We start from the raw sequence: 56,604 nt of genomic DNA on the forward strand, positions 1-56,604 counted from the left end.
ACCCGCTGTAAGAGCGGAACCCTAAGCAGCCGTTGCCGCAGGAATGGATATGTACTCGGTCAACAACATTCAGGTCGGCTGTCAGGCCGCCATCGCTGCGATGCGGCGTCCCGACAAGCCAGCTCCCACAGGGATTGGATACATCCGCAAGAGACAGGTCGGCTGTCAGGCCGCCTTCGCTGCGATGCGGCGACCCGACAAGCCCGCCCCCACAGGGGATTTGGGGATACCCGCAAAATCAAGTCAGACCCGCACGTTACGCCCCGGCAACGACGAGCGTTGGCTGCTCTCCCAGTTCTCCACCAACCCCACCGGCACCTCCGATGCCGGCAGCATCGTTACCCCGCGCACCAGATCCGAAGCCCGCTCGGCCAGCATGATGGTCGGTGCATTGAGGTTGCCGTTCGGCTCGGTCGGGAACACGGAGGAGTCGATCACCCGCAACCCGACAATGCCATGCACCCGCAATTCGGAATCCACCACCGCCATGTCGTCCTCGCCCATACGGCACGAGCCACAGGGATGGTAGGTGCTTTCGAGGTTTTCACGGACGAAGGCGTCGATCTGTTCATCGGTTTGCACCAGCGGACCGGGGGCGATTTCGCCGTCGCGGAAACGGTCCATCGCCTTCTGGCCGATGATTTCCCGGGTCAGGCGGATGCAACGGCGGAAGCCTTCGCGGTCTTCTTCGCGTTGCAGGTAGTTGAAGCGAATTTCCGGGTGTTCGTAAGGGTCGGCGGAACGGACCCGCACATAGCCGCGACTTTTCGGTTTGTTCGGCCCGGTGAGCACCATGAAGCCGTGGCCCTTGATCGGTTTGTTGCCGTCGTAGCGCATGGCCGCCGGCAGGAAGTGGAACTGAATGTCCGGCCAGCGCAAGCCCTTGTCGGAGCGGATGAAACCGCCGGCCTCGAAGTGGTTGGTAGCGCCCAGGCCATCCTTGAACAGCAGCCAGCGCAGGCCGATCAACAACTTGCTCAGCGGGTCCATTTTGCTGTTGAGCGTCACCGGCTCCTTGCAGCCGAACTGGATGTACACCTCGGCGTGATCCTGCAGGTTCTCCCCGACTCCAGGCAGGTCATGACGCACGACGATCCCGGCTTTGCGCAGGACTTCGGCCGGGCCGATGCCGGAGCGTTGCAGCAGGTGCGGCGAACCGATGGGTCCGGACGAAATCAGCACTTCGCGGTTGCAATACACCTCGTGGGTCTGGCCGTCGTGGTCATAGCGGATACCCACCGCGCGCTTGCCGTCGAGAATGATCTGCCGGGTCATTGCGTGGGTGATCACGGTCAGGTTCGGCCGACCCATGGCGGGCCGCAGGTAGGCATTGGCGGTGGAGCAGCGCACGCCATTTTTCACGGTCATGTGCATCGCACCAAAGCCTTCCTGCATGAAGCCGTTGCAGTCGTCGGTCTTGATGTAGCCCGCTTCGGCACCGGCCTCGACCCAGGCCCCGTACAGCGGGTTTTTCATGTGGTTGCCATTGGTGGTGTGCAGCGGTCCGGTTTGCCCGCGATAGCTGTCACCCCCCGACTCGTAGCTTTCGGCCCGCTTGAAGTACGGCAGGCAATTCTTATAACCCCAGCCTTGGGCGCCGAGGGTTTCCCATTCGTCGAAGTCATAGGCATGGCCACGGATGTAGACCAGGCCGTTGATCGACGATGACCCACCCAACACCTTGCCACGCGGGCAGTGAATGCGCCGGCCATTGAGGTAAGTTTCCGGCTCGGTTTCGTAGCGCCAGTTGTACTTTTTGGTGTTCATCGGAATCGAAAACGCACTGGGCATCTGGATCACCACACTGCGGTCGCTGCCACCGAATTCCAGCACCAGTACCGAGGTGCAAGGGTCTTCGCTCAGGCGGTTGGCCAACACACAACCGGCAGAGCCTGCGCCAATGATGATGTAGTCGTATTTTTGCGTAGCCATGATTTATCTCCGTACCGCCGACTCGTTGAACACGCTGAGCGAGTCGCCGGTGGTGTATTGCGGGCAGGTTTTTTCGATGTGCTGGATGACGGTTTCTTCACGCTTGAGATCGATCGAGCGGCTCAGCCAGTAGTACGCCAGCCCCGACACGATCAGCCCGACCAGCCAGGCGATGTCGATGCTGCCCAGCGCCTTGGCCAGCGGGCCGACATACACTTCGCGCTGCTCGACGCCATCAAAGATGTAGAAGAACGGGATCATCGAGATGAAGCCGATGGCGTACGCAGCGATGCCACGCAGGCCCCAGCTGCCGTAGAGGTTGCCGTGGGGCATGAAGAAATGCGGGATGGCGTAGCGGCCCTTGCGCACGAAGAAGTAGTCGGTGAGGTTGACCGAGGTCCACGGCACCAGGAAGTACAACATCACCACCAGATAGATGCCGAGCACCGACAGGCCCTTGCCCGAGCTCTGGATGCTCAGGGCCACGCCCAGTTGCAGCAGGATCACGAAAGCAATCGCCAGGATGCGAGCCTTGCGGGTCGGTTCGATGTGCTTGATCGAGTCGACGCAGGTCAATGTGGTCAGCTTGGCGCTGTAGATGTTCATCGCGATCACCGGCAGGAACGCCAGGATGGTGATGACCACCACCGCCGTGCCCATCAGCGGCGACACGGTGTTGCCGACTTGCCCCAGGGCCACCAGCACGTCGGTGGAGTGCAGGTGATCGGCCAGCCAGCCGCCAACGGAAATCATCCACGCACCGGACAACGAGGCACCGAGGAACACCACGGCAATTAGCTTGCCGCTGGAGGTGTTCTTCGGCAGGTAACGCGAGTAGTCGGAGACATAGGGTGCGTAAGCGATGTTGTAACTGGCCGCTGCTGCGAACTGGGCGATGAAACCGGTCCAGTTGAAGCCCAGCGGCGCCGGTGCCACTTCGCCTTCGGCGAGTGCCGGCAGCACCGCATCCGGCACCCAGCCCATCAGCACCGCCAACGTCACCAGACCGTACAGCGGCAGCGACAGGTACAACGCCCATTTGAAGCTGCGGTGCATCCAGTCATGGCCGAGAATCGCCAGCACCGCCGCCGGTATCGTCACCGCCACCGCGATCACCGTGGGGCTGAAACCGAACAGCGTGTGCAGCCCTTGCATCATCAGCACCAGGTTGACGATGTTGAAACCGGCGAACACGAACAGTGTCGCCAACAACACCAGAATCACCCCGCGATAACCGAACTGCGCCCGGGACTGGATCATCTGCGGCAGGCCCAGGTGCGGGCCTTGCGAACCATGAAAGGCCATGAACAGCGTGCCGAACATGATGCCCAGCGTGCCGGCGAGTGTGGTCCAGAGGGCGGTCAGGCCGACGCTGGGGCCGACGAAGCCGATGGTCATGGTGAAGAAAGTAAAGTTGCCGAGAAACCAGAACGGGCCCTGGCTCGACAGTTTGTCGGTACGCTCGCTTTCCGGGATGAAATCGATGGAATGACTCTCGACCACGGATTTGTCGTCGAGGATGGACACACTCGGAGCAGGCTTGGCGTCAATGTTCATGATGGTCTCTTATTGTTGGAAGATCATGACGAGATAACCGCATTCTTTCGGGTGAACGACGTCCGGATGCCTCCTTGCAGTTCCAATTTATTCAAATACCCAAACCCTGCCTCTGTGGGAGCAAAGCTTGCTCGCGATAGCGGTCTGTCAGTAGACATCTCTGCTGGAAGTGCTGACGTCATCGCGAGCAAGCTTTGCTCCCACAGAAGCGAGGCCGGTGTTCGGCAGTCAGGGCAAGGTGATCCACACCGCCTTGGTTTCGAGCAGGTAATCGAGCTGCTCGGCACCCAGGTCTTTGCCGAAACCGGACTGCTTGTAGCCACCGAACGGCATCGACGGGTCGAGGGTGCCGTGGGCGTTGACGTAGACCGAGCCCGCCTGCAACCGTGGGATCAGGCTGTGCACCTTGCCCAGGTCGTTGGAATACAGGGCCGCCGCCAGGCCATAGGCCGAGTCGTTGGCCAGGGCCAGCGCCTCTTCTTCATCGTCGAAGGGCGCGGTCACCAGCACCGGGCCGAAGATCTCTTCCTGGACGATGCGCATGTCGTTGCGGCAATGGGCGAAGATGGTCGGCTCGACGAAATAGCCCGGACCTTCGACTGGCTGGCCGCCGTAGACCAGTTCGGCGCCTTCACGCTTGCCGGTTTCGATGTACTCGGTCACCCGCTGCTTCTGCTGGGCCGATACCAGCGGGCCGATGAAGCAGTCCGGATCCATGCCGGGCGCGATCTTCAAGGTCCGGGTGTAGGCGATCAGTTCGCGCAGGAATTGGTCATAGACGCTGCGATGAACATAGGCCCGCGTACCGGCGTCGCACACCTGCCCCGAGTTGAAAAACACGCCATTGGCAACCGCTTGCGCAGCGGCCGGAATGTCGGCATCGGCCAACACGATTACCGGTGATTTTCCTCCGAGTTCCAGGGTTAGTCGTTTCATTTCGTCCAGCGCGGCGCGGCCGACGGTGCGGCCCACCGGGGTCGAGCCGGTGAAGGTCAGTTTGTCGATGTCGGGGTGGGTGGCCATGGCCGCGCCGACCACGCTGCCGCGGCCGGTGACGATGTTGATCACACCGTCCGGAATCCCCGCTTGCTGCACCAGTTCGGCAAAACGCAGGGCCGACAGCGAGGTCAGTTCGGCGGGTTTGACCACCACGGTGCAACCGGTGGCCAACGCCGCCCCGAGTTTCCAGGCCATGGTTTGCAGGGGGAAGTTCCACGGCACGATGGCGCCGACCACACCCACCGCTTCCTTGCGCGTATAGGCCAGGTAATTGCCCGGCAGCGACGGCTCGACGGTGCGCCCGTGGAGCTTGGTCGCCCAACCGGCAAAATAACGCAGGGTATCGACCGTGCCCTGGATGTCGACATCCTTGGCAAACGCGACTGACTTGCCCATGTCGATTGATTCGATCTCGGCCAGTTCAGCAGCGTTTTCTTCAATCAGGTCCGCCAGACGTTGCATCAGCCGTTCGCGTTCCGCCGGTTTGGCCTGGCGCCAGGCGCCGCCGTCGAACTGGGCGCGGGCAGCTTGCACGGCGCGGTCCAGATCCTCGACGGTGCCCATGGGGATGCGGGTGATCAGGCCTTCGGTCGATGGCTCGATGACTTCGGAGGTCTGGCCGTCGCTGGCCTCGACCCAGGCACCGCCGATGAACATTTTCTGGACCTTGCCGAGGAAGGTCTGGGTGGCTTCGCTGACGCCGTATTTCTGCAGGTAGCTTTTGACGTTCGTGTCCATGTTCATGCTCTCAGGCCGGGCTGGCTTCGTGGATGGACTGCCGCGCCTGGGCGCGTTCGTGGAAGATGAAGCCGATGCTGTTGAGCAGCAGTTGCGCGGCCAGAATCGAGGTCATGCCGGTCGGGTCGTAAACCGGCGCAACCTCCACCAGGTCCATGCCGACGATGTTGCCTTTGCTGCGTTTGGCCAGGGCCTGGATGATCTCCAGCACTTCGTAGTAGAGGAAGCCGCCGTGGCTGGGAGTGCCGGTGCCGGGGGCGATGGACGGGTCGAAACCGTCGATGTCGATGGTGATGTAGTAGTTGATGTTCTGCGGGATCAGCGCCAGCACCCCGTCGACGCCCAAGCGACGAACATCGCGCACCGAAAGGATCTTCGAACCCGCCGCATGGGCCGCTTCGTAGTCGTCACGGTTGGACGACGACACGTTGCGTATGCCCATCTGGGTCATGCCGACAATGTGGTTCATTTCCGAGGCGCGGCGCAGCGGGTTGCCGTGGCCGTAGCGCACGCCATGGCGCTCGTCGACGAAATCCAGGTGCGCATCGAAATGGATGATGTGGATTGGTCCACGGCCTTCGAACGCCTTGATCACCGGCGCGTGCACCGAGTGATCGCCGCCGAGCACCACCGGCATGACTCCGGCATCGAGGATCTTGCGCACGGCGTATTCGGTGTTTTCGTTGCTGGTGACCATGTCGGTGTGGACGATGTCGGCATCACCGACGTCAACCATGCGCACGTCGGCGGCGGTCAGGTACATGACGTCATCTTCGTGGTCATAGGCGCCGGCATGGCCGAAGGAAAACAGCGTCGATGCCTCGCGAATGCCCCGTGGTCCGAAGCGTGCGCCGGAACGCCACTGGGTGCCCATGTCGTTGGGCACACCAAGCACCGCCACATCCGCGTCCAGGGCATCCCAGTCGGTGCACACCGGGGATTTGCCGAAGGTGCAATGCCCCACGAAGGGCAGGTTCAGGCGGCCGGATTCATAACCGTTGTTCGACATTTCAAGCCTCTCCACTTCTTGTTATCGGCTTGGCGGACTGCAGGGCGACCGCCGTTGGAGTGACTATGGGCGCAGCTTTTCGTGGAAAAAATGCTAAACATCAGATACTCATATCGGCATTGCCGATGCATCCACACACGGGAGGTCCAGGGTGATTCAACTGCACGATGTCGACCTGAAGTTGCTTCGGGTGTTTGCCACGATTGTCCGCTGTGGCGGCTTCTCCGCGGCGCAGGCGGCGCTGAACGCCGGCCAGTCGACCATCAGCGAACAGATGACCCATCTGGAGACCCGGCTCGGGGTCAAGCTCTGCCAGCGCGGGCGCAGTGGCTTTCGCCTGACCGAGCAAGGCGTGGCGATTCACGAAGCCACCCAGCGCCTGCTCTCGGCGGTGGAAAATTTCTGCATGGACGCCGACGTGCTCAAGCAGCACATCAGCGGCAAGCTCAACCTGGGGATCATCGACAGCACCATCACCGATCCGGACTCGCCGATCCCGCGCACCACCCAGCGCTTCGTCTCGCGGGGGCACGATGTGCACCTCAGCGTCTACGTCGGTGAACCCGCCGAACTGGAGGAACGGGTACTCGACGGTCGCTTGCACCTGGCCATCGGGCACTTCCCGATCCATGTGCCGGGGCTGTTGCATTCGCCGCTGTATCAGGAAGCCCTGGGGCTGTATTGCGGGCGCCGCCATCCGCTGTTCGGCAGCCAGGCCGAAGGCGATGATCTGCTCGAAGAGATCAGCACCAGCCGCATTGTCGTGCGCGGCTACATGCAGCAATACGATCTGGAGCACCTGGGCGTCAGCAAGGCGGCAGCGACCGTGGACAATATCGAGGCCCTGGCGATCCTGATCATCTCCGGCGCCTACCTGGGCTTTCTACCGGCCCACTTCGCCGCCCAGTGGATCAAGTCCGGGGAGATGCACCAGCTTGCCCCGCAGAGTCTGCAACTGATGTCGCCGTTCGACGTGATCACCCGGCGCGGCACGGCGTCACCGCCAATACTCCAGGCGTTCCTCGAAGACCTGGCGGCCTGTTCGCGCAAAGCGCCACCATCCGAGAGGCGCTGACGGACTTTCCTTTGTGGGAGCTGTACGCAAATCGCTACACCGTAGTGAAATCAAGACAAGCCCCTGATAACCCGCCTGGCCCGGACTTCGCTCGCCAATGCCTGCATGGCTGTATTGATTTCAGTACGGAACGCCTGCGCCACTCAATCAAAAAAACACATAAGCCTTTGTTTTAAAACAAATAATAAATACTGGCATCGCCCTTGCGAATAACAACGTCCAACAACAACGAAACCCTGTAGGAGCAAAGCTTGCTCGCGATGGCCGTTACGCGGTCTATCTGATGAACTGCGTCATCGTTCATCGCGAGCAAGCTTTGCTCCCACAGGAGTACAACCAAGGGGACTCCACCATGTTCAGCAAGCACGACCAGATCAAAGGCTACGACGACGCACTGCTGGCGGCGATGAACGCCGAAGACACTCGGCAGGAACACCACATCGAGTTGATCGCCTCGGAAAACTACACCAGCCGGCGGGTGATGGAGGCGCAAGGCAGCGGCCTGACCAACAAGTACGCCGAGGGTTATCCGGGCAAGCGCTATTACGGTGGCTGCGAACACGTCGACGTGGTCGAGCAACTGGCCATCGACCGCGCCAGACAACTGTTTGGCGCCGATTACGCCAACGTGCAACCACACTCCGGCAGCCAGGCCAACGCCGCGGTTTATCTGGCGTTGCTGCAAGCCGGTGACACCGTGCTGGGGATGAGCCTGGCCCATGGCGGTCACCTGACCCACGGTGCCAAGGTGAGTTTTTCCGGCAAGTTGTACAACGCCGTGCAGTACGGCATCGACACTGCGACCGGGTTGATCGACTACGACGAAGTCGAGCGTCTGGCGGTGGAGCATCAACCGAAGATGATCATTGCCGGGTTCTCCGCTTATTCGAAGACCCTGGACTTCCCGCGCTTCCGGCAGATCGCGGACAAGGTCGGCGCCTATCTGTTTGTCGACATGGCCCACGTCGCCGGGCTGGTGGCGACTGATCTGTACCCGAATCCGGTTCCGTTCGCCGACGTGGTCACCACCACGACCCACAAGACCCTGCGTGGTCCCCGTGGCGGGCTGATCCTGGCCAGGGCCAATGCCGAGCTGGAGAAAAAACTCAATGCCGCGGTGTTCCCCGGCGGCCAGGGCGGCCCGTTGATGCACGTGATCGCGGCCAAGGCCGTGTGCTTCAAGGAAGCGCTGGAGCCCGCGTTCAAGAGCTATCAGGCGCAAGTGATCCGCAATGCCCAGGCGATGGCGCAGGTCTTTGTCGAGCGGGGCTACGACGTGGTGTCCGGCGGCACCGACAACCACCTGTTCCTGGTCAGCCTGATTCGCCAGGGCCTGACCGGCAAAGACGCCGACGCCGCCCTCGGCCGGGCCGGCATCACCGTGAACAAGAACGCCGTGCCCAATGATCCGCAATCGCCGTTCGTGACGTCCGGCCTGCGCATCGGTACGCCGGCAATCACCAGTCGCGGTTTCAAGGAAGCCCAGAGCATTGAGCTGGCGGGCTGGATCTGCGACATCCTCGATCACCTGGGCGATGCCGAAGTCGAAGCGCGAGTCGCCCGCCAGGCCGCGGCCATGTGCAGTGATTTCCCGGTCTACCGCGACTGATCCCTTGTAGGAGCTGGCTCGCCAGCGAAGACGGCGGCACAATCAACCTCTTGGTTGACTGACAATCCGCTTTTCGCTGGCAAGCCAGCTCCTACAGGGCATTTTCGGAGGTCCGGCACGATGCCATTTGCAGCTCGATCATTGCTTCTGTTCCTTTGCCTCTCCCTGCCCGGCCTCGCCGCTGCTGAAGACAGGCCCGCGCACATGGTGTATTTGCGCGCGATCGACCCCGGCATCGAGCAGGACATCCGCTATGCCGGCGCCCACAATTTCACCGGTCATCCACTCGACGGCTACGAAGCGCCAGAGTGCCTGCTGTCGCTGGACGCCGCCAGGGCCCTCGCCCGGGTGCAATCGACACTGCGGGCCCAAGGCTATGGTTTGAAGGTATTCGACTGCTATCGCCCCAGTCGGGCGGTCGCGGACATGGGGCGTTTTGCGACGCAGCCGGGTGATCCGCGCAAGGCCGAGTTCTATCCTCGGGTGGACAAGCAGGACTTCTGGCGCCTGGGCTACGTGGCACGGGTGTCCAATCACTCCAAAGGCGGCACTGTCGACCTGACACTGACCGGTCCCGACGCCCTGCCCGCCGACAGCTGGACGCCTTCGGCCACCCCCGTCGATTGCACGGCACCTTACGGTCAGCGCTGGCACGACGGCGCCGTCGACATGGGCACCGGTTTCGACTGCTTCGATGAGCGCGCCCATACCGACACCGCGTTGATCAATGCCACCGCCCTGGAAAATCGCCAGCGGCTCACCCGTGCCATGGAGCAAGAGGGATTCACCGGCTACTCCGCCGAGTGGTGGCATTTCACATACACGCGGGATGCGTCGTTGAAGACGGTCATGGATTTCCCCATCACCCCGCTTGAGCCCACACCATGAACCCATTGCTCAAGGCGTGCGTCCTGCTGCTGTTGCCCTGTGCAGCCATGGCCCAGGGGCTCGACGACAGTCGGCAACTGATTGTCGTCACCAGCAAGGACTGGAATGACACTCAGGGCATCGCCCAACGATACGAACGCCACGGCAACACCTTTGAAAAATTCGAGGCACCGTTTCCGGTGGTGCTGGGAAAAAACGGCATGGCCTGGGGCAAGGGCCTCAACAGCGTTGCAGAACGCCAGGGACCACTCAAACAGGAAGGCGACGGCAAGGCCCCGGCCGGGATGTTCAAACTGAGCACGGCATTCGGCTATGCCCCAACGGCTGAAACCCGACTGCCCTACCTCGCGCTGACAACCGCCATTGAATGCGTAGATGACAGCCAGTCCAAACGCTACAACCAACTGGTCGACGGCTCGACGGTCGACAAGGACTGGAACAGTTCCGAGCGCATGCGGCGCAACGATGACATGTATCGCCAAGGCATTTTCATCGAGCACAACACCCCGGCGTCCCCCGCCGCGGGCTCCTGCATTTTCTTCCACATCTGGCGCGGCCACACGATGCCGACCCTGGGCTGTACCGCCATGGCGCCAGCAGATATCGCGCGTTTGTTCAGTTGGCTGGACCCGCGCCAGTCCCCGCTGCTGGTGCAATTGCCCGAGGCTGAATACCAACGCTTGCGTGAACGCTGGCAGCTTCCCGGGCGTTGAACTACCTGTGGGAGCGAGCCTGCTCGCGAATGCGGTGCATCAGTCACATCAATGCTGAATGTGCCGACGTCTTCGTCGGAACGCCGCCCGGAGCCGGCTCGCTCCCACAGGTTCAACGGAGCAGTGTTGCCCTTCTCGCTCGTCGAAATGATGGATTGCGTAGCTTGCGCGCTATTTCGACAAACGGCGTCACGATCAGGCTGAAGACCGTCAGGTAACGTTCGTGATCCGCCTCGCCCGTGCCGAAGCGGATCGCCTCGGGCTGCGACTGCGTGACGTAGAGCGTGCCGAACATCCAGTCCCAGAGTGACAGGTTGATCCCGAAATTTTTGTTGAAGTGTCGAGGGGCGTCGCTGTGGTGGATCTGGTGCTGGGCCGGGCTATTGAGCACGTGCTCGACCACCGGCCCGAACGACAGCCAGACATGGCTGTGCCGCAGGTTGGCCGCCAGCGCGTTGAGGATGAACACCACGTAGGTCACGCCGAACAGCGTGTAGCGGCTGATCTCCCCGCCGCAGGCGTACCAGAAGAGGCCGGCAAAGGCGCTGAGGAACACGATATCGATCAGTCGCTCGACCATTTTCTCGATGAAATGCACCCGACTGGCCGTGACCGGCACCAGCACCGGCGCCGAATGATGGACTTTGTGAAACGCCCACAGGTAGCGGGAATGGTAGGCGCGATGGGCCCAGTAATGGATGAAGTCCTGCACGAGGAACACACCCAGCCCGTAGGCCAGGGTCAGTGCCAGGTGTTCTTCCACTTGCACCCGCGCGCCCCAAAGGTGCGTGAAGAAACGCACGTAGTCGCCAGAGCGCAGCACGTAGGGGTCAACCAGGCCAACAATGGGCACCACCAGCACGACTCGGAGGATCGCCCGCACAAAGTAGTAGCGGTAATCGAGCAACGCCGAAGGATGTAAATGCACCCGATTGCCACCGATGAACTGCCAGAAAGAACGGGCGTCGGTCAGCCCGCGGGATCTGCGCACGCGGAACAGACCATAGGCAACGGCATAGGACGTGAAGAGAAAGGCGATACACAGACGGCCATTGAGATCGAAAAGGCCAAGGAACTGCTCGCTGACAGGGGCGATCACCCACCTGAACAGGTATTGGTAGAGTGGTGCGAGAACATCCATGACCGGCCTCATAACTGTAGGAGCGAGCTCGCTCGCGAAAAAATCAAACGCGCCGCCGGGCATCTGGTTTTACGCGTAATCGTTCACCACCATCGCGAGCGAGCTCGCTCCTACAGGGTTTGCGCTGTACCACCGAATGAAGACGTGATTGCGGATGTATCTTATTCAGGCCTTGGAGCTGCGGTCAACCGGCACGATCACTACCGAGGTCCGGGCCAAGAAGTAATACAGAGCACCCGGCACCACCAGCCCCACGATCCAGGACACGTCCACGCCGCCGAGCCATGCGACCATCGGACCTGAATAGAAATGGGTGTCGACGAAAGGTAGCTGAATCAGCACGCCGATGACGTACACGCTGATCCCCAGCAGGTTCCAGCGACCGTACCGCCCCGCCGGATCGGACAAGGCCGGGATGTCGTAGCGCTCCTTGTTGATGAAGTAGTAATCCACCAGGTTGATCGCGCTCCAGGGGGTGAAGAACGTCAGCAAGAACAGGATGAAATACTTGAAGCTGTTCAAGAACGAGTACTGCCCCAGCAGCGCCAGCGTGGTGGATGCCGCGACAATCACCAGTACGAACACCATGCGCTGGCCGGCACTGAATTCCAGACGACTGCGGAAACCGGTGATGATGGTAGCTACGCACATGAAGCTGCCGTAGGCGTTGAGGGTCGACACCGTGACCTTGCCGAACACCACGCTCAAGTACAGCAAGGAGGCCATCACCCCGGTGCTGCCCAGACCGACGATGGTCGCCACTTCGTGACCGCGGAAGTTCGCTCCCGCCAATGCCGCGGCGAACACCCCCAGCACCATCGAAGCCTGGGCGCCGAGCACTGTACCGAGGCCAACGGCAGTGAAGGTTTTCCAGGTTGAGGTCTTGCTCGGCAGGTAGCGTGAGTAATCGGCCACATACGGGCCGAAGGCGATCTGCCAGGACGCGGAAAGCGACACCGCCAGCAGGAACGTGCTCCAGGCGAAATGGCGATGTTCCAGCAGCAGGCCAATATCGTTGAGGGCCATCAACCGGGTAAACAGATAGACGAACGCGATGACGCCCAGCACGCTGGCTATCCGCCCGACCAGATGGATCACCCGGTAACCGAACATCGTCAGCAAGGCGATGCAGGCGGCGAAAATCAGGATGCCGGCACTGTCGCTGACACTGATCAACTGCGCAATCGCCTGCCCCGACAACACCGCGCCGGTGGCGCTGAAGCCGAGGTACATCAGGCACACCAGGACAATCGGGATCGCCGCGCCGTACACCCCGAACTGCACGCGACTGGAGATCATCTGCGGCAACCCGAGCTTCGGCCCTTGCGCCGCGTGCAGCGCCACCACGGCACCGCCGAGCACCTGGCCGATCAACAAGCCGATAAGCGACCAGAACACATCACCGCCCAACACCACGGCCAGTGCCCCGGTGACGATGGCGGTGATCTGCAAATTGGCCCCGAGCCACAGGGTGAACTGGCTGTACAGGCTGCCATGGCGCTCGGCTTCGGGGATGTAATCGATCGAACGGGTTTCGATCAGGGGACTGCGTTGCTGGGTCATTATTCTTGTTCTCTTCCAAATTAGAGGCATAACGCGTTCCCTGTTGGAGCCGGGCTTGCCCGCGATTGCGGTGGGTCAGCTTGCATCAATGTTGAACATGCCGCCGCCATCGCGGGCAAGCCCGCTCCCACAGGGATGTGGTCGTTGGCTATTTCACTGATTCGGCAACAGCCACCTGCCCCACAAACGGCGCCTTGGCCCACACCACCTTGCCGCCCACCAGCGTCAGCAACACCTGATTACGCCCCAGTTCGTCCTCGGGCACCTGCATGAAGTTTTTATCCAGGACGATCAGATCGGCGAACTTGCCCACTTCGATCGAACCGACCACCGGCTCCAACCTGAGCTGCTCGGCGGCGTTGAGGGTAATGGTGCGCAGCACCTCGGCACGGGACAGCGCCGGGTCGGCGTTGAGCCTGCCGGCATAGTTGGGGCCATAGCTGTGCGGGTTCTGTGGGTCGCCCGAGCGGGTGACACCGATCTTCAGCGCGAGGAACTCGTCGAGCGGATCCACCGGCCAGTCGCTCCCATAGGCCACCCGCCCCCCGGCGCGGGCGATGCTGCCGGACGGTTCCATGCGCGCGAACCGTTCGGCACCGAGGTGATCGCTGGTGCCATCGACCGTGGACGGTGCCTGCTGCGCCCACTGGAAGGACATGTTGGCGGTCACATCAAGCGCCTTGAATCGTCCGTAGTCGGCAGGATCCACCGACTCGGCATGGGTAATGGTCGGGCGAAAGCCCTTGCCGGGTAATTGCTGGCGCACGTATTCGATGCCATTGAGCGAGTCACGCACTGCGCGGTCGCCAGTGGCGTGCAGGTGTGGATCGAAACCGGCCTGCACAGCTTTGAGTAGCAGCGGATTGAGTACCTGCGGCGGGAAATACAGCTCGCCACGGTTTTTGCCGGGAGTCCATTTCGGCGCCTTTTCGGTGCCGGCATTGTGCAGGTAGGGCGTCAACATCGCCCCGGTATCGGCCGGTGCGTTGATGATGCCGTCCATGAACAGTTTGACGTGACGCATGCTCACCCCCGGCGCGACCTTGGCCTCGCCCTGATCGTAGGTGGCGGCCATTGCCTTGGCTTCGGCGATGGTTTTCTCCGGGTCGGCGGTCGCGGCGGCCGGATCGAGCTTGATCGCCAGCAAGGCCCGGGCGGTCAGTTCGCCGGACTGCTGCAACGTGGTGAATGCCTTGCCGTTCTCCGGTCCCGACAAGGCATCGAAGAAACTGGTGATGCCTTGCTGGCGCATGGCGTCGAGCGCGGCACGACTCTGGGTCAGCTTCTCGGCATCGGTGGCGGGCGGTACCACGGCGGCCATGGCATCGGCCGCGCCGTCCTCGCAGATACCGGTCGGGTTGCCGGCACGGTCGCGCACGTATTTGCCATCGCCGGGGTTGGTCGTGTGCTTGTCGATGCCCGCCACCGCGAGGCCACGGGAGTTGACCAGCACGGTATGGAAGTCGGTGGAGCGCACCTGAATCGGACGCCGGGTCTTCAGCGCGTCGAGGGTCGATTTGTCGGGGTCACCGTCGAGTCCGTCCATGCCCATGCGATCCCAGCTGCCGACTTCGAGCCAGACATCCGGTCCCTTGTCCTTGTCGGCGTCCAGGCAAGCCTGGATGGTTTCCTGGAACACCTTGCGGGTCATGGTCTGGTATTTCAGGTCGCACAACGTCATGGCGCGACCACCATCCCCGGGATGCATGTGCGCGTCGATGAAGCCGGGCATCAACATGCGTCCCGCCAGATCGATCAACTGTGTCTGTGCGCCAATGTACGCAGCAACCCCCTCATCACTGCCGACATAGACGATCTTGCCACCCGTGACCGCCACCGCCTGCTGCACCGAATTCTTGCCGTCGACGGTGTAGACGTAGCCATTGCGCATGACCATGTCGGCACTGGTCGAACCCGGACGCTGGCATCCCACCAGCGCCACGCAGGAAACGGCCGTTGCACCGGCAACGGCGATAAATAGCCTGGAAAATTTCAAATGCCCCACCCCTTTTTATTGTTTTGCAAGGACTCGACCAGACGGCCGCGCATGCCCTTGATATGCAGGGCATACCCTATAGCGCGCGGCGGCTGGACGGACCTCTGCAAATGAGGAGGGGTCAGGCAATTTGTTGAACCGCGGGACTCAATCGCGGCGTGGCGTTGGCACCAGTGCAGGTGTTGAACGCAGGATCGAACCCAGTTCCACCTTGCTCTTCACGCCCAGTTGCAGGTAGCAATTGCGCAGATAGGTGCGCACCGTTGCCGGGCTGAGGACGAGGATTCGGGCGATTTCCTTGTAGGAGTGACCGGCGGCAAACAGCATGGCGACAGTCCGTTCGCGAGGCGCCAACACGACCCCGCGTGGCTGGGTTTCCAGCGACAGGATGACGTGCTCGGCATTTGGGGTCAGGGTCAGTGCCGAACGTCCCAGGCGCATGACACAGGGCGCATTGGGCAACTGCGCGATGACTTCGGCCGGTAGCGTCGAGCCGTTCCAGCCGGGCAATTCGCGCTGAATGACCGCGCACAAGCCGGCGCCCACATAGAGCAGACCACCGTCCAGCCGCGCGACCGCGAAGTCGGTGGCGCCGTTGCCGGTGTCGACGCGGATCATGTCCTGCACCTGAAATCGCCACAACTGCAACAAGTGGTCGCAGAAGGCCGCAAACAAACCGGCCTCACTGTCGTTGAATGCCGGTGCTTCGCTGCCCCGGTAAAGACAAACGAAAAACATCAAGCCGCTTTCCGGCAGCTCGAAGGTGATGCACATCGGGTGGTAGAGGTCATGGCGCCGGGCGAAGGCGTCCACCTCTGCATGGGGATCGGTGTAACCGCTGTCGCGGATGACCTCGCCGGGACGGCTCAAGGTGTCATGGGAAAACCTGTCGCTGCCGGCGCCCTTTTGCCATTCGGCGGCAAAGGAGTCGGCCAGGTCGATGCGCCCGTGCATCCAGCTTTGCGGCGGTGCGCTGGCGTCCGAAACGGACATCTCGCCCCACCAGGCCGAGGCGAAGGGTACGAGTTGGCGGAACGCTTGCAGGCCGTCGGCGATGAACTCGGCGGCACCCCGCTCCCGTGCGAGGCGCCCCAACTCCAATACGCAACGGTTAAATGCCTGCAGCGTGGTCATCGACGTATCGATGCTGCCCTGATGTGCCTCCTCCATCGTGCTGGTCCTATTGGCTGCGTGGTCTGGGGGCTGGACCATGCCACAGGCCCCCTAACGACGTCCACGCCTCCTGTAGGAGCGAGCTTGCTCGCGATGGACATTAACGAAAACCCGTGCTGCCTGAATGAACGCGTTTCAGACTTTTTTCGCGAGCAGGCTCGCTCCTACAGTAGATCGCGTAAGCAACAAGGCTTCGATTTCCTCGGCCACCAGGCTTTCGATGCGGCTCATGTTGCGGTCGCGGATGCCTTGCTCCCGGAGCATGGTCACGGTGCGGAACAGGTACTGGGCCGCCGAACCCCAGTGCCCCGCCGCGCGGGCCAGGACCTGGGCGACCTTGTCCATCGGCAACTTGCCGGCATAAGCCTTGCCATCCCGCGCGGCGACAAAGGCCAGTGCACGCAATGGTCCGGACGCGGTCTTCACCGTGATCCAGCGTGCCACGTTGGTCGGCGGGTTGGCGTCGATCTCCCGGGCCAGCAAAAGAGCGATCTGTTTGAAGTGATCCTGCGCGGGCAGCCGGTAGGCAAGGCCCTGGCAGCTTCCGCCCCGATCGAGGGCCAGCATCAGTGCTGGCAACTCGCGGGTGCCGCGCCAGCGAGTCAGGGTCAGGCAGAATGAACGATGCCAGCCATAAGCGATGGCGCTGCGGCGTTCCTCGAATTCGAATTCCGGGTTCCAGATCAGCGAGCCGTAGGCGAATACCCAAAGATCCTTCGGGGTGTGTTCCCGCAAGAGGGTATCCACCATCGCATCAAATTCTTGTGGGGTATGTTCGGTGGTACCGGGTTCCGGCCCCGGGTCGGGCTCGAACCGTTCGACATGGGCGACCAGCTCCGCCGTCAGGTTTCGTCGGGTCGGTTGCCGGGGTTTGCCTGCGCCCATATCCGCCTCTCAATATGGATCCAACGACGGTCGATCAAGCTCAAAGACTAGCACTGCATGTCGAATTGTCCTGTGCCAGGCGCCGAGCGTCAGCGCACCGCTCATCTTCATGGCTGGCTCACACGCTATATAGTTTTGTATATTGCGCAGCTCAAATCGCCAAGACATGCCCATGAGCCGTATTCGCCAACACAACCAACAGCTGATTCTGGAGGCCGCCAGCGCAGAGTTCGCCGCCAAGGGATTCGACGCTACCCAGACCCGCGACATCGCAGCGCGCGCAGGGGTACCGAAGGCGAATCTGTATTACTACTTCCAGAGCAAAGAGAACCTCTACGCCAAAGTGCTGCTCGGTTTCGTCGAACCGTTGCTGGAAGCTTCGGCGGTGCTGCGTGAGAGCGATGATCCGCTGGTGGGGTTGCCTGCCTATATCGCGGCGCGGATCCGCATCGCCCGTGAACATCCGCACGTAGCCAAGGTGTTCAGTGGTGAGTTACTGCTGGGGGCCAGATATTTACCCGAAGAATGTCGCGAACTGCTGTACGCCGAAGCCCGGCGCAACGTCGAATGCCTGCGCAGCTGGATCGAACGGGGATTGCTGGCGCCGGTAGACCCGGAACATCTGATGCTGTTTATCTGGTCGGCAACGCGCACCTACACCAATCTTGGCTGGCAGATGGCGCACATCACCGGGCGGGAGACGCCGCAGGATGTGGATTATCAGGAGGCCGCGGCGACCATCACCCGGTTGGTGCTGGGGGGTGTGATGCCGCAGGTTGTGCGGGCACCCAAGGTGCTGATGTTTGCGACTTGAGACACGCTGGGAACCCTGTAGGAGCGAGCCTGCTCGCGATGGTCGTCAAAGATAACGCTGGGAACCTGACACCCCGTGGTGCTCTCAGGTCCATCGCGAGCAGGCTCGCTCCTACAGGGATTGCGGTGGTGTCAGAAATGGATGCCTTTGGCCGGGATGACATCGATCCGGGCCACCGAACCACTCAGGTCCGCCCAATCCCTGTTATGTTCGGCAATGATGTCTTCGGCAGTCGTGTTGCCGTTGTCGACGGTGGAGTGCGCGTCGGCGGCCAGCACCACGTCGTAGCCCAATTGATGCGCCTGACGCAGGGTGGCATTCACGCAGTAATCGGTTTGCAGGCCACAGATGACCAAGCGTTCGAAGTCCTGCACGGGCACCAGGTTCTGCAGGTTTGTCTGGTAGAACGAATCGCCGGTGGTTTTACGCACGCGATGATCGTCGGGTGAGGTTTGCAACCCTTCGGCCAGTTGCCAGCCCGGGGCTCCGTGTTTCAACAGATCACCCTCTTCTTCGTGCTGGATCAGCACCACCACAACACCCGCCTTTCGCGCTCTGGCACTGAGGCCGTTGATGGTGTCGATGACGCGTTTGATCTCATGGCACTCGTACTCGCCGGTGCACAGGGCTTGTTGAACGTCGATGATTAACAGCGCACTGGTCATGGTGCCTTCCTTGATGAGTTGAAAAACCAGGGGACGAACATAAGTCCGTCCCCTTTCAAACACAACCGTCAGTAACCCAGCGACAACCCGGTTTTACGCCGTGGGTCGTTGGCACCGTAGAAGCGGTTCTTGCCCACCGGTTTGCCATCCAGCGACGGCGCCCCGACGATGATCGCCGCCAGGTGGTTGGCGTCCTGGGGACCTGCAAACTTGTGACCCCAGCTTTCCAGCATCTTCACCGTGTCCGGGCTGGTGGTGAAGTGTTCCAGGTTGGTTTCTTCCGGCAGCCATTGCTGGTGGAAACGTGGCGCATCGACCGCTTCCTGGATATTCATGCCGTAGTCGATGACGTTAAGCATGGTCAGCAAGGTCGCGGTGATGATGCGGCTGCCGCCGGGGGTGCCGACGACCATCACCACTTTGCCGTCCTTGGTGACGATGGTCGGGCTCATGGACGACAGCGGTGCCTTGCCGGGGGCGATGGCGTTGGCCTCGCCCTGCACCAGCCCGTACATGTTCGGCACACCGATTTTCGAGGTGAAGTCATCCATCTCGTCGTTGAGGATGACCCCGGTTTTGCTGGCCATGACCCCGGCACCGAACCAGTCGTTGAGTGTGTAGGTCACCGACACCGCGTTGCCCCATTTGTCAACAATGGAGTAATGGGTGGTGTTGCTGCCTTCATGGGGCGCTACGCCGGGCTTGAGCTCCTTGGAATTGCCGGCCTTTTGCGGCTGGATGGCTTCGCGCAGCTTGGTCGCGTAGTTTTTGTCGAGCAGGTGGGCGATCGGGTTTTTCACGAAATCCGGGTCGCCGAGGTAGCTGTTGCGGTCGACATAGGCGTGACGCATCGCTTCGATCTGGTAGTGCATGCCCTGGGCCGAGTGATAGCCCAGGTCCTTCATCGGATAACCTTCGAGGATGTTCATGATCTGGCAGATCACCACGCCACCGGAACTCGGTGGCGGTGCCGAGACCACGTGATAGCCACGGTAGTCGCATTCGATCGGCGCCAGTTCGCGGGTCTTGTATTTGTCGAGGTCGGCCTGGGTGATGATGCCCTTGTTGGCCTGGCTGGACGTGACGATGGCATCGGCTACCCAACCTTTATAGAAGCCGTCGGCGCCCTTCTCGGAGACTTCCCGCAGGGTCTTGGCCAGGTCCTTCTGCACCAGTTTCTGCCCGACCTGCATCGGTTCGCCGTTGCTCAGGAAGATCGAGCCGGAATCCTTCATGTCCTTCTTGAACATGTCGGTGCCTTCATGCAGCAAGTCGACATCCCCCTGGTCCAGCTCAAAACCGTCTTCGGCGAGCTTGATAGCCGGGGCGATCACTTCCTTGCGCGGTTTGGTGCCGTACTTCGACAGCGCGAGTTCCATGCCGGAAACGGTGCCGGGCACACCGACGGCCAGGTGGCCACGGGTGCTCAATTCCGGAACGACATTGCCCTCCTTGTCGAGGTACATGTTGGCGGTGGCGGCAAGGGGTGCTTTTTCTCGGAAATCGAGGAAGGTCTTGCGCCCGTCCGCGAGCTGAATGGTCATGAAACCACCGCCACCGAGGTTACCGGCCGCGGGATAAACCACTGCGAGTGCGTACCCCACCGCGACGGCGGCATCCACGGCGTTGCCGCCGCTTTTGAGCACATCCACACCCACATGGCTGGCCAGATGCTGGGCCGTGACCACCATGCCGTTTTCCCCCGCGACCGGGGCCACGGAGGCCGCTTGAGCAGTCAGACAGCCGAGCGACAAGGCAGTCGCAATCAGCGATTTGGCAAAAGGTTCGTACTTCATGAGTCGGTCTCTTTTTGTTTTAAGGCTCTGTACAAAAACAGAGGGAACGCTTCAGGAGCAGTAGGCAAGTATGGACAAGATTGCGTATTGCGCCTCCCCGGCGAGACAGTATCCTTAACACCCGTTCAACAATTCGGTGCGGCCCCAAGGTATGACTTACACCTTTATCACCCTGGCCTCCCCGGTCGGTGAATTGAAGCTGGTGGCGAACGGCTCGCGACTGGCGGCCATCCTCTGGGAAAACGACAAGCCCGGTCGAGTGCGCCTGGGCCCGATGAGCGAAGCGCCGGACAACCCGATCCTGGTGCAGGCTGCCAGGCAGCTGCGCGAATACTTCGCCGGCACACGTCAGCGTTTCGAACTGGAGCTGGATTTTTCCGGGACGGATTTTCAAAAGAAGGTCTGGGCAGCGTTGCTGACGATTCCGTTCGGCGAAACCCGCAGCTACAGCCAGATCGCCGAACAGATCGGCAACCCGAGCGCGGTGCGGGCCGTGGGTGCGGCGAATGGCAGGAACCCGATTTCGATTATCGCGCCGTGCCATCGGGTGATTGGCGCGTCGGGGAAACTGACCGGGTTTGCCGGGGGGCTGGAGGCCAAGGAACTGTTGTTGACGCTGGAGGGCGGACATTGGCCTGGCACCGCACGCCTGCCAGGCTTCTGACTCCGTAGGAGCTGGCTTGCCAGCGAAGGGGCCTTTGGACTCTGCGCTCGACTCGAGGTCGCCTTCGCTGGCAAGCCAGCTCCTACAAGGTCAGGGCGCGGTGAAGATGTTTTTCATCGCCGCATACTGCAACAGCATGATGGTTTTCGCGTCGCAGATGTCCCCGCGATAAAACGCGTCGAGCGCTTCATCGAACGACCATTCCAGCACCTCCAGCTCCTCGGTTTCCTCTTCCAGTCCACCGCCATCGCTGACTTTTGATGCCGCATCGTATTCAGCGATAAAGAAGTGCAGTTTCTCCGTCACCGAACCAGGGCTCATGTAGGACTCGAACACCTTTTGCACATGGTGCACGCGGTACCCGGTCTCCTCTTCAGCCTCGGCACGGATGCGCTCTTCGGGCGCGGCACCTTCAAGCAACCCTGCCGCGACTTCAATCAGCAAACCGTCATGACCGTTGACGAACACCGGCAAGCGAAATTGCCGGGTCAGCACCACGGTCTTTTTTTCCCGGTTGTACAGGAGAATCGCCGCGCCATTGCCACGGTCGTAGACTTCCCGGGTCTGACGCTGCCATTCGCCGCTGTTGCGTTGGTAATCGAAGGTGATTTTCTTCAACAGATACCAGTCGTGGGACAACACCTGGGACTCAAGGATGTTGACCCGCTCGGCTGTGTTCAACATGAAAACGCATCCTGTTTTTTTCAGTGAATCGACATCTTAGGTCAAAACGCCCGACTTCTGCGCCTTCACGCCAGCTGCGCCTTGTATTCCTTCTCGTACTGGTTCGCCAGCGTCTCTTTCTGTTTGTCATCGAGCAGCTTGCCGGCCATCTGGAAGAACTTCTGCTCTTCCTCCTTGAGATGGTGGTGGACTTTCTCCGACAGTTTCTTCGCCGTTGCCAGCCAGGCGGGGCTGGACATCTCGGTCCCGTCCAGTTCCTCCATCATTTCGTCCATTTCGTGATGCTCGGCGATCCCATGGCGGCTCAGATCGACGCCGTTGTCGAACTTCATCAACGGGATGTAGAAGTGACGCTCTTCGGCGGTTTCATGGGCCTGCAGTTCGGACTTGAGCTGTTTGTACGCTTCGACGCGCTCAGGGGTGTCGCCGCTGGTGTGGATCAGCGCCTTGGCATAGGTACGCTGGCGCTCGTGGCTTTCGCGCAGGGCTTCGAAAATATTCACGGAGAGAGTCCTCGGGGACAGCGTCCTGGAATGACGCTTCTTGAGGCTAGACATTGGCGCCGGGGCGACGGTTCCATGACGGTGATGGAACAATCGCGGTCACCACGATAGGCTGCGGTTTCACTGCCATAAGGATATAGCCATGACACTGCGGATAGAGTTCTCGCCAAACCCCACGGAAGAAGAACGCCAGGCCATCCTGCTGCCCTTGCGTGCCTACAACGCCTCGAAGGCTGACGGCGCCATACCCGAGCACATTGCCCTGCTGGTACGTGACGATAACGACGAGATCCTGGGCGGCCTTTACGCCCGGCTGTTTTACCAGTGGCTGTTCATCGACCTGCTGTCGGTACCGGAGCAGGCGCGGGGACAAGGCATGGGCACGAAGCTGATGCAGATGGCCGAAGACCTGGCGCGGGAGAGAAAATGCATCGGGCTGTGGCTGGACACCTTCGAATTCCAGGCACCGGAGTTCTACAGGAAATGCGGCTACAGCGAGATCGGGCACATCGCCGACTACCCGCCGGGGCACAAGCACTTCTTTTTCCAGAAGCGCCTGATTAACAACACTTAAATGAACTGTGGGAGCGAGCCTGCTCGCGAAAGCGGACTATCAACCAACATTGATGTCGACTGACCCGACGCATTCGCGAGCAGGCTCGCTCCCACAGGGGTAAAGCATCAAGCCTTAGATCACAGGCAAGTCGCCAACGCCGCCAGCCGGCGCTTGGCGACGAAGTCGTCGTGCTGCGCGTAGTAACTCAATACGGTGCCCGAGGCATCGGTGGTCACGTCCACGAATGACTCCGCCGAACGGGTGTACACGGTCGTTCCGCCCTTCTCGCCAGGCTGCAGATAGCCGCTGGCATCGACCCCGAACACCGCTTCGTCCTGCCAGGAAAACTGTACGCACTGGGCCACGTCTTTTTCCGGCTTGTCCGAATTGAGGGTCTTGTACGGGGGTTTGCTGCGGGCATCGCTCATCACCGAGCCTGCGCACCCGGCCAGCAACGTGACGGCCAGCGCCACCATCAAAATTCGCATTGCAGTCGCTCATCAGGAAAAAGCGGACTTTATCACTGCGGCAGCGCGTATCGTTCTGCTTTACTTCATTTATACCGCGACACCGCGCAACGATTCGCGCACCCTGTCGCGCCAATACGCCGCTTCACCTTTCTTTCTGGAAACCTGATGACACCCAACGCCGAGTTCTACAAACCGACCACTGAGTATGCCGACAAGCTGATCAGCCAGATCGGACAGACGCCTTCCTGGATCGCCAAGCGAATCGGTGTCACCGACAAGCGGATCCGTTACATCCTCGACGGCGAACGTACCGTCAAAGGCGAAACCACGCCGATCCAGATGACCTACACGGAACAGTTTGCCCTCGAATGTCTGGCAGCAGCGGCCAAGGCCAACAAGAAGCAGTCTGCGTAATCCATATCAAGGAGCGACCATGGCGGCATCCGAGCTGCAACACGAACAGGCACTGAAGAAGTTTCTCGATGCACGCCCCGAGCTATGCGTCGAGCTCGACAACCTCAACCCGCTGCTCGCCCAGGCCAAGGGCGAAACACTTGAGCAGTTTCGTGACGAGCGTTTGCACGAAGCCTTCGAAGCCGAAGCCGAGCGCCTGGGGCTGTTTGCCTGGGAACTGACGTTGAAGCTGACGGCTGCCACAGAAGAGGACTATCAGGCCCAGCGCCTGGAAGTGCACAAGGAAGTGGCCGAGATGGCGGGGATGGATTGGCTGGAGTATTGCGAGTTGTATGGATTGGCCGATCAACTTTGATGAATGTTGCGCCAATCTGGCCCTCATCGCGAGCAGGCTCACTCCTACATTTGAAATGCATTCCAATGTAGGAGTGAGCCTGCTCGCGATGAGGGCCGCAAAGACAACATCGATTTAGCCGCCCCGCCGATAAAGCTTTATCATGGCGGCAGTTTCGCTGATCGAGTCCGTCATGAAGTTCGCCATTGCCGTGTTTTCCGCCGCCCATGCGCCCTCCTCGCGCCGCGCCTTGCTGTTCGCCCAGGCCGCGCTGGCCGGCGGGCATGAGATCGTCCGGCTGTTTTTCTATCAGGATGGCGTCTACAACGCCTCCGGTAGCGTGGTCACGCCCCAGGACGAGCTGGATTTGCCCAAACAATGGCACGCCTTCGTCAGCGAGCACCAACTCGATGGCGTGGTGTGCATTGCCGCCGCGCTGCGCCGTGGCGTGCTGAACGAGGAAGAAGCCCGCCGCTATCAGCGTGAGGCTGTCGCCGTTGGCTCGCCGTGGGAACTGTCCGGCCTCGGTCAGTTGCATGACGCGGTGCAGGACGCCGACCGCCTGATCTGTTTCGGAGGCGCTTGAGATGGCTAAATCCATATTGATCATCAGCCGTCAGGCGCCGTGGTCCGGGCCGGGCGCTCGGGAAGCACTGGACATCGTACTGGCCGGTGGTGCGTTCGATCTGCCGATCGGCCTGCTGTTCCTCGATGACGGCGTGTTCCAGCTCGCGCCCCGACAGGACGCCAAGGCCCTGCAACAAAAAGACTTGAGCGCCAACTTGCAGGCCCTGCCGATGTTTGGCGTCGAAGAACTGTTTGTCTGTGCCGACAGTGTGGCGCAACGTGGCCTCGACCCCGGCGCTCTGGCGCTGGAAGAAGCCCGGGTGCTGGCCGCCGATGAAATCACCGCACTCATTGACCGTTACGACCAGGTGATCACCCTCTGATGTCGACTTTGCATGTGTTGTCTCATTCCCCTTTCGGCGACGACCGCCTGAGCAGTTGCCTGCGACTGATCGGCGTCAACGATGCGCTGCTGCTGTCCGGTGACGCGGCCTACGCCTTGCAGCCGGGCACCGCGCCTTTCTCGGCGCTCTACGCACGCGGCCTGAAACTCTACGTCCTGGCCGAAGACGCCCAGGCCCGGGCCATCGCGATTCCAGACTGGGCTAAAGCCGTCGATTATCCGGCCTTCGTCGAGCTGTCGATCCACCACGACAAGGTCAACAGTTGGCTATGAATTCCCTGACGGTCGGCGCGCGCGCCATCGAGTTGGACAAGGACGGTTTTCTGGTCGAGCTGAGTGACTGGTCGATCGACGTTGCCAGCGCCCTCGCGGCCGCCGAAGACATCGAGCTGACCCCTGCACACTGGGAAATCCTCGAACTGCTGCGCAGTTTTTATTCAGAGTTCCAGTTGTCGCCGGCCACCCGCCCGCTGATCAAATACACCGCGTTGAAGCTCGGCCCGGACAAAGGCAACAGCCTGCACCTGAACCGACTGTTCAAAGGCACCCCCGCCAAACTCGCCGCGAAACTGGCGGGCCTGCCCAAACCGACGAATTGCTTATGACCGATTACCCAGCGCTGACTCTCGAAACGCCCGCCGAACATCCGTTCGCCCAATTCGTAAGGATTCTGGGCAAAGGTAAACGCGGCGCCCGCGACCTGACCCGGGAAGAAGCACGCCAGGCCATGGGCATGGTGCTCGACGACAAGGTCGAGGAGACCCAACTCGGTGCCTTCCTGATGCTTTTGCGGCACAAGGAAGAAAGCGCGGAAGAAATGGCCGGGTTCACCGAAGCCTTGCGTGAGCGTTTGCAGGCACCGGTATTGAATGTCGATCTGGACTGGCCCACTTACGCGGGCAAGAAGCGACACCTGCCGTGGTACCTGTTGGCGGCCAAATGCCTGGCACAAAACGGCGTGCGCATCTTTATGCATGGCGCTGGTGCACATACAGCCGGTCGGCTGTACAGCGAGCAATTGCTCGATGAGTTGAAGATCCCGCTGTGCCGCAACTGGCAACAGGTAGGTGCAGCCCTGGACAACGGTGGACTGGCTTTTATGCCTTTGGTCGACTGGGCGCCACAGCTGCAACGCATGATTGACCTGCGCAATACCTTGGGGCTGCGCTCGCCAATCCACTCCCTGGCGCGGATCCTTAATCCGCTGGGCGCTCGCTGCGGCCTGCAAAGCATTTTCCACCCCGGCTATCAGGCGGTGCACCGCGATGCCAGCGGCCTGCTTGGCGACACCGCCATCGTGGTCAAGGGCGATGGCGGCGAGATTGAAATCAACCCGGATGCCGACAGCCATCTGTATGGCACCACGGGCGGCGAAAGCTGGGACGAGGAATGGCCGCAGCTGTCGGCGCAACGTCACGTCAAACCGGCCGCGCTCGACCCCGAACATCTGAAAGCCGTATGGCGTGGCGATGTAGTCGACAGTTATCCGCAAATGGCCCTGATTTCGACCATGGCCCTGGCCTTGCGCGGGCTCGGCCAACCCCGCGAGCAGGCCTTCGAAACCGCCCAGCGCTACTGGGACGCTCGAGACAAATCGATTTAATCGATAATGTCCCTTCAACCTTTGCGCTTTTTTATCGAACCTAAGGGAATAGACTCTTCTCCAACGCTTACGGGTTGAGGAGTCTTGGACATGGGTTTGTTAGTTGAAGGTCGCTGGCAGGACAAGTGGTACGAAAGCAGCAAGGACGGCGCGTTCCAGCGTGAGCAGGCGCAGCGTCGCAACTGGGTTACCGCTGACGGCCAGCCCGGTCCGAGCGGTGCCGGTGATTTTGCTGCCGAGGCGGGGCGCTATCACCTCTACGTGTCCCTTGCCTGTCCGTGGGCCCATCGCACACTGATCCTGCGCAAACTCAAGGGCCTGGAAAGCCTGATCGACGTGTCGGTGGTCAGCTATCTGATGCTCGAAAACGGTTGGACTTTTGACAAGTCCCACGGCTCCACCGGCGACAAACTTGATCATTTCAACTTCATGCACCAGCGCTACACCGCCGATGCCGCCGACTACACCGGTCGCGTCACCGTGCCAGTGCTCTGGGACAAGCAGCAGAAACACATCGTCAACAATGAATCGGCGGAAATCATCCGCATGTTCAACAGCGCCTTCGATGATTTGACCGGCAACGACCTGGATTTCTACCCGCAACCGTTGCGGGCCGAGATCGACGCGCTGAACGAACGGATTTATCCGGCGGTGAACAACGGCGTGTACCGCGCCGGGTTTGCCACGTCGCAACAGGCCTACGAAGAAGCGTTCGATGAGTTGTTTGTCGAACTGGACCGACTGGAGCAACTGTTGGGCGCGAACCGTTATTTGACGGGCGAATACCTGACCGAAGCAGACATCCGCCTGTTCACTACATTGATTCGATTCGACGCGGTGTATCACGGCCACTTCAAGTGCAACCTGCGGCGAATTGCCGATTATCCGAACCTGTCGAACTGGCTACGGGAGCTGTATCAGTGGCCGGGTATCGCCGAGACGGTGGACTTTACCCACATCAAGCATCACTACTACGGCAGCCACAAGACCATCAACCCGACCGGGATCGTGCCGAAAGGGCCGGCGCAGGATTTCACCGCGGCCCATGATCGGGCCCGGTTGAGTGGGAAAGGGGTTTGGCGCAGGGCCTGAGATTTGTGTGGGTTATGAGGGCCTCATCGCGAGCAAGCTTTGCTCCCACACGGGACTTGTGACCGACACAAATCCCCTGTGGGAGCAAAGCTTGCTCGCGATGGGTCGGGGTCGCGCTCGACCGACTCGGTTTTTAGACCTGCCCCTGAGCCCCTTCGAACCACGCCAGTTTCTCGCGCAGTTGCACCACTTCACCCACGATTACCAGCGTCGGCGCATGCACTTCATGCTCCGCCACCAGCTGTGGCAGGTCAGCCAGCGTGCCGGTAAACACCCGCTGATTGACTGTGGTGCCCTGCTGGATCAACGCCGCCGGGGTATCTTTGCTGCGGCCGTGTTTGATCAACTGTTCGCAGATGATCGGCAAGCCCACCAGCCCCATGTAGAACACCAGGGTTTGCGCCGGCGCGACCAGATCGGCCCACGGCAGATCCGTGGAGCCGTCCTTGAGGTGACCGGTGACAAAGCGCACCGACTGGGCGTAATCGCGATGGGTCAGCGGAATCCCGGCATAGGCCGCGCAACCGCTGGCTGCCGTGATACCCGGCACCACCTGGAACGGGATGCCATGGGCCGCCAGTTCCTCGATCTCTTCTCCGCCACGGCCGAAAATGAAGGGATCACCACCCTTCAACCGCACGACGCGTTTGCCCTGTTTGGCCAGGTCCACCAATTGCTGGTTGATCTGATCCTGGGGCACGGCGTGATCGGCCCGGCGCTTGCCGACGTAAACCCGCTCGGCGTCGCGACGGCACAATTCGAGAATGGCCGGCGCCACCAGGCGGTCATACAGCACCACATCGGCTTGCTGCATCAGGCGCAAGGCGCGGAAGGTCAACAGGTCCGGATCACCGGGACCGGCGCCCACCAGATACACCTCACCGGTCGCCACCGGTGCCTCGCCATCGACTTTTGCCTGCAACAGGCGCTCGGCTTCGGCGCCCTGCCCGGCCAGTTGCCGGTCGGCAATCGGGCCCTGGAACACGTCTTCCCAGAACGCACGACGTTGCTGCACATCCGGGAACAGTTTTTTCACCTGGTGGCGGAAACGTGCCGCCAGCCCAGCCAGTTGACCGTAGGTCGAGGGGATCCAGGTTTCGATCTTGGCGCGGATCAAGCGCGCCAGCACCGGCGCATCGCCGCCACTGGACACGGCAATGATCAACGGCGAGCGGTCGACGATCGCCGGGAAAATCACGCTGCACAGCGCTGGCGCATCGACCACGTTGACCGGCACACAACGCCGATGGGCATCGGCGGACACTTGCGCGTTCAGCGATTCGTCATCGGTGGCGGCGATGATCAGCCCGCAACCGTCCAGATCCGCTTCAACGTAGCCACGCAACAGGCACTCGCCACTGCTGGCGGCCACCAGTTCGCGCAATTGCTGTTCGATTTCAGGTGCGACCACCCGCAGCAGCGCACCGGCGTCGGCCAGCAGGCGGGATTTGCGCAAGGCAATCTCCCCCCCACCGACGACCAACACACGACTGCCGCGAAGGTTATGGAACAGCGGCAGATAATCCATTTAGCCGATGACCTCGAGGCCACCCATGTACGGCTTCAGGACTTCTGGCACGCGGATCGAACCGTCGGCCTGCTGGTAGTTCTCCAGCACCGCCACCAAGGTACGACCGACTGCCAGGCCGGAACCGTTCAGGGTGTGCACCAGTTCAGGCTTACCGGTTTCCGGGTTGCGGAAACGCGCCTGCATGCGACGGGCCTGGAAGTCGCCGCAGTTGGAGCACGACGAGATTTCGCGGTATTTTTCCTGGCTCGGAATCCACACTTCCAGGTCGTAGGTCTTGACCGCGCTGAAGCCCATGTCGCCGGTGCACAGGGCAATGGTGCGATAAGGCAGTTCCAGCAGTTGCAGGACTTTCTCGGCGTTGGCGGCCAGGCCTTCGAGCGCCTCCATCGATGTCGATGGTTCAACGATCTGCACCATCTCGACCTTGTCGAACTGGTGCTGGCGGATCATGCCGCGGGTATCGCGACCCGACGCACCGGCTTCACTGCGGAAGCACGGCGTATGGGCGACGAACTTGATCGGCAGCAGTTTCGAATCGACGATCTCGCCGGCGACGATGTTCGTCAGCGATACCTCGGCGGTCGGGATCAGGTACAGATCGGCTTCGCCTTCGCGAGCGATCTTGAACAGGTCTTCCTCGAACTTGGGCAACTGACCGGTGCCTTGCAGCGCCGGGGCCTGGACCAGGTAAGGCGTGTAGGCCTCTTCGTAGCCGTGCTCGGTAACGTGCAGGTTGATCATGAACTGCGCCAGGGCGCGATGCAGGCGGGCAATTGGGCCGCGCAGCAGTGAAAAACGGGCGCCGGACAGTTTGGCGGCAGTTTCAAAATCCAGCCAGCCGAACTTCTCGCCCAGGGCAACGTGGTCCTGGACCGGGAAATCGAAGGCGGTCGGCGTGCCCCAACGGCGCACTTCGACGTTGTCGTCTTCGTCCTTACCGACCGGCACCGATTCGTGTGGCAGGTTCGGGATACCCAACAGGATCGAATCCAGTTCGGTCTGGATTGCATCCAGTTCGACCTTACCGGCGGCCAGCTCGCCGGCCATGCGCTCGACATCCGCCATCAGCGGTGCAATGTCTTCGCCGCGCTGCTTGGCCTGACCAATGGATTTGGAACGCGCATTACGCTCAGCCTGCAGTGCTTCGGTGCGGGTCTGGACGGTCTTGCGCTGTTCTTCCAGCGCTTCGATGCGCGCGACATCCAGGGCAAAGCCACGGGATGCCAGGCGGTCCGCTACGTCCTGAAGGTTGCTACGTAACAGTTTGGAATCGAGCATGTCGGTCTCTCGTTTATCAAAGTTTGGTCAAGGATAGGCCAGCCCAGGTGGCAAGCAACCCGCCGAATACGCTGATGGCCAGATAACCGAAGGCTATCGGCGCCTGCCCGCTTTCAAGCAGGCGCAGCGTATCCAGTGAAAAAGATGAAAAGGTCGTCAGACCCCCTACAAAACCCACGATCAGGCCGGCACGAATTTCGATCGGCACTTCCGGGCGTGTCAAAAACAGCCCGTACAGCACGCCGATGATCAGACAGCCCACCAGATTGACCGCCAGGGTCGCGGTATAAAAATGCCGGGGCCAATTGGCGTTGACCCAATTGCCGGTGGCGAAACGCAGTAATGTACCAGCGATGCCGGCCACGGACACCGCAAGAATCGTTTGAATCACTATTTTCTCCGCTGCCGGGGACTTAATCGGTCAAGTTGCGCCAGATGATTGAGCTTTTCGCCGATCTTCAGCTCCAGGCCTCGGGGCACCGGCTGATAGAAAGGTTGCGGTTCGAGCTCTTCGGGGAAGTAGTCTTCGCCGGCGGCGTAGGCCTCCGGCTCATCGTGGGCATACCGGTATTCGTCGCCGTAACCCAACTGTTTCATCAGTTTGGTCGGCGCATTGCGCAGGTGCAGTGGCACCTCCAGCGAACCGTGCTCGGTGGCACTGCGCATGGCGGCCTTGAAGCCCATGTACACCGCATTGCTTTTCGGTGCGCAGGCCAGATACGTAATGGCCTGCGCCACTGCCAGTTCGCCTTCGGGGCTGCCGAGGCGCTCCTGCACTTCCCAGGCTGCCAGGCACAGGCTCAGCGCACGCGGATCGGCGTTGCCGATGTCTTCGCTGGCCATGCGCACCACACGCCGGGCCAGGTAGAGGGGATCGCAGCCGCCGTCGATCATGCGCGCAAACCAGTACAACGCGCCGTCGGGGTTGGAGCCGCGCACCGATTTATGCAACGCGGAGATCTGGTCGTAAAAGGCTTCGCCACCCTTGTCGAAACGACGGCGGGTATCGCCCAGCAGACTTTGCAGCAGATCGACGCCGATCTCACTGTTGTCTTCGGCCAGGTCCGAGGCGTTTTCCAGCAGATTGAGCAGTCGCCGGCCATCGCCATCGGCGGCCGACAGCAACATCTGGAAGCCTTCATCGCTGAGGGTCAGGTTACGCTTGCCCAGGCCGCGCTCTTCGGTCAGGGCGCGGTGCACGAGTTTGCGCAACGCCGCTTCGTCGAGGCTTTTCAGCACGTAGACCCGGGCACGGGACAACAAGGCATTGTTGAGTTCGAAGGACGGGTTTTCCGTGGTCGCGCCGATGAAAATCAGCGTGCCATCCTCGACGTAGGGCAGGAACGCATCCTGCTGGGATTTGTTGAAACGGTGCACTTCGTCGACGAACAGAATCGTGCGCCGGCCGTACTGCGCGGCCTGCTGCTTGGCGATTTCCACCGCCTGACGGATCTCCTTGACCCCGGCCAGCACCGCAGACACGGTTTCGAAGTGCGCATCGGATACTTCCGCCAGCAGCCGCGCCAGCGTGGTCTTGCCCACCCCCGGCGGCCCCCAGAAAATCATCGAATGCAGGGCACCCTGCTCCAGGGCTTCGCGCAAAGGCTTGCCGCGAGCGAGCACGTGTTCCTGACCGACATACTCATCCAGGTTGGCCGCACGCAAGCGGGCGGCCAGGGGTTGGGAGATCGGGGCGCTGCGAAACAGGTCCATCACTGCGGTTAAAACCTCATTGGGCTCTGATGCCAATCAACACGATCCCTGTAGGAGCGAGCCTGCTCGCGATGGTCGTCAACGATAACGCTGGCAACCTGACACCCAGCGGCGCGCTCAGGTTCATCGCGAGCAGGCTCGCTCCTACAGTGGTCCGGTGTTTTATTCCTGGATTACATCGGCACCCTTGGGGATGTCGAACTTGAACTTGGACGCAGGGATCGGTTCGTTGGCCTTCACGCCGGTAAACAGAATGTTGGTGCGCTGGCCGACGCTGTCGATCAATTGCATATCATTGACCAGGCCGTTGCGGAACGACAGACGCAGGCTGTCGAACAGGGTGTCCTTGGTTTTCGGCTTCAGGGTGAAGTCGATCACGCCGCCGGCTTCCTTGGCGCTGATATCGAAGCTCTGGTTGATCTTTGAGACATCGCCGGACAACAACAAGGCCGGGGTCTGGGTCAGGCGCACATCCAGCTTCTTGATGGTCGCTTGCTCCAGATCCGGGTCCCACAGGGTGACCTTGCTGCCATCGGATACTACCAACTGCTCCTGAGGCGCATCGGTGTGCCAGTAGAACAGGCCCGGACGCTGCAGCGACATCTGGCCAGCGGTTTCCTGCAATTGGGTGCCAGAACCGTCAAGGGTCAGCTGGGAGAAACGCGCAGTCAGGGTCTGGGATTTTTCCAGCAGTTGGGTCAGACGCGCCACGTCCTTGTCATCGGCGTGGGCCGAGAGCGTGGTCAAAGCCAGTACCGGCAGCAACAGCATGCGGATAAGACGCATGGGAGTCCTCATAACATTCGTGGGAGTGCGGGTGGCGCCCAAGAGCACCGCCCTTTCAATAAGGTCAGTCACGCACCGGGCCAGGGGCCAGGACTTCACGCGAACCGTTGGTGTTCATGGAGGTCACGACCCCGGCCATTTCCATGGCTTCGATCATGCGCGCGGCGCGGTTGTAGCCGATTTTCAGCTTGCGCTGAACGGCGGAAATGGAGGCGCGACGACTTTCCAGGACGAACTGCACCGCTTCGTCATACAGCGCGTCGGTCTCGGGATCATCGCCATCGCCACCACCGCTGCTGCCTTCAAAGCCACTGCCGGCCTCTTCGACACCGTTGAGGATGTCGTCGTTATACTCCGGCGCCCCGCGCAGTTTCCAGGCTTCCACTACCCGGTGAACCTCGTCATCGGAAACGAACGCACCGTGGACACGGATCGGCAGGCTGGTACCCGGCGGCATGTACAACATGTCACCGTGACCCAGCAATTGTTCGGCGCCGCCCTGGTCGATGATGGTCCGGGAGTCGATCTTGCTCGATACCTGGAACGCCATGCGGGTCGGAATGTTGGCCTTGATCAGACCGGTGATCACATCCACCGACGGCCGCTGGGTCGCCAGGATCAGGTGGATACCGGCTGCCCGCGCCTTCTGGGCGATACGGGCGATCAACTCTTCAACCTTTTTACCGACGATCATCATCATGTCGGCGAATTCGTCGACCACCACCACGATGGTCGGCAGCTTCTGCAGCAATGGCGCTTCGTCGTGGATGCTCTCGCGCTTGTACAGCGGATCGCTCAACGGCTCGCCGGCGTCCTGGGCTTCCTTGACCTTGGCGTTGAAGCCCGACAGGTTTCGCACGCCCATCTTCGCCATCAGCTTGTAGCGTCGCTCCATCTCGGCGACGCTCCAGCGCAAGGCGTTGGCGGCGTCCTTCATGTCGGTGACCACTGGGCACAGCAGGTGCGGGATGCCTTCGTAGATCGACAGCTCAAGCATTTTCGGGTCGATCATGATCAGCTTGGCGTCTTCCGGGCCGGACTTGAACAGGATCGACAGGATCATCGCGTTCACGCCCACCGACTTACCGGAGCCAGTGGTACCGGCCACCAGCAGGTGCGGCATTTTCGCCAGGTCGGTGATGACCGGCTTGCCGCCGATGTCGTGGCCCAGGGCCAGGGTGACCGGCGACTTGAAGTTGTCGTACTCGGGAGTCGACAGCACCTCGGAGAAGCGCACGATCTGCCGGTCTTCGTTGGGAATCTCGATACCGACGGTGGTCTTGCCCGGAATCACTTCCACGACCCGAACACTGGTCACGGCCAGGGAACGCGCCAGGTCCTTGGCCAGGTTGGAAATACGGCTGACCTTGACCCCGGCCGCCGGCTGGATTTCGTAACGGGTAATCACCGGGCCCGGGTGGATCGAATCCACGGTGACTTCGACGCCGAACTCCTTGAGCTTGATTTCCAGCAAGTGACCGACTGCCGCCAGGGATTCCGGCGAGTAATTGAGTTGTTTCTTTTCCGCCGGGTCGAGAATCGAGATCGGCGGCAACGTGCCCTCCACGGCGCTGTCGACGAACAGCGGCGCCTGCTTCTCTTTTTCCACGCGCTTGCTCGGCGCCACCGGCTTGACCGGGGCCGGGGCAATCACCGGCGGCACCTGCTTCTCGCGCTCGGACATGTGCTTGCTCAGGGCCTGCTCACGCTCGATCAGGCGTTCCTTGACCTTGGCCTGCTCGCGCTTGTCGGTGACGGTCGGCGCGACCACGTCATGTACGCGGTCATCGACTTCACGCAATTGCGCGACCAGTTGCTTGCGCTCGGTCCGGGCCGCCCACCAGCGATTGGCGGCGCCCTGGAACAGTTCGAACAGGTCAAGGGTGATCTTGCCGGTAACGTCCATCACCTTGAACCACGACAGGTCGGTGAACACGGTCAGGCCGAACAGGAACAGGGCGATGAACAGCAGCGTACTGCCTTGAATGTTCAGTGCGTTTTTCGCCAGGTCGCCCAGGCTTTCGCCCAGCGCACCGCCAGCGCCGGCCGGCAGACCGGTCGCGGCATGAAAGTGGATATGCGCCAGCGCAGCGCCTGACAGCACCAGGAACACCAGCCCGATCAGGCGCCAGGAGAACAGCCAGCCGCTCCACTGCCACGGCTCGTGACGCTGACGGAAGATTTGATAAGCCTTGATCGCCAGCAACAGCGGGAAGATATAGGCGAAGTAACCGAGCACCATGAACAGGATATCGGCGCTGTACGAACCTGCCGGACCGCCGAAGTTCTGAACGTCGTCGATCTTGCTGTTATGGCTCCAGCCCGGATCGTCCTTGCCGTAGGTCAGCAAGGCCATCATCAGGAACAGGCACAACGCGCCGATGGCGATCAATGCACCTTCCTTGAGGCGGTAGTGCAATTGCTGGCGCCAGAGCGGAACGACTGTCTTGGGTGCTTCGGTGGATTTCTTCAAAACGCTTCTATTCCTGCGCCCAAGGCGCGTCCATCTGTTGATTGACTATAAAAAACTGCCCAATCCAGGCAGGTAAAAAAGTTAACAGGCGCAACTGGGACTACTTTTAACACTGCGCCCTGGTTTTTATAAACAGGGTGCGCAACGGTCATTTTGTTACAAACGCTGTTACAACCAGGCATTGTACGGGTTTGTTCGTTCGATGCCATGCTTGGAACACTTGGATGTAGCATAGTCAAAAGCACATTACATGCGACTCAATTTGAGCATGCATTCTCTTTTGTGACAAAGGCTTATGAGGTGTTTTTATGAGCGAAGCGCAACATCACCGCCTGATCATTCTGGGTTCCGGCCCCGCCGGTTACAGCGCAGCCGTGTATGCCGCCCGCGCCAACCTCAAACCCGTCGTCATCACTGGCATACAGGCAGGTGGCCAGCTCACCACTACCGTCGAAGTCGATAACTGGCCAGGCGATGTCGAAGGCCTCACCGGACCGGTCCTGATGGAGCGCATGCAAAAACACGCCGAGCGCTTCGATACACAGATCGTTTACGACCACATCCATACGGCCAAGTTGCAAAAGCGTCCGTTCGAATTAACCGGCGACAGCGGCACTTATACCTGTGACGCGCTGATCATCGCCACCGGTGCTTCGGCGCAGTACCTTGGCCTGCCATCGGAAGAGACGTTCGCCGGCAAAGGGGTTTCGGCCTGCGCAACCTGCGACGGGTTCTTCTACCGCAATCAGGTGGTCGCGGTGGTCGGCGGCGGGAACACGGCGGTTGAAGAGGCGCTGTACCTGTCGAACATCGCCAGGGAAGTTCATCTGATTCACCGTCGCGACAAGCTGCGCTCGGAGAAAATCCTCCAGGACAAACTCTTCGAGAAAGCCGCCAATGGCAATATCCGCCTGCACTGGAACCAGAATCTGGATGAAGTACTGGGCGACTCCAGCGGCGTGACCGGCGCCCGCCTGCGCGAAAGCCATACCGGCGAAATCACCGACCTGGCGGTCACCGGCGTGTTCATCGCTATCGGCCACAAACCCAATACCGATCTTTTCATCGGCCAACTGGAAATGCGCGATGGCTACCTGCAGGTCTTGGGCGGCAGCGAAGGCAATGCCACCGCGACCGCCATCCCGGGCGTGTTTGCCGCCGGCGACGTGGCCGACCACGTCTATCGCCAGGCGGTCACCTCCGCCGGGGCCGGCTGCATGGCAGCCCTCGATGCGGAAAAATACCTCGACGACATTCCCGCCGTTTAACGGCACACTGGGTGGCGGGCCTTGTGCCCGCCACCACCCTCCCCTTCTGCAAGCCCGGACGCCATGCTGACTTGGTTACAACGCAACTCCCTGACTTTCCCGCCGCTGGAAAAAGCCATGCGCGACCCCAACGGCCTGTTGGCCGCCGGCGGCGACCTGTCTGCCGACCGGTTGATTCAGGCCTACCGCCATGGCTGCTTTCCCTGGTTCTCGGAAGGCCAGCCGATTCTCTGGTGGTCACCGGACCCGCGCACCGTCCTGTTTCCCGACGAACTGCACGTTTCCCGCAGTCTCAACAAGCTGCTGCGTCAACAACGCTATCAAGTCACCTTCGACCGGGATTTTGCCGCGGTCATCCGCGCCTGCGCCGCCCCACGGGAATATGCCGACGGCACCTGGATCACCGAAGCCATGCAGGACGCCTATCTGGAACTGCATCGCCGCGGTTTCGCGCACTCGGTGGAAGTCTGGGACCAGGGCACGCTTGTCGGTGGACTGTACGGCCTGGCGATGGGCCGGCTGTTTTTCGGCGAATCCATGTTCAGCCGCGCCGACAACGCCTCCAAATATGGCTTTGCCACACTGGTGCGACACCTGAAAGACTCGGGTTTTGTGCTCATCGACTGCCAGATGCCCACCGACCACCTGCACAGCCTGGGCGCCCGGTCGATTCCGCGCGGGGCATTTGCCGGCTACCTGGCGCAGTACCTGGACCAACCCAGCCGCGCAACCTGGGTTTGCTGAGCGTCTTTCGCGCGTGTGGCTTACACTTAGAGACGCCCCTAATCAAAAGCTTATCCCGAGGGTTGATCATGACCGAGTTGGCGCGTTTGAAGTTTTATGCCACTCAGCCCCACGCCTGCAGTTATCTGCCCGAGGAGCAGGCCACGACCCTGTTTCTCGATCCTAGCCAGCCCATGGATGTGCATGTCTATGCAGACCTGTCGGAAATGGGTTTTCGTCGCAGTGGCGACCACCTGTATCGACCCCATTGCCAGAACTGCAATGCGTGTGTACCGGCGCGCATTCCTGTCGTGCCATTCACCCCCAACCGCCAGCAGAAACGCATTTTCAAGCGCAACGCCGACTTGCAGGTCCGGCCGGCCAAGCCGGGATTCAGCGAAGAATATTTCGACCTCTATCAGCGCTATATCGAAGAGCGGCATGCCGACGGCGACATGTACCCGCCCAGTCGCGATCAGTTTTCGACGTTCCTGGTGCGTGACCTGCCGTTTTCACGGTTTTACGAATTCCGCCTCGACGGCCGGCTGCTGGCGATCGCCGTCACCGACCTTCTGCCGAACGGTCTGTCGGCGGTCTATACCTTCTATGAGCCCGACGAAGAGCGTCGCAGCCTGGGGCGTTACGCCATCCTCTGGCAAATCGCCGAGGCCCGGCGTCTGGGGCTGGATGCGGTCTACTTGGGCTACTGGATCAAAAACTGCAAAAAAATGAGCTACAAGACCCAATACCGCCCCATTGAGCTGCTGGTTAACCAGCGCTGGGTCGTTCTGAACTAGAGCACAGCCTTAAACCCCTTGGCTTGAACCCCACTTTTCGGGCACAATGCACGCCGCTTTTGCCTGGCGCAGTTGCACCGGGCCATTCACTGGACACCGAGGGCTTTACTGCATGTCGAAAGAAGACAGCTTCGAAATGGAAGGCACTGTCGTCGACACCCTGCCCAACACCATGTTTCGCGTGGAGTTGGAAAATGGGCACGTCGTAACCGCGCATATTTCCGGCAAGATGCGCAAGAACTACATTCGTATTCTTACCGGCGACAAAGTGCGCGTCGAGCTGACGCCCTATGACTTGAGCAAAGGGCGCATCACTTACCGCGCTCGCTAATCAGGTCAATACAAGACGCCCGGCTTATGCCGGGCGTTTTTGTTTGCTTGGGATTTACTGCCTACACAAGATCCCCGTAGGAGCAAAGCTTGCTCGCGATGGCTGACTGACATTCAACATCGATGTGGACAGTTACACCGCTATCGCGAGCAAGCTTTGCTCCCACAAGAATGCAGCGGATAGCAAAAAGGCGCCCGAAGGCGCCTTTTTGCTTTGTTGCGGTTAACGTCAGGCCATTTCGGCCGTGGTCTCGAACTCGAAGCTCAATTCGCCGTCCTTGATGTCGATGTGTACCACACCGCCATGTTCGGCCAGTTCGCCAAAGAGGATCTCCTCCGCCAGTGGACGCTTGATCTTGTCCTGGATCAGGCGAGCCATGGGCCGAGCACCCATCATCGCGTCGTAACCACCGGCCGCCAGCCAGCTGCGCGCAGCATCGGTGACTTCCAGCAGTACACGCTTGTCTTCCAGTTGCGCCTGAAGCTCGATGAGGAACTTGTCCACCACGCTCTTGATGACCTCATGACTGAGGCGACCAAACTGAATGATGGTGTCCAGACGGTTGCGGAATTCAGGCGTAAAGCTCTTCTTGATCACTTCCATCGCATCGGACGAGTGATCCTGAAGCGTGAAGCCGATCGAAGCACGCGCCGCGGTTTCGGCACCGGCGTTGGTCGTCATGATGACGATCACGTTACGGAAATCCGCCTTGCGTCCGTTGTTATCGGTCAACGTACCGTGGTCCATGACCTGCAGCAGCAGGTTGAAGACTTCCGGATGCGCCTTCTCGATCTCATCGAGCAGCAGCACGCAATGTGGCTGCTTGGTGATGGCTTCGGTCAACAGGCCACCCTGATCGAACCCGACATAGCCTGGAGGCGCACCGATCAGACGCGATACGGTGTGGCGCTCCATGTACTCGGACATGTCGAACCGAATCAGCTCGACACCCAGCGCCTTGGCCAGCTGACGCGCCGCTTCGGTTTTACCGACACCGGTAGGCCCGGCGAACAGGAACGAACCGACAGGTTTGTCAGGCGACTTGAGACCGGCGCGGGACAGTTTGATCGCGGTCGCCAGGGAGTCGATCGCGGCATCCTGACCGAATACCGTCAGCTTCAGGTCACGCTCAAGGTTACGCAGCAGCTCTTTGTCGGAGCTGGTGACGTGTTTTGGCGGAATCCGCGCAATTTTCGCGACGATGTCCTCGACCTGAGGCACTTCGATGCGTTTTACGCGCTTCTCGATCGGCTGCAGGCGCTGGTAGGCACCCGCCTCGTCGATGACGTCGATGGCCTTGTCCGGCATGTGCCGGTCATTGATGTAACGCGACGCCAGTTCCGCAGCGGCACGCAGGGCCTCATCGCTGTATTCGATGTTGTGATGCTGTTCGAAACGCCCTTTCAGACCCCGCAGGATGCCAACAGTGTCTTCCACCGACGGTTCCGACACATCGACTTTCTGGAAACGTCGCGCCAGGGCACGATCTTTCTCGAAGATGCCGCGGAATTCCTGGAACGTGGTCGAACCGATGCAACGGATATCACCGGACGACAACAACGGCTTGAGCAGGTTAGAGGCATCCATGACACCACCGGACGCAGCACCCGCACCGATGATGGTGTGAATTTCGTCGATGAACAGGATCGCCTGCGGACGTTTTTTCAGCTCATTGAGCAACGCCTTGAAGCGCTTCTCGAAATCGCCGCGGTATTTGGTTCCGGCCAGCAAGGCACCCAGATCGAGGGAGTACACCACGCTGTTGGCCAGCAGGTCCGGCACCTGGTTGTCGACAATGCGTTTGGCCAGGCCTTCGGCAATCGCAGTTTTACCCACGCCCGCCTCGCCCACCAGCAACGGATTGTTTTTGCGACGACGCGCCAGGATCTGCGCGACGCGCTCGACTTCCAGCTCACGGCCTACCAATGGATCGATACGACCCTGGCGCGCGAGTTCATTAAGGTTGCTGGCATAAGCATCCAGTGGATTGCCTGAAGAAGAAGACTCACCGCCCTCGTCGTCCTGCATATCTTGCTCACCCTCAGAGTGATCGCCGTGCCCCGGCACCTTGGAAATGCCGTGGGCGATGTAATTGACGACATCGATGCGGGCAACGCTCTGCTGTTTCAGCAGGAACACTGCCTGACTCTCTTGCTCACTGAAGATCGCGACCAGCACGTTGGCACCAGTCACTTCGCGTTTGCCCGAGCTCTGTACGTGAAACACAGCACGTTGCAGGACACGCTGGAAGCCCAGGGTTGGCTGGGTTTCGCGATCCTCATCATGCACGGGGATCAATGGCGTGGTGGAGTCGATGAACTCCTGCAAGTCATGCTTGAGTTTGTCGAGGTTTGCGCCGCACGCGCGTAAAACGGTGGCGGCAGCCTCATTGTCCAATAGGGCCAGCAGGAGGTGCTCGACGGTCATGAACTCATGACGCTTCGAACGTGCCTCCTTGAAGGCAAGATTGAGGGTGACTTCGAGCTCGCGGTTTAACATAGCTTCACCTCATACCCAAGTGTCCGGCGATTAACCGTCCTTCTCGATTTCACAGAGTAGCGGATGCTGGCTTTCCCTGGCGTACTGGTTGACCTGCATGGCCTTGGTCTCGGCGATGTCGCGGGTAAACACTCCACATACTGCCCGCCCTTCTGTATGGACGGCCAGCATGACCTTGGTCGCCAGCTCGCGATTCAGGTTAAAAAACACCTCGAGCACTTCGACGACGAAATCCATCGGTGTGTAGTCATCATTAAACAAAACCACCTTGTACATCGGCGGCGCCTGTAAAGCAGGCTTAGCCTCCTGAACAGCAATGCCTGCGGAATCGTCGTCGTGTAAATCAGGGCGATCCTGATTGAATGTTAGTCGAATCTGGCTGATTGCATGCATGGAAAGAAAGGTTCGTCAGTTGTGCAAATACAGTGGTGGGGGCGGTCTTGAACGTTTTCAACTCCGACTGCCGGGTCAGCTTGACTATCGGCAAAACGGTGTTACAACCAATAGAGCCCACAGTGGGTAAAAAAGGTCCGCGGAGTCAACTTTTTTCGAAGAAGTGACTGCGGATGAACTGGATGATACTCCAGTGATGGAGTCTGTTGCAGAGGGATATGAGCATGGCGTTCGGCAAGGTGAAATGGTTCAACAATGCCAAGGGTTACGGTTTCATCAATGAGGACGGCAAGACAGAAGACCTGTTTGCCCACTACTCAGCCATCAAAATGGACGGTTATAAAACCCTGAAGGCCGGCCAGGCCGTGAGCTTCAACATCATCCAGGGGCCCAAGGGGCTGCATGCGGTCGATATCAATGACGCAGCCGTCAAGAATGCTGAAGCGGCTGCCCTTGCGACGCCCGCCAGCGCTCAAGACACCGCCCTGAGTTAACAGCTCCACCTGTCATCCAGTCATAAAAAAACCGCCCGGCTCAATCATTTGAATCGGGCGGTTTTTGTACGTGTGTCGTTCGCTTACATGTGTTTGATCAACGCCTCACCAAACCCGGAAGACGAAACCAGGGTGGCGCCTTCCATCAGACGTTCGAAGTCATAGGTCACGGTCTTGGCCTTGATCGCGCCGTTGGTGCCCTTGATGATCAGGTCCGCCGCCTCGGTCCAGCCCAGATGACGCAGCATCATCTCGGCCGAAAGAATCACCGAACCCGGATTGACCTGATCCTTGCCGGCATACTTCGGCGCCGTACCGTGGGTGGCTTCGAACATGGCCACGGTGTCGGACAGGTTGGCGCCTGGCGCGATACCGATGCCGCCCACTTCCGCCGCCAGAGCGTCGGAGAGGTAGTCACCGTTGAGGTTGAGTGTGGCGATCACATCGTATTCGGCTGGACGCAGCAAGATCTGCTGAAGCATGGCATCGGCAATGGCGTCCTTGACGATGACTTCGCGACCGGTTTTCGGGTTCTTGAACTTCATCCATGGGCCGCCGTCGAGCAGCTCGGCGCCGAACTCTTCCTTCGCCACCTCATAACCCCAGTCCTTGAAGGCACCTTCGGTGAACTTCATGATGTTGCCCTTGTGCACGATGGTCAGCGACTTGCGGTCGTTGTCCACTACATATTGCAGGGCCTTGCGCACCAGACGCTTGGTGCCTTCTTTCGAAACAGGCTTGATGCCGATACCACAGTCCTGGTCGAAACGGATCTTGGTGACGCCCATCTCTTCCTTCAGGAACTTGATGACTTTGGTGGCTTCCGGGGAGCCAGCCTTCCATTCGATACCGGCATAGATGTCTTCGGAGTTCTCGCGGAAGATCACCATGTCGACGTCGCCAGGCTTTTTCACCGGGCTTGGTACACCTTCGAACCACACCACCGGCCGCAGGCATACATACAGATCGAGTTGCTGGCGCAGGGCAACGTTGAGCGAGCGGATACCACCACCGACCGGCGTGGTCAGCGGCCCCTTGATGGAGACGACGTAATCTTTCACGGCATCCAGGGTTTCCTGGGGCAGCCAGGTGTCCTGGTCATAGACCTGGGTGGCTTTCTCACCGGCATAGACTTCCATCCAGGAAATCTTGCGCTTGCCCCCATAGGCCTTTTCCACGGCAGCATCAACCACTTTGATCATTACGGGGCTGACGTCGACGCCAATGCCGTCGCCTTCAATGAACGGAATGATCGGATTATCAGGAACATTGAGAGAATGGTCGGCGTTGACGGTGATTTTTTCGCCGACGGCTGGAACCTGAATCTTCTTGTAACCCATGCTGAACTCCATTGATTGGATTGAACATCTGGCTTGGTTCGAGCGTAACCCAGTTAAATCGGCGCGCAAACCCTATGTTCCATCGATCTGCCGCAAAGCCGCACAACCGCTGAGCTACAAGCCTGAAAGCAAAGGGAAAAACGCCAAACTCAAGCACGACGAATGACCCTGCGCCGCTAATTTCCTTCAACGCTCCCTGCGACCTTTAGACCAATGGACGAGAATCGATTCACTTGAACCATCGGCAGATTGCCAGCTACCTATGTATAATGCCGCCCGCTGACCAAAGGGTCACAAAGGCCGACCTCTCCTTGCTACCCAAATGTAGCCGAGACTTTCCGCCCATAGCCGGACTGTTACCGCAGCCCGACTGCTTGACGCTCTACTGATGCACCCAACATCACCGCGAAGAAACCTCGAAATTCGGCTCATGGATGACTTTGAACGAACGCGCTTACCCGGCGCCCCTCGAGTTTCTGCGCACGCTTTAGCAAAGAAGAGAGAGTTAATCCGAATATGCCCAACCGCTCGAAGATCATCTATACCTTCACCGACGAAGCCCCAGCCCTCGCCACCTATTCACTGTTGCCTATCGTAGAGGCCTTCACCGCCTCCGCTGATATCGCCGTTGAAACCCGCGATATCTCTCTTGCAGGGCGCATACTGGCCAGCTTCCCCGAGCAACTGGGCGACAAAGCCGTAGCCGACCACCTCGCCGAACTGGGCGACCTGGCCGTCACGCCTGAAGCCAACATCATCAAGCTGCCGAACATCAGCGCCTCGGTTCCGCAGCTGCAAGCCGCGATCAAGGAACTGCAAGCCCAGGGTTACAACCTGCCGGACTATCCGGAAACCGTGAGCAGCGACGCCGACAAAGAAGCCAAGGCCCGTTACGACAAGGTCAAGGGCAGCGCCGTAAACCCGGTCCTGCGCGAAGGCAACTCCGACCGTCGCGCCCCGCTCTCGGTCAAGAATTACGCACGCAAGCACCCGCACAAAATGGGCGCCTGGGCTGCGGACTCCAAGTCTCACGTTGCGCACATGAGCACCGGCGATTTCTACGGCAGCGAAAAAGCCGCCCTGATCGACGCCGCTGACGCCGTGAAGATCGAGCTGATCGCGCAAGACGGCACCCGCACCGTCCTGAAAGAAAAAACCAGCGTTCAGGCTGGCGAGATCCTCGATTGCGCCGTCATGAGCAAGAATGCTCTGCGCGCCTTCATCGCCGCTGAAATCGAAAGCGCCAAGCAACAAGGCGTGCTGCTGTCAGTTCACTTGAAAGCCACCATGATGAAGGTCTCCGACCCGATCATGTTCGGCCAGATCGTTGCCGAGTTCTATAAAGACGCACTGGCCAAGCACGCTGACGTGCTGGCACAGATCGGCTTCAACCTGAACAACGGCATCGGCGACCTGTACGCTCGCATCAAGGCCCTGCCGGCCGAGCAGCAAGCGGCCATCGAAGCCGACATCCAGGCGGTGTACGCCGTTCGTCCGTCGCTGGCGATGGTCAACTCCGACAAGGGCATCACCAACCTGCACGTGCCGAGCGACGTCATCGTCGACGCCTCGATGCCAGCCATGATCCGTGACTCCGGTAAAATGTGGGGCACCGACGGCCAGCTGCACGACACCAAGGCCGTGATCCCGGATCGTTGCTACGCCACCATCTACCAGGCGGTGATCGAAGACTGCAAGGCAAACGGCGCCTTCGATCCAACCACAATGGGCAGCGTGCCAAACGTTGGCCTGATGGCGAAGAAAGCCGAAGAGTACGGTTCCCACGACAAGACCTTCCAGATCAAGGCCGACGGCGTGGTTCGCGTGACCGACAGCAAAGGCACCCTGTTGATGGAACAGGCTGTTGAAGCCGGCGACATCTTCCGCATGTGCCAGACCAAGGACGCGCCGATCCAGGACTGGGTCAAACTGGCCGTCAACCGTGCCCGCGCCAGCGGCACTCCGGCGATTTTCTGGCTGGACCCGATGCGCGCTCACGACGGCGTAGTGATCGAAAAAGTTCAGGCTTACCTGAAGGATCACGACACTGCCGGTCTGGACATCCAGATCATGGCGCCGGTCGACGCCATGAAGTTCACCCTGCAGCGCACCCGCGAAGGCAAGGACACCATTTCGGTGACCGGTAACGTACTGCGCGACTACCTGACCGACCTGTTCCCGATCATGGAACTGGGCACCAGCGCCAAGATGCTGTCGATCGTACCGCTGATGAATGGCGGTGGCCTGTTCGAAACCGGCGCCGGCGGTTCGGCACCGAAGCACGTTCAACAGCTGCTGGAGGAGAACTTCCTGCGCTGGGATTCCCTGGGCGAGTTCCTGGCCCTGGCCGCGTCCCTTGAGCATCTGGGTGTGAACTACAACAACCCGAAAGCCCTGGTTCTGTCCAAGACTCTTGACCAGGCCACCGGCCTGTTCCTGGACAACAACAAGTCGCCATCGCGCAAAGTCGGCAACATCGACAACCGCGGCAGCCACTTCTACCTGGCGCTGTACTGGGCCCAGGCCCTGGCCGCCCAGACCGAAGACACTGCACTGCAAGCGCAGTTCGCGACCCTGGCCAAAACCCTGACCGAGAACGAAGCGACTATCGTTGCCGAGCTCAACGCCGTTCAGGGCAAGCCAGTGGACATCGGCGGTTACTACCACGCCGACGCCGAGCTGATCAGCAAGGCCATGCGTCCGAGCGCCACGCTCAACGCGGCGATTGCTGCGCTGGTGTAAGGTTGTAAAGGAACATCACAAACCCCGGCCATGTGCCGGGGTTTGTGTTTTTAGAATCCACAGAGCCCCTGTAGGAGTGAGCCTGCTCGCGATAGCGGTATGCCATTCAATATTAATGGTGACTGATGAAACGCCATCGCGAGCAGGCTCACTCCTACAATGGACTGTGTTTCAACATTGGAAATTGAGGATCGTTCATGGACTGGCAACCCCACATCACCGTCGCCACCATCGTCGAAGACAATGGCCGCTTCCTGATGGTCGAAGAACTCAAGCATGGACGAACGGTGCTTAATCAGCCCGCCGGCCATCTGGACCCGAACGAAACCCTGACCGAAGCCGCGGTGCGCGAAACCCTTGAGGAAACCGGCTGGGACGTCGAGCCTACCGGAGTGCTGGGCATTTATCTCTATACCGCGCCGAGCAACGGCGTAACCTACCAACGGGTGTGCTTCATCGCCAAAGCGCTGAAACACCACCCCGATTATCAACTGGACGACGGCATCGTCGGCGCCAAGTGGCTGACCCGTGAGGAATTAATGGCACAGCGCGACAACTGGCGTAGCGAGCTGATCATCCGCTGCATCGACGACTATCTGGACGGCCAACACTTCGGTCTCGAACTGATCCGTCCTTCTCTTTAGCCTTGCGGGCTTGAGCCTGTTAGAATCGCGTCCTTTTTCAAGACACTCATTGAATCCCTATGCGTGATCCAGCCCCTTCTGATACACAAAAGAAGCGCGTCATTGTCGGCATGTCCGGCGGCGTGGACTCTTCCGTTTCCGCTCTCCTGCTGATCGAGCAAGGCTATGAAGTGGAAGGCCTGTTCATGAAGAACTGGGAAGAGGACGATGGAACCGAATACTGCACCGCCATGGACGACCTGGCGGACGCCCAGGCTGTGTGTGACAAGATCGGCATCAAGCTGCACACCGCCAACTTCGCCGCCGAGTACTGGGACAACGTGTTCGAGCACTTCCTGGCCGAATACAAGGCCGGCCGCACGCCGAACCCGGACATCCTGTGCAACCGCGAGATCAAGTTCAAGGCGTTCCTCGACTACGCCATGATGCTCGGCGCCGACCTGATCGCCACCGGTCACTATGTGCGCCGCCGCGATATCGATGGCCGTACCGAACTGCTCAAGGGCCTGGACCCGAACAAGGACCAGAGCTACTTCCTGCACGCGGTCGGCGGCGAACAGATCGCCAAGACCCTGTTCCCGGTCGGCGAACTGGAAAAACCCCAGGTGCGTGCAATTGCCGAGAAGTACGAACTGGCGACCGCGAAGAAAAAGGATTCCACCGGGATCTGCTTTATCGGCGAGCGCCGTTTCAGCGATTTCCTCAAGCAGTACCTGCCGGCGCAACCGGGCGAAATCAAAACCACCGAAGGCGAAGTCATCGGCCGCCACCACGGCCTGATGTACCACACCATCGGCCAGCGCCAGGGCCTCGGCATCGGTGGCTTGAAAGACGCCGGCGAAGAGCCGTGGTACGTACTGATCAAGGACCTGGAACACAACGAGCTGATCGTGGGCCAGGGCAATGACCACCCGTGGCTGTTCTCCCGCGCCCTGCTCGCTTCCGATATCTATTGGGTCAACCCGATCGACCTGAGCCAGCCACGCAAGCTGACCGCCAAGGTCCGCTATCGCCAGAGCGACCAGCCCTGCACCCTGGAAAAAACCGCCACCGGCTACCGCGCCACCTTCGACGACCCGCAACGAGCGGTCACGCCGGGCCAGTCCGTGGTGTTCTACGACGGTGAAATCTGCCTCGGCGGCGGTGTTATCGAAGTTGCAGAACCATGGACTAGCAAAGGCCAGGCCCGATGAGCCCGACTCAGGAGCAACTGACAGCACTGGGCGGCGTGTTTCTCGCCGCCGTGCTGGTGGACAAGATCGCCAAGACCGGCCAGACCAACGAAGCCGGCCTGATCTGCATGCTCGGCAGCCTGCTGATTCGCGATCCCAAGGACACCCTGGAGGTGTACGGCGGCGACGACATCAATCTGCGTGAAGGTTATCGTGCCTTGATCGGCGCCCTCGAACGCGACCCGAGCGCCTTGCAGCGCGAACCGCTGCGCTACGCGCTGGCCATGCTGGGTCTCGAGCGTCAGCTGGCAAAGCGCAACGACATGCTGGACATCATCGGCAAACGCCTGCCGCAGATCCAGTCCCAGGTCGAGCACTTCGGCCCGGCTCACGAAAACGTGATCGCCGCCTGCGGCGCACTGTACCAGGACACCCTGAGCACCCTGCGCCAGCGCATCCAGGTCCATGGCGACATGCGCAACCTGCAGCAACCAAGCAACGCCTCGAAAATCCGCGCCCTGTTGCTGGCCGGTATTCGTTCGGCACGGTTGTGGCGGCAATTGGGCGGTCATCGCTGGCAACTGGTGGTCAGCCGCCGCAAATTGCTCAAAGAGCTTTACCCGCTGATGCGCAGTAGCTGAAGCGCACCGGCAACACCGATTTGTAGTCAGTAACGCGTAATACGCTGGTCAGTTGGCAACGGACCCGCGGATTTTTTCATGTATGATACGCGCCCTATTTCGTTGCCCGACTGTCCGAGAACACCCCATGCAGCTCTCTTCGCTCACTGCGGTTTCCCCTGTTGACGGCCGCTACGCCGGCAAAACCCAGGCCCTGCGCCCAATTTTCAGCGAGTACGGCCTGATCCGTGCCCGCGTTCTGGTTGAAGTGCGCTGGCTCCAGCGCCTGGCCGCTCACCCTGCCATCAACGAAGTACCGGCGTTCTCCGCCGAAGCCAACGCTGTGCTCAATACCCTGGCGGAAAACTTCTCCCTGGAGCACGCCGAGCGCGTCAAAGAGATCGAGCGCACCACCAACCACGACGTCAAGGCCATCGAATACCTGCTCAAAGAGCAAGCGGCCAAGCTGCCGGAACTGGCCAAGGTCAGCGAATTCATCCACTTTGCCTGCACCAGCGAGGACATCAACAACCTGTCCCACGCCCTGATGCTGCGCGAAGGCCGTGATGACGTGATGCTGCCGCTGATGCGCCAGACTGCCGAAGCCATCCGCGAACTGGCCATCCGCTTCGCCGACGTGCCAATGCTGTCGCGCACCCACGGTCAACCGGCTTCGCCGACCACCCTGGGCAAAGAACTGGCGAACGTGGTGTACCGCCTGGAGCGCCAGATCGCTCAGGTCGCCGCCGTTCCGCTGCTGGGCAAGATCAACGGCGCTGTCGGCAACTACAACGCCCACCTGTCGGCCTACCCCGAGATCGACTGGGAAGCCAACGCCCGCGCCTTCATCGAAGACGAGCTGGGCCTGGGTTTCAACCCGTACACCACGCAGATCGAACCGCACGACTACATCGCCGAACTGTTCGACGCGATCGCACGCTTCAACACCATCCTGATCGACTTCGACCGCGACATCTGGGGCTACATCTCCCTGGGCTATTTCAAGCAGCGCACCATCGCTGGCGAAATCGGTTCGTCGACCATGCCGCACAAGGTCAACCCGATCGACTTCGAAAACTCCGAAGGCAACCTGGGCATCGCCAACGCACTGTTCCAGCACCTGGCGAGCAAGCTGCCGATCTCCCGCTGGCAGCGCGACCTGACCGACTCCACCGTTCTGCGCAACCTCGGCGTCGGCTTCGCCCACAGCGTGATCGCGTACGAAGCGAGCCTCAAAGGCATCAGCAAGCTCGAACTCAACGCGGAAAAAATTGCTGCCGATCTGGACGCCTGCTGGGAAGTCCTGGCCGAGCCGATCCAAACCGTGATGCGCCGCTACAACATCGAAAACCCGTACGAAAAACTGAAAGAGTTGACTCGCGGCAAGGGCATCAGCCCTGAGGCGCTGCAAACTTTCATCGACGGCCTGGAGATGCCAGCCGCCGCCAAGGCCGAGCTGAAATTGCTCACTCCGGCCAACTACATCGGTAACGCTGTAGCGCAAGCCAAACGCATCTGATCGACCGCTAGACCCTTTTAAGACGCCCGGCCGCGCCGGGCGTTTTTATTCCCGTATGAAAAGTGCATTTTTTCAATAGGTTACACATGAATCCTGACATTCCTCTTCAACTTCTGGGCGGCATCACGGCACGGGAATTCCTGCGCGACTACTGGCAGAAAAAACCGTTGCTGATCCGTCAGGCAATTCCTGATTTCGAAAGCCCGATCGATGCCGACGAATTGGCCGGCCTGGCGCTGGAAGAAGAAGTCGAATCGCGCCTGATCATCGAGAACGGCGAGCGCCCGTGGGAATTGCGTCGCGGCCCGTTTGCCGAGGACGAATTTAGCAAATTGCCGGAACGCGACTGGACCCTGCTGGTGCAAGCCGTCGATCAATTCGTCCCGGAAGTCAGTGAACTGCTGGAGCACTTCCGCTTCCTGCCGAGCTGGCGCATCGACGACGTGATGATCAGCTTCGCCGCCCCGGGTGGCAGTGTCGGCCCGCACTTCGACAACTACGACGTGTTCCTGCTGCAGGGCCACGGCAAGCGCAACTGGAAAATCGGCCAGATGTGCGACTCCGAAAGCCCACTGTTGCAACATGCGGACCTGCGCATCCTCGCCGACTTCGAAGCGACCGACGAGTGGGTCCTTGAACCGGGCGACATGCTGTACCTGCCGCCGCGCCTGGCCCACTGCGGCGTGGCCGTCGATGACTGCCTGACCTACTCCGTGGGTTTCCGTGCGCCGAGCGCTGCCGAAGTGTTGACCCACTTCACTGACTTCCTCAGCCAGTTCCTGACGGACGAAGAGCGTTACACCGACGCAGACGCCCTGCCAGCAGTAGACCCACACCAGATTCAGCACGACGCTCTCGACCGCCTGAAAAGCCTGCTGGCCGAGCACATGAGTGACGAGCGCCTGCTGCTGACCTGGTTCGGCCAGTTCATGACCGAGCCGCGCTACCCGGAATTGGTGACAGGCCTGGAAGAAGTTGAAGAAGCTGACTTCCTCGCCGCCATCAAAGACGGCGCGATCCTGGTTCGCAATCCAAGCGCCCGACTGGCCTGGTCCGAAGTCGACGAAGACCTGCTGCTGTTCGCCAGCGGCCAGAGCCGTTATCTGCCCGGTAAACTGCGCGAACTGCTGAAGATGATCTGCGCCGCCGACGCGCTGCATGCTGACAACCTTGGCTCATGGCTGAGCGACGAAGACGGTTGCGGCCTGCTGCACGAATTGGTCAAACAGGGAAGCCTGGGGTTCGCTGACGATGAATAAAATTCACGTACGTGTCGCAGACTGGCAGAAGGACAACGCCGAGATCCGGCGCATTCGTGAAGCGGTGTTTGTTGCCGAGCAGTCCGTTCCACCTGAACTGGAATGGGATGCCGATGACGTCACTGCGGTGCATTTCCTCGCCCTCGAAGGCGACTTCCCGATTGGCACCGCACGCCTGCTGCCCGACGGTCACGTCGGCCGGGTGTCGGTACTCAAGGACTGGCGTGGATTGAAAGTCGGCGATGCGCTGATGCACGCAGTGATTGACGAAGCCGAGAAGCGCGGGCTGAAGCAGCAAATGCTCAGCGCCCAGGTTCAGGCTACGGCGTTCTATGAGCGACTGGGTTTCAGCATGGTCAGTGAGGAGTTCCTGGAGGCAGGGATTCCTCATGTGGACATGGTGCGCCATTCGGCCTGAGGCCATCGCGAACAGGCTGTGAAACACACCACAAAACGCCCCGTCATTTTCGGATGCCGGGGCGTTTTGCTGTCTAGGATTCAACTAGCGCCAATACGAGCCGACAAACTGGCACTATCAACACATGCACCTGTAGGAGCGAGCCTGCTCGCGATGAACGTAAACGATAACGCTGGAAACCTGATACTCCACTGCGCTCTCAAGACCATCGCGAGCAGGCTCGCTCCTACATAAACCACGAAGTCGGAGATAACGGATATGTCCCTACGCACCCTGCTCACCACCCTGTTGGTGAGCTGCAGTTTTTCGGTCATGGCGGCCACCGAAATCGTGCCCCTGAACTACCACACCAGTGCCGACATGCTACCGGTTGCGCAAGATTTCATCGGCAAGGAAGGCCAGGTCAGCGCCTACGGCAATCAGCTCATCGTCAATGCCGATCAGCGCAAGATCGACGAACTTAAAGCACTTTTATCCCAACTCGATACCGCCCCCAAACGCCTGCTGATCACCGTCGACACCAATGAAAACAACTTTCAGGGTGACCAGGGTTATACCGTGAATGGCGCCAAACCGAGCCAGACCCGGATCATCAACCGCAGCACCGACAGCCGTGACGGCGGCATCCAGCAAATCCAGGCCACCGACGGCATGCCGGCACTTATCCAGGTCGGCCAGAGCGTGCCAATCACCAGCAGCCAGAGTGATTCCTATGGCGGTTACAGCAGCCAGACCCAATACCGCAACGTGACCCAGGGGTTTTATGTGACCGCCAACGTTACCGGCGAGATCGTTCACTTGTCGATCAGTACCAACCGTGACCGCATGAGCCAGGAACGTCCCGATGTAGTGAACGTGCAAAGCACCGACACAACCGTCACTGGCAGACTGGGTGAATGGATCCTGCTGGCCGGGGTAAATGGCCAGACACAGGCCGACAAACAAGGCCTGGCCCGCAGTTACTCTACGCAAAGCCGCAACGACATGACGCTGCGGGTCAAAGTCGATGCCTTGGACCGAGTCACCGGAAACTGACCGGCAAGTCTTGTTAGACCAAAGATGTAGTGCTTGAAAAAAAGCACTACAAAATGTTTGACGAGCCAAAAAAGCGAAGGCATGATGGCCTCGCTCCCGCTAACCAGGGGCCCTGGCAAGGGCCTTCGAGGCGATGTTCGCACCTACCCCGCGAACCGCTTCGTGTCTGTACCGCCCACAAGGTGTGTTTGACGAGGTTGTCGACTGGAACGAAGTTGTCCCGAGGGACGGAAGCGTTTTTAGGTAACCCGGCACCACACTGATGTTCGTACCAAGGCCCACGACGCCCGAATGCGCCCGCAGTTCGCCTTTACCTGCTCACTTCCCCTCGAGCCCATCGTTCATCCCGTCGCCATCCCCGCCGAAACCGACTTGACCGCCTAAGCTTCTGGTCAGCGAGCGCAGGAATTTTCCACCGCAGAACAACTTTTCATAAAGACGCGACGAGGTTTATCTCCCATGGCACTGACACGCGAACAGCAAATTGCAGCCCTCGAAAAAGACTGGGCTGAAAACCCGCGCTGGAAAGGCGTGACACGCACTTACTCCGCTGCTGACGTCGTCCGCCTGCGTGGCTCGGTTCAACCTGAGCACACCTTTGCAAAAATGGGCGCCGAGAAGCTGTGGAACCTGGTTACCCAGGGTGCCAAGCCTGCCTTCCGTCCTGAGAAAGATTTCGTCAACTGCATGGGCGCCCTGACCGGCGGCCAGGCAGTCCAACAAGTCAAAGCCGGCATCCAGGCCATCTACCTGTCGGGCTGGCAAGTGGCTGCGGACAACAACTCCGCCGAATCGATGTACCCGGACCAGTCGCTGTACCCGGTTGACTCGGTTCCAACCGTGGTCAAGCGCATCAACAACTCGTTCCGTCGCGCCGACCAGATCCAGTGGAAAGCCGGTAAAAACCCGGGCGACGCTGGCTACATCGACTACTTCGCGCCAATCGTTGCTGACGCTGAAGCCGGTTTCGGCGGCGTACTGAACGCCTACGAGCTGATGAAGAGCATGATCGAAGCGGGCGCCGCCGGCGTTCACTTCGAAGACCAACTGGCTTCCGTGAAGAAATGCGGCCACATGGGCGGCAAGGTACTGGTTCCTACCCAGGAAGCCGTACAGAAGCTGACCGCTGCCCGTCTGGCGGCCGACGTTGCCGGTACTCCGACCATCATCCTGGCCCGTACCGACGCCAACGCGGCTGACCTGCTGACTTCCGACTGCGACCCGTACGACCAGCCATTCGTGACTGGCGAACGTACCCAGGAAGGCTTCTACAAAGTGCGCGCCGGTCTGGACCAGGCCATCGCTCGCGGCCTGGCCTACGCACCGTACGCCGACCTGATCTGGTGCGAAACCGCCAAGCCGGATCTGGAAGAAGCCCGTCGCTTTGCCGAAGCGATCAAGAAGGAATACCCGGACCAACTGCTGTCGTACAACTGCTCGCCTTCCTTCAACTGGAAGAAAAACCTGGACGACGCGACCATCGCCAAGTTCCAGCGCGAACTGTCCGCCATGGGCTACAAGCACCAGTTCATCACCCTGGCCGGCATTCACAACATGTGGCACAGCATGTTCAACCTGGCGCACGACTACGCCCGCAACGACATGACTGCCTACGTGAAGCTGCAAGAGCAGGAATTCGCTGACGCCGCCAAAGGCTACACCTTCGTGGCTCACCAGCAGGAAGTGGGCACCGGCTACTTCGACGACATGACCACCGTGATCCAGGGCGGCTCGTCTTCGGTAACCGCACTGACCGGTTCGACTGAAGAAGAACAGTTCCACTGATCTGCTTCGCCTGAGACAACGGCCGTTGCGGAACGAATAGAAAGCTAACCGCAACGCTGCACATCTGACGCCCCGACTGGTTCGGGGCGTTTTTTTGCGTGGGATTTAATAAACACCACTGAACCCTGTGGGAGCCGGGCTCGCCCGCGATGGCGGTACACCTGTCAGCAAATTCGGCGTCTGACACGCCGCCATCGCGGGCAAGCCCGGCTTCCACAGGGAATGAGTCAAGCCGAAAATCGCGTGCAAAAACATTGATCCAAAGCGGCATGGCGATCAGAAAAACCAGGTAAAACGGCACCGCACGCTACTTGCAGCAACCCCCATATAAGACAACTTCCCAACTCACTAGCGAGTAAACAGATTAAAACCCCACCCAAACAATATTGATTATCATTTAGCCACAACTATGTTCGTTACATTCCCTACAAAACATATTTCCCAAAATGCCGGCTAATGCCCGCAACGCAAGGCCTGCGGCGCTTTTGGCCTGCGCTATGTCCTTATTCCTATAAATAATTTCGCTATAGGAATTTTACTTGCCGGGTGTTTAGCCATAAAATCAGCGGGATTGATTGCTGCGACATATCGTCACTGCTTTGTTTCTTTTCAAGCTCAGAGACCTTTGCTCTCTGTTAAGGATTACCAGCATGCCCGAAGCGACAGGACTCATGGCCCACAACTGGGGCTTTGCCATTTTCCTTCTGGGCGTTGTCGGCCTCTGTGCCTTCATGCTCGGCGTCTCCAGCCTCCTCGGGTCAAAAGCCTGGGGCCGCAGCAAAAACGAACCGTTCGAGTCCGGCATGCTACCTACAGGTGGCGCCCGCTTGCGGCTCTCGGCAAAATTCTATCTGGTCGCGATGCTGTTCGTGATCTTCGATATCGAAGCCCTCTTTCTCTTTGCATGGTCTGTGTCCGTCCGCGAAAGCGGCTGGACCGGATTCGTCGAAGCTCTCGTTTTCATAGCAATTCTGTTGGCAGGCCTTGTCTACCTATTCCGAGTGGGCGCCCTTGACTGGGCTCCGGAAGCTCGTCGTAAGCGACAAGCGAAGCTGAAACAATGAGGCTTTGGCAATGCAATACAATCTCACCAGGATCGACCCCGATGCTCCTAACGAGCAGTATCCGATTGGCGAACGGGAAACCGTTTCCGATCCGTTAGAAGATCAAGTCCACAAAAACATTTTCATGGGCAAGCTCGAAGACGTGCTTAACGGCACGATCAACTGGGGGCGCAAGAACTCCCTGTGGCCGTATAACTTCGGTCTTTCGTGCTGCTACGTGGAAATGACCACCGCCTTCACGGCGCCCCACGACATCGCGCGCTTTGGCGCCGAGGTTATCCGGGCATCGCCGCGTCAGGCGGATTTCATGGTTATCGCCGGTACCTGCTTCATCAAGATGGCGCCGATCATCCAGCGTCTCTACGAGCAAATGCTCGAGCCTAAATGGGTCATTTCCATGGGTTCGTGCGCCAACTCCGGTGGCATGTACGACATCTACTCCGTCGTTCAAGGGGTGGACAAGTTCCTGCCCGTGGACGTCTACGTGCCTGGCTGCCCGCCCCGCCCTGAAGCTTTCCTGCAAGGCTTGATGCTGTTGCAGGAGTCGATTGGCCAGGAGCGTCGCCCACTTTCCTGGGTCGTTGGCGATCAAGGCGTGTATCGCGCCGAGATGCCTTCCGAAAAGGAAAAGCGCCGCGAACAGCGTATTCAGGTAACCAACCTGCGCAGCCCCGACGAAGTCTGATCCAGTTCAGCTGTTTCAAAGAAACGAAAAACTGGCTTCATTCTTTACGTTGACCGAAAGCGATAAATAACCATGACTACAGGCAGTGCTCTGTACATCCCGCCTTATAAGGCAGACGACCAGGATGTGGTCGTCGAACTGAACAACCGTTTTGGCCCCGAGGCGTTCACCGCCCAGCCTACCCGCACCGGC

57 protein-coding genes (1 of these 57 only partly in view) are annotated in these 56,604 nt (G+C 60.1%); 33 read left to right on the forward strand and 24 right to left on the reverse strand.

Annotated elements, in window-relative coordinates; translation table 11 throughout:
• Positions 1 to 243 precede the first annotated feature (243 nt).
• From betA to speB, 4 genes are all read right to left on the reverse strand, one after another.
• Positions 244 to 1,932 (reverse strand): choline dehydrogenase, encoded by a 1,689-nt coding sequence (betA, locus tag GPL81_RS17610; protein WP_160107762.1) that lies wholly within the window; start codon positions 1,930 to 1,932, stop codon positions 244 to 246.
• Between the two features lie 3 nt (positions 1,933 to 1,935).
• Positions 1,936 to 3,489, reverse strand: a complete 1,554-nt coding sequence (locus GPL81_RS17615) for a purine-cytosine permease family protein (RefSeq protein WP_160107763.1) — start codon at positions 3,487 to 3,489, stop codon at positions 1,936 to 1,938.
• A 228-nt stretch (positions 3,490 to 3,717) separates the two neighbouring features.
• Positions 3,718 to 5,226, reverse strand: coding sequence for an aldehyde dehydrogenase family protein (locus tag GPL81_RS17620; RefSeq protein ID WP_160107764.1), 1,509 nt, complete (start codon positions 5,224 to 5,226; stop codon positions 3,718 to 3,720).
• A gap of 10 nt (positions 5,227 to 5,236) precedes the next feature.
• A complete protein-coding gene (gene speB / locus GPL81_RS17625) occupies positions 5,237 to 6,235 on the reverse strand; it encodes an agmatinase (RefSeq protein WP_160107765.1) in 999 nt (332 codons plus the stop codon).
• A 151-nt stretch (positions 6,236 to 6,386) separates the two neighbouring features.
• Between speB and GPL81_RS17630 the strand changes: the two genes are divergently transcribed.
• From GPL81_RS17630 to GPL81_RS17645, 4 genes are all read left to right on the forward strand, one after another.
• Positions 6,387 to 7,310, forward strand: a complete 924-nt coding sequence (locus GPL81_RS17630; protein WP_160107766.1) for a LysR family transcriptional regulator — start codon at positions 6,387 to 6,389, stop codon at positions 7,308 to 7,310.
• A 352-nt stretch (positions 7,311 to 7,662) separates the two neighbouring features.
• Entirely contained in the window at positions 7,663 to 8,919 is a 1,257-nt protein-coding gene (glyA, locus tag GPL81_RS17635; RefSeq protein WP_160107767.1) for a serine hydroxymethyltransferase, read from the forward strand.
• Positions 8,920 to 9,123: 204 nt separating this feature from the next.
• Positions 9,124 to 9,807: a M15 family metallopeptidase gene (locus GPL81_RS17640; protein ID WP_246218946.1), complete on the forward strand. Its 684-nt coding sequence runs from the start codon at positions 9,124 to 9,126 to the stop codon at positions 9,805 to 9,807.
• Positions 9,804 to 10,520, forward strand: a complete 717-nt coding sequence (locus tag GPL81_RS17645) for a L,D-transpeptidase family protein (protein ID WP_160107769.1) — start codon at positions 9,804 to 9,806, stop codon at positions 10,518 to 10,520. The genes GPL81_RS17640 and GPL81_RS17645 overlap by 4 nt, the downstream gene beginning before the upstream one ends.
• Before the next feature lie 112 nt (positions 10,521 to 10,632).
• Here the strand turns inward: GPL81_RS17645 and GPL81_RS17650 are convergent, their stop codons facing one another.
• From GPL81_RS17650 to GPL81_RS17670, 5 genes are all read right to left on the reverse strand, one after another.
• Positions 10,633 to 11,661, reverse strand: a complete 1,029-nt coding sequence (locus GPL81_RS17650) for a sterol desaturase family protein (RefSeq protein WP_160107770.1) — start codon at positions 11,659 to 11,661, stop codon at positions 10,633 to 10,635.
• A gap of 165 nt (positions 11,662 to 11,826) precedes the next feature.
• Positions 11,827 to 13,224, reverse strand: a complete 1,398-nt coding sequence (locus GPL81_RS17655) for a purine-cytosine permease family protein (protein ID WP_160107771.1) — start codon at positions 13,222 to 13,224, stop codon at positions 11,827 to 11,829.
• 148 nt (positions 13,225 to 13,372) lie between these two features.
• Positions 13,373 to 15,220, reverse strand: a complete 1,848-nt coding sequence (locus tag GPL81_RS17660) for an amidohydrolase (protein ID WP_160107772.1) — start codon at positions 15,218 to 15,220, stop codon at positions 13,373 to 13,375.
• Between the two features lie 147 nt (positions 15,221 to 15,367).
• Entirely contained in the window at positions 15,368 to 16,390 is a 1,023-nt protein-coding gene (locus GPL81_RS17665) for a helix-turn-helix transcriptional regulator (protein WP_160107773.1), read from the reverse strand.
• 138 nt (positions 16,391 to 16,528) lie between these two features.
• Positions 16,529 to 17,278, reverse strand: a complete 750-nt coding sequence (locus tag GPL81_RS17670) for a gamma-glutamylcyclotransferase (RefSeq protein WP_160107774.1) — start codon at positions 17,276 to 17,278, stop codon at positions 16,529 to 16,531.
• A 172-nt stretch (positions 17,279 to 17,450) separates the two neighbouring features.
• Between GPL81_RS17670 and GPL81_RS17675 the strand changes: the two genes are divergently transcribed.
• Positions 17,451 to 18,092 carry a TetR/AcrR family transcriptional regulator gene (locus GPL81_RS17675; protein WP_160107775.1) on the forward strand — a complete coding sequence of 214 codons (642 nt, stop codon included), beginning with the start codon at positions 17,451 to 17,453 and terminating at the stop codon, positions 18,090 to 18,092.
• Between the two features lie 131 nt (positions 18,093 to 18,223).
• Here GPL81_RS17675 and GPL81_RS17680 read toward each other — a convergent pair whose 3' ends face one another.
• Positions 18,224 to 18,757, reverse strand: a complete 534-nt coding sequence (locus tag GPL81_RS17680; protein ID WP_160107776.1) for a cysteine hydrolase family protein — start codon at positions 18,755 to 18,757, stop codon at positions 18,224 to 18,226.
• A 68-nt stretch (positions 18,758 to 18,825) separates the two neighbouring features.
• A complete protein-coding gene (gene ggt, locus GPL81_RS17685) occupies positions 18,826 to 20,553 on the reverse strand; it encodes a gamma-glutamyltransferase (RefSeq protein ID WP_160107777.1) in 1,728 nt (575 codons plus the stop codon).
• 151 nt (positions 20,554 to 20,704) lie between these two features.
• On the opposite strand from ggt, the gene GPL81_RS17690 reads away from it, so the two are divergent.
• Positions 20,705 to 21,217 carry a methylated-DNA--[protein]-cysteine S-methyltransferase gene (locus tag GPL81_RS17690; protein ID WP_160107778.1) on the forward strand — a complete coding sequence of 171 codons (513 nt, stop codon included), beginning with the start codon at positions 20,705 to 20,707 and terminating at the stop codon, positions 21,215 to 21,217.
• A gap of 90 nt (positions 21,218 to 21,307) precedes the next feature.
• On the opposite strand, the gene GPL81_RS17695 is transcribed toward GPL81_RS17690, so the two are convergent.
• Both GPL81_RS17695 and GPL81_RS17700 read right to left on the reverse strand, forming a co-directional pair.
• Positions 21,308 to 21,901, reverse strand: coding sequence for an NUDIX domain-containing protein (locus tag GPL81_RS17695; RefSeq protein ID WP_160107779.1), 594 nt, complete (start codon positions 21,899 to 21,901; stop codon positions 21,308 to 21,310).
• A gap of 65 nt (positions 21,902 to 21,966) precedes the next feature.
• The gene (locus GPL81_RS17700) at positions 21,967 to 22,404 is read right to left on the reverse strand and encodes a hemerythrin domain-containing protein (protein ID WP_160107780.1); all 438 of its coding nucleotides are present in this window, start codon (positions 22,402 to 22,404) and stop codon (positions 21,967 to 21,969) included.
• Between the two features lie 142 nt (positions 22,405 to 22,546).
• Here GPL81_RS17700 and GPL81_RS17705 point away from each other — a divergent pair, with 142 nt between their 5' ends.
• The gene (locus GPL81_RS17705) at positions 22,547 to 22,978 is read left to right on the forward strand and encodes a GNAT family N-acetyltransferase (RefSeq protein WP_160107781.1); all 432 of its coding nucleotides are present in this window, start codon (positions 22,547 to 22,549) and stop codon (positions 22,976 to 22,978) included.
• 119 nt (positions 22,979 to 23,097) lie between these two features.
• On the opposite strand, the gene GPL81_RS17710 is transcribed toward GPL81_RS17705, so the two are convergent.
• A complete protein-coding gene (locus GPL81_RS17710; RefSeq protein WP_121103337.1) occupies positions 23,098 to 23,448 on the reverse strand; it encodes a hypothetical protein in 351 nt (116 codons plus the stop codon).
• Positions 23,449 to 23,595: 147 nt separating this feature from the next.
• Between GPL81_RS17710 and GPL81_RS17715 the strand changes: the two genes are divergently transcribed.
• From GPL81_RS17715 to GPL81_RS17750, 8 genes are all read left to right on the forward strand, one after another.
• Positions 23,596 to 23,844, forward strand: a complete 249-nt coding sequence (locus GPL81_RS17715) for a hypothetical protein (RefSeq protein WP_096510149.1) — start codon at positions 23,596 to 23,598, stop codon at positions 23,842 to 23,844.
• Between the two features lie 19 nt (positions 23,845 to 23,863).
• Positions 23,864 to 24,199 (forward strand): DUF6388 family protein, encoded by a 336-nt coding sequence (locus GPL81_RS17720; protein WP_160107782.1) that lies wholly within the window; start codon positions 23,864 to 23,866, stop codon positions 24,197 to 24,199.
• Positions 24,200 to 24,371: 172 nt separating this feature from the next.
• A complete protein-coding gene (tusD, locus tag GPL81_RS17725; protein ID WP_160107783.1) occupies positions 24,372 to 24,764 on the forward strand; it encodes a sulfurtransferase complex subunit TusD in 393 nt (130 codons plus the stop codon).
• Between the two features lies 1 nt (position 24,765).
• Positions 24,766 to 25,128, forward strand: coding sequence for a sulfurtransferase complex subunit TusC (gene tusC / locus GPL81_RS17730; RefSeq protein WP_160107784.1), 363 nt, complete (start codon positions 24,766 to 24,768; stop codon positions 25,126 to 25,128).
• Positions 25,128 to 25,421: a sulfurtransferase complex subunit TusB gene (gene tusB, locus GPL81_RS17735; RefSeq protein WP_160107785.1), complete on the forward strand. Its 294-nt coding sequence runs from the start codon at positions 25,128 to 25,130 to the stop codon at positions 25,419 to 25,421. The genes tusC and tusB overlap by 1 nt, the downstream gene beginning before the upstream one ends.
• Positions 25,418 to 25,753, forward strand: coding sequence for a TusE/DsrC/DsvC family sulfur relay protein (locus GPL81_RS17740; protein ID WP_160107786.1), 336 nt, complete (start codon positions 25,418 to 25,420; stop codon positions 25,751 to 25,753). The genes tusB and GPL81_RS17740 overlap by 4 nt, the downstream gene beginning before the upstream one ends.
• Positions 25,750 to 26,751, forward strand: a complete 1,002-nt coding sequence (locus tag GPL81_RS17745; protein ID WP_160107787.1) for a glycosyl transferase family protein — start codon at positions 25,750 to 25,752, stop codon at positions 26,749 to 26,751. Before GPL81_RS17740 ends, GPL81_RS17745 begins: the two co-directional genes overlap by 4 nt.
• 90 nt (positions 26,752 to 26,841) lie before the next feature.
• Positions 26,842 to 27,843 carry a glutathione S-transferase family protein gene (locus tag GPL81_RS17750; protein ID WP_160107788.1) on the forward strand — a complete coding sequence of 334 codons (1,002 nt, stop codon included), beginning with the start codon at positions 26,842 to 26,844 and terminating at the stop codon, positions 27,841 to 27,843.
• A 133-nt stretch (positions 27,844 to 27,976) separates the two neighbouring features.
• On the opposite strand, the gene cysG is transcribed toward GPL81_RS17750, so the two are convergent.
• From cysG to GPL81_RS17785, 7 genes are all read right to left on the reverse strand, one after another.
• Positions 27,977 to 29,371: a siroheme synthase CysG gene (gene cysG / locus GPL81_RS17755; RefSeq protein WP_160107789.1), complete on the reverse strand. Its 1,395-nt coding sequence runs from the start codon at positions 29,369 to 29,371 to the stop codon at positions 27,977 to 27,979.
• Positions 29,372 to 30,652 (reverse strand): serine--tRNA ligase, encoded by a 1,281-nt coding sequence (serS, locus tag GPL81_RS17760; protein ID WP_096510141.1) that lies wholly within the window; start codon positions 30,650 to 30,652, stop codon positions 29,372 to 29,374.
• A gap of 16 nt (positions 30,653 to 30,668) precedes the next feature.
• Positions 30,669 to 31,043, reverse strand: coding sequence for a fluoride efflux transporter CrcB (crcB, locus tag GPL81_RS17765; protein WP_096510140.1), 375 nt, complete (start codon positions 31,041 to 31,043; stop codon positions 30,669 to 30,671).
• A complete protein-coding gene (locus GPL81_RS17770) occupies positions 31,043 to 32,365 on the reverse strand; it encodes a replication-associated recombination protein A (protein ID WP_160107821.1) in 1,323 nt (440 codons plus the stop codon). The genes crcB and GPL81_RS17770 overlap by 1 nt, the downstream gene beginning before the upstream one ends.
• Positions 32,366 to 32,527: 162 nt before the next feature.
• Positions 32,528 to 33,151, reverse strand: coding sequence for an outer membrane lipoprotein periplasmic chaperone LolA (gene lolA / locus GPL81_RS17775; RefSeq protein WP_128607949.1), 624 nt, complete (start codon positions 33,149 to 33,151; stop codon positions 32,528 to 32,530).
• A 64-nt stretch (positions 33,152 to 33,215) separates the two neighbouring features.
• Complete coding sequence (locus GPL81_RS17780; RefSeq protein ID WP_160107790.1) at positions 33,216 to 35,624, reverse strand: DNA translocase FtsK; 2,409 nt, start codon at positions 35,622 to 35,624, stop codon at positions 33,216 to 33,218.
• On the reverse strand, positions 35,621 to 35,833 hold the full coding sequence (locus tag GPL81_RS17785) for a hypothetical protein (RefSeq protein ID WP_157755690.1): 213 nt from the start codon (positions 35,831 to 35,833) through the stop codon (positions 35,621 to 35,623). Before GPL81_RS17785 ends, GPL81_RS17780 begins: the two co-directional genes overlap by 4 nt.
• Before the next feature lie 99 nt (positions 35,834 to 35,932).
• Here GPL81_RS17785 and trxB point away from each other — a divergent pair, with 99 nt between their 5' ends.
• The 4 genes from trxB to infA all read left to right on the forward strand — a co-directional run bounded on the left by trxB (position 35,933) and on the right by infA (position 38,743).
• Positions 35,933 to 36,892: a thioredoxin-disulfide reductase gene (gene trxB / locus GPL81_RS17790; protein ID WP_160107791.1), complete on the forward strand. Its 960-nt coding sequence runs from the start codon at positions 35,933 to 35,935 to the stop codon at positions 36,890 to 36,892.
• Between the two features lie 63 nt (positions 36,893 to 36,955).
• On the forward strand, positions 36,956 to 37,636 hold the full coding sequence (gene aat / locus GPL81_RS17795) for a leucyl/phenylalanyl-tRNA--protein transferase (RefSeq protein ID WP_160107792.1): 681 nt from the start codon (positions 36,956 to 36,958) through the stop codon (positions 37,634 to 37,636).
• 68 nt (positions 37,637 to 37,704) lie between these two features.
• The gene (locus GPL81_RS17800; RefSeq protein ID WP_096510134.1) at positions 37,705 to 38,412 is read left to right on the forward strand and encodes an arginyltransferase; all 708 of its coding nucleotides are present in this window, start codon (positions 37,705 to 37,707) and stop codon (positions 38,410 to 38,412) included.
• Between the two features lie 112 nt (positions 38,413 to 38,524).
• Positions 38,525 to 38,743: a translation initiation factor IF-1 gene (gene infA / locus GPL81_RS17805; RefSeq protein ID WP_002553999.1), complete on the forward strand. Its 219-nt coding sequence runs from the start codon at positions 38,525 to 38,527 to the stop codon at positions 38,741 to 38,743.
• Between the two features lie 228 nt (positions 38,744 to 38,971).
• Here the strand turns inward: infA and clpA are convergent, their stop codons facing one another.
• Together clpA and clpS are read right to left on the reverse strand one after the other, a co-directional pair.
• Positions 38,972 to 41,242, reverse strand: a complete 2,271-nt coding sequence (gene clpA / locus GPL81_RS17810; protein ID WP_160107793.1) for an ATP-dependent Clp protease ATP-binding subunit ClpA — start codon at positions 41,240 to 41,242, stop codon at positions 38,972 to 38,974.
• A gap of 30 nt (positions 41,243 to 41,272) precedes the next feature.
• Complete coding sequence (gene clpS / locus GPL81_RS17815; protein ID WP_015094394.1) at positions 41,273 to 41,635, reverse strand: ATP-dependent Clp protease adapter ClpS; 363 nt, start codon at positions 41,633 to 41,635, stop codon at positions 41,273 to 41,275.
• A gap of 224 nt (positions 41,636 to 41,859) precedes the next feature.
• Between clpS and cspD the strand changes: the two genes are divergently transcribed.
• Positions 41,860 to 42,129 (forward strand): cold shock domain-containing protein CspD, encoded by a 270-nt coding sequence (gene cspD, locus GPL81_RS17820; RefSeq protein WP_160107794.1) that lies wholly within the window; start codon positions 41,860 to 41,862, stop codon positions 42,127 to 42,129.
• A gap of 83 nt (positions 42,130 to 42,212) precedes the next feature.
• Here cspD and icd read toward each other — a convergent pair whose 3' ends face one another.
• Entirely contained in the window at positions 42,213 to 43,469 is a 1,257-nt protein-coding gene (icd, locus tag GPL81_RS17825) for an NADP-dependent isocitrate dehydrogenase (protein WP_096510132.1), read from the reverse strand.
• Here icd and GPL81_RS31115 point away from each other — a divergent pair.
• The 13 genes from GPL81_RS31115 to nuoC form a co-directional block, all read left to right on the forward strand.
• A complete protein-coding gene (locus GPL81_RS31115; RefSeq protein ID WP_177435577.1) occupies positions 43,468 to 43,635 on the forward strand; it encodes a hypothetical protein in 168 nt (55 codons plus the stop codon). The genes icd and GPL81_RS31115 overlap by 2 nt on opposite strands.
• Positions 43,636 to 43,985: 350 nt before the next feature.
• Entirely contained in the window at positions 43,986 to 46,211 is a 2,226-nt protein-coding gene (locus tag GPL81_RS17830; protein WP_160107795.1) for an NADP-dependent isocitrate dehydrogenase, read from the forward strand.
• Between the two features lie 197 nt (positions 46,212 to 46,408).
• Positions 46,409 to 46,855, forward strand: a complete 447-nt coding sequence (locus tag GPL81_RS17835; protein ID WP_160107796.1) for an NUDIX hydrolase — start codon at positions 46,409 to 46,411, stop codon at positions 46,853 to 46,855.
• Positions 46,856 to 46,914: 59 nt separating this feature from the next.
• A complete protein-coding gene (gene mnmA / locus GPL81_RS17840; RefSeq protein WP_121103329.1) occupies positions 46,915 to 48,048 on the forward strand; it encodes a tRNA 2-thiouridine(34) synthase MnmA in 1,134 nt (377 codons plus the stop codon).
• Positions 48,045 to 48,668: a high frequency lysogenization protein HflD gene (gene hflD, locus GPL81_RS17845; protein WP_096510128.1), complete on the forward strand. Its 624-nt coding sequence runs from the start codon at positions 48,045 to 48,047 to the stop codon at positions 48,666 to 48,668. The genes mnmA and hflD overlap by 4 nt, the downstream gene beginning before the upstream one ends.
• 127 nt (positions 48,669 to 48,795) lie before the next feature.
• The gene (gene purB / locus GPL81_RS17850; protein ID WP_160107797.1) at positions 48,796 to 50,166 is read left to right on the forward strand and encodes an adenylosuccinate lyase; all 1,371 of its coding nucleotides are present in this window, start codon (positions 48,796 to 48,798) and stop codon (positions 50,164 to 50,166) included.
• Positions 50,167 to 50,252: 86 nt separating this feature from the next.
• On the forward strand, positions 50,253 to 51,425 hold the full coding sequence (locus tag GPL81_RS17855; RefSeq protein ID WP_160107798.1) for a ribosomal protein uL16 3-hydroxylase: 1,173 nt from the start codon (positions 50,253 to 50,255) through the stop codon (positions 51,423 to 51,425).
• Positions 51,418 to 51,843, forward strand: coding sequence for a GNAT family N-acetyltransferase (locus tag GPL81_RS17860; RefSeq protein WP_110963733.1), 426 nt, complete (start codon positions 51,418 to 51,420; stop codon positions 51,841 to 51,843). Before GPL81_RS17855 ends, GPL81_RS17860 begins: the two co-directional genes overlap by 8 nt.
• Before the next feature lie 258 nt (positions 51,844 to 52,101).
• Complete coding sequence (locus tag GPL81_RS17865; RefSeq protein WP_160107799.1) at positions 52,102 to 52,878, forward strand: secretin N-terminal domain-containing protein; 777 nt, start codon at positions 52,102 to 52,104, stop codon at positions 52,876 to 52,878.
• A 459-nt stretch (positions 52,879 to 53,337) separates the two neighbouring features.
• A complete protein-coding gene (gene aceA / locus GPL81_RS17870; protein WP_111287949.1) occupies positions 53,338 to 54,663 on the forward strand; it encodes an isocitrate lyase in 1,326 nt (441 codons plus the stop codon).
• A 650-nt stretch (positions 54,664 to 55,313) separates the two neighbouring features.
• Positions 55,314 to 55,727 (forward strand): NADH-quinone oxidoreductase subunit A, encoded by a 414-nt coding sequence (locus GPL81_RS17875; protein WP_003223812.1) that lies wholly within the window; start codon positions 55,314 to 55,316, stop codon positions 55,725 to 55,727.
• A 10-nt stretch (positions 55,728 to 55,737) separates the two neighbouring features.
• Positions 55,738 to 56,412 (forward strand): NuoB/complex I 20 kDa subunit family protein, encoded by a 675-nt coding sequence (locus tag GPL81_RS17880; RefSeq protein WP_047527662.1) that lies wholly within the window; start codon positions 55,738 to 55,740, stop codon positions 56,410 to 56,412.
• 72 nt (positions 56,413 to 56,484) lie between these two features.
• On the forward strand, positions 56,485 to 56,604 hold the 5' portion of the coding sequence (nuoC, locus tag GPL81_RS17885) for an NADH-quinone oxidoreductase subunit C/D (RefSeq protein ID WP_096510122.1). Its footprint extends 1,665 nt past the window's final position; the window shows 120 of its 1,785 coding nt (coding positions 1–120); the start codon lies at positions 56,485 to 56,487; its stop codon lies off the right edge, out of view.

Origin of the sequence: Pseudomonas izuensis (assembly GCF_009861505.1) — a bacterium.
In the GTDB taxonomy this organism is placed as follows: Bacteria; Pseudomonadota; Gammaproteobacteria; order Pseudomonadales; family Pseudomonadaceae; genus Aquipseudomonas; species Aquipseudomonas izuensis.

Bases quoted from the DNA above. Each gene is read 5' to 3' on its own strand.
- GPL81_RS17770 (WP_160107821.1), bottom strand. From the start codon at position 32,365: ATGGACCTGTTTCGCAGCGCCCCGATCTCCCAACCCCTGGCCGCCCGC.
- GPL81_RS17615 (WP_160107763.1), bottom strand. From the start codon at position 3,489: ATGAACATTGACGCCAAGCCTGCTCCGAGTGTGTCCATCCTCGACGAC.
- betA (WP_160107762.1), bottom strand. From the start codon at position 1,932: ATGGCTACGCAAAAATACGACTACATCATCATTGGCGCAGGCTCTGCC.
- GPL81_RS17750 (WP_160107788.1), top strand. From the start codon at position 26,842: ATGGGTTTGTTAGTTGAAGGTCGCTGGCAGGACAAGTGGTACGAAAGC.
- tusC (WP_160107784.1), top strand. From the start codon at position 24,766: ATGGCTAAATCCATATTGATCATCAGCCGTCAGGCGCCGTGGTCCGGG.
- GPL81_RS17855 (WP_160107798.1), top strand. From the start codon at position 50,253: ATGAATCCTGACATTCCTCTTCAACTTCTGGGCGGCATCACGGCACGG.
- GPL81_RS17835 (WP_160107796.1), top strand. From the start codon at position 46,409: ATGGACTGGCAACCCCACATCACCGTCGCCACCATCGTCGAAGACAAT.
- clpA (WP_160107793.1), bottom strand. From the start codon at position 41,242: ATGTTAAACCGCGAGCTCGAAGTCACCCTCAATCTTGCCTTCAAGGAG.
- GPL81_RS17875 (WP_003223812.1), top strand. From the start codon at position 55,314: ATGCCCGAAGCGACAGGACTCATGGCCCACAACTGGGGCTTTGCCATT.
- GPL81_RS17740 (WP_160107786.1), top strand. From the start codon at position 25,418: ATGAATTCCCTGACGGTCGGCGCGCGCGCCATCGAGTTGGACAAGGAC.
- clpS (WP_015094394.1), bottom strand. From the start codon at position 41,635: ATGCATGCAATCAGCCAGATTCGACTAACATTCAATCAGGATCGCCCT.
- GPL81_RS17715 (WP_096510149.1), top strand. From the start codon at position 23,596: ATGACACCCAACGCCGAGTTCTACAAACCGACCACTGAGTATGCCGAC.
- aceA (WP_111287949.1), top strand. From the start codon at position 53,338: ATGGCACTGACACGCGAACAGCAAATTGCAGCCCTCGAAAAAGACTGG.
- GPL81_RS31115 (WP_177435577.1), top strand. From the start codon at position 43,468: ATGCTGAACTCCATTGATTGGATTGAACATCTGGCTTGGTTCGAGCGT.
- GPL81_RS17860 (WP_110963733.1), top strand. From the start codon at position 51,418: ATGAATAAAATTCACGTACGTGTCGCAGACTGGCAGAAGGACAACGCC.
- GPL81_RS17720 (WP_160107782.1), top strand. From the start codon at position 23,864: ATGGCGGCATCCGAGCTGCAACACGAACAGGCACTGAAGAAGTTTCTC.
- GPL81_RS17865 (WP_160107799.1), top strand. From the start codon at position 52,102: ATGTCCCTACGCACCCTGCTCACCACCCTGTTGGTGAGCTGCAGTTTT.
- cysG (WP_160107789.1), bottom strand. From the start codon at position 29,371: ATGGATTATCTGCCGCTGTTCCATAACCTTCGCGGCAGTCGTGTGTTG.
- cspD (WP_160107794.1), top strand. From the start codon at position 41,860: ATGGCGTTCGGCAAGGTGAAATGGTTCAACAATGCCAAGGGTTACGGT.
- purB (WP_160107797.1), top strand. From the start codon at position 48,796: ATGCAGCTCTCTTCGCTCACTGCGGTTTCCCCTGTTGACGGCCGCTAC.
- GPL81_RS17655 (WP_160107771.1), bottom strand. From the start codon at position 13,224: ATGACCCAGCAACGCAGTCCCCTGATCGAAACCCGTTCGATCGATTAC.
- hflD (WP_096510128.1), top strand. From the start codon at position 48,045: ATGAGCCCGACTCAGGAGCAACTGACAGCACTGGGCGGCGTGTTTCTC.
- infA (WP_002553999.1), top strand. From the start codon at position 38,525: ATGTCGAAAGAAGACAGCTTCGAAATGGAAGGCACTGTCGTCGACACC.
- ggt (WP_160107777.1), bottom strand. From the start codon at position 20,553: ATGAAGTACGAACCTTTTGCCAAATCGCTGATTGCGACTGCCTTGTCG.
- GPL81_RS17665 (WP_160107773.1), bottom strand. From the start codon at position 16,390: ATGGAGGAGGCACATCAGGGCAGCATCGATACGTCGATGACCACGCTG.
- trxB (WP_160107791.1), top strand. From the start codon at position 35,933: ATGAGCGAAGCGCAACATCACCGCCTGATCATTCTGGGTTCCGGCCCC.
- mnmA (WP_121103329.1), top strand. From the start codon at position 46,915: ATGCGTGATCCAGCCCCTTCTGATACACAAAAGAAGCGCGTCATTGTC.
- GPL81_RS17650 (WP_160107770.1), bottom strand. From the start codon at position 11,661: ATGGATGTTCTCGCACCACTCTACCAATACCTGTTCAGGTGGGTGATC.
- lolA (WP_128607949.1), bottom strand. From the start codon at position 33,151: ATGCGTCTTATCCGCATGCTGTTGCTGCCGGTACTGGCTTTGACCACG.
- speB (WP_160107765.1), bottom strand. From the start codon at position 6,235: ATGTCGAACAACGGTTATGAATCCGGCCGCCTGAACCTGCCCTTCGTG.
- aat (WP_160107792.1), top strand. From the start codon at position 36,956: ATGCTGACTTGGTTACAACGCAACTCCCTGACTTTCCCGCCGCTGGAA.
- serS (WP_096510141.1), bottom strand. From the start codon at position 30,652: ATGCTCGATTCCAAACTGTTACGTAGCAACCTTCAGGACGTAGCGGAC.
- GPL81_RS17675 (WP_160107775.1), top strand. From the start codon at position 17,451: ATGAGCCGTATTCGCCAACACAACCAACAGCTGATTCTGGAGGCCGCC.
- GPL81_RS17695 (WP_160107779.1), bottom strand. From the start codon at position 21,901: ATGTTGAACACAGCCGAGCGGGTCAACATCCTTGAGTCCCAGGTGTTG.
- GPL81_RS17645 (WP_160107769.1), top strand. From the start codon at position 9,804: ATGAACCCATTGCTCAAGGCGTGCGTCCTGCTGCTGTTGCCCTGTGCA.
- GPL81_RS17620 (WP_160107764.1), bottom strand. From the start codon at position 5,226: ATGGACACGAACGTCAAAAGCTACCTGCAGAAATACGGCGTCAGCGAA.
- GPL81_RS17785 (WP_157755690.1), bottom strand. From the start codon at position 35,833: ATGGCATCGAACGAACAAACCCGTACAATGCCTGGTTGTAACAGCGTT.
- tusD (WP_160107783.1), top strand. From the start codon at position 24,372: ATGAAGTTCGCCATTGCCGTGTTTTCCGCCGCCCATGCGCCCTCCTCG.
- GPL81_RS17880 (WP_047527662.1), top strand. From the start codon at position 55,738: ATGCAATACAATCTCACCAGGATCGACCCCGATGCTCCTAACGAGCAG.
- GPL81_RS17670 (WP_160107774.1), bottom strand. From the start codon at position 17,278: ATGGGCGCAGGCAAACCCCGGCAACCGACCCGACGAAACCTGACGGCG.
- GPL81_RS17705 (WP_160107781.1), top strand. From the start codon at position 22,547: ATGACACTGCGGATAGAGTTCTCGCCAAACCCCACGGAAGAAGAACGC.
- tusB (WP_160107785.1), top strand. From the start codon at position 25,128: ATGTCGACTTTGCATGTGTTGTCTCATTCCCCTTTCGGCGACGACCGC.
- GPL81_RS17830 (WP_160107795.1), top strand. From the start codon at position 43,986: ATGCCCAACCGCTCGAAGATCATCTATACCTTCACCGACGAAGCCCCA.
- GPL81_RS17745 (WP_160107787.1), top strand. From the start codon at position 25,750: ATGACCGATTACCCAGCGCTGACTCTCGAAACGCCCGCCGAACATCCG.
- GPL81_RS17680 (WP_160107776.1), bottom strand. From the start codon at position 18,757: ATGACCAGTGCGCTGTTAATCATCGACGTTCAACAAGCCCTGTGCACC.
- GPL81_RS17800 (WP_096510134.1), top strand. From the start codon at position 37,705: ATGACCGAGTTGGCGCGTTTGAAGTTTTATGCCACTCAGCCCCACGCC.
- GPL81_RS17640 (WP_246218946.1), top strand. From the start codon at position 9,124: ATGGTGTATTTGCGCGCGATCGACCCCGGCATCGAGCAGGACATCCGC.
- GPL81_RS17710 (WP_121103337.1), bottom strand. From the start codon at position 23,448: ATGCGAATTTTGATGGTGGCGCTGGCCGTCACGTTGCTGGCCGGGTGC.
- icd (WP_096510132.1), bottom strand. From the start codon at position 43,469: ATGGGTTACAAGAAGATTCAGGTTCCAGCCGTCGGCGAAAAAATCACC.
- glyA (WP_160107767.1), top strand. From the start codon at position 7,663: ATGTTCAGCAAGCACGACCAGATCAAAGGCTACGACGACGCACTGCTG.
- GPL81_RS17690 (WP_160107778.1), top strand. From the start codon at position 20,705: ATGACTTACACCTTTATCACCCTGGCCTCCCCGGTCGGTGAATTGAAG.